This is a genomic window from Pseudomonas sp. NBRC 111143, from assembly GCF_001320965.1.
Lineage (GTDB): Bacteria > Pseudomonadota > Gammaproteobacteria > Pseudomonadales > Pseudomonadaceae > Aquipseudomonas > Aquipseudomonas machongensis.
In genome coordinates this window covers 113912-171005 of the sequence record NZ_BCBT01000005.1, presented here as the reverse complement: position 1 = coordinate 171005, position 57094 = coordinate 113912, and the positions used below count along the sequence as shown (strand labels likewise).

At 64.1% G+C, this 57094-nt stretch carries 49 protein-coding genes (2 of these 49 cut by a window edge); 32 read left to right on the top strand and 17 right to left on the bottom strand.

What is annotated here, in order from left to right:
* The 3 genes in view from imuA to APH44_RS04865 are tightly spaced (at most 6 nt apart) and all read left to right on the top strand, a layout consistent with a single transcriptional unit that may run on beyond the window.
* Positions 1-450, top strand: the 3' portion of a protein-coding gene (gene imuA, locus APH44_RS04875) for a translesion DNA synthesis-associated protein ImuA (protein WP_054891570.1). The gene continues 171 nt to the left of window position 1, outside the view; only the last 450 of its 621 coding nucleotides appear in the window; the start codon falls outside the window, past its left edge; the stop codon is at positions 448-450.
* Positions 451-456: 6 nt separating this feature from the next.
* Entirely contained in the window at positions 457-1875 is a 1419-nt protein-coding gene (locus APH44_RS04870; RefSeq protein WP_054891569.1) for a DNA polymerase Y family protein, read from the top strand.
* The gene (locus APH44_RS04865; RefSeq protein WP_054891568.1) at positions 1872-4952 is read left to right on the top strand and encodes an error-prone DNA polymerase; all 3081 of its coding nucleotides are present in this window, start codon (positions 1872-1874) and stop codon (positions 4950-4952) included. Before APH44_RS04870 ends, APH44_RS04865 begins: the two co-directional genes overlap by 4 nt.
* Here APH44_RS04865 and APH44_RS04860 read toward each other — a convergent pair.
* The gene (locus APH44_RS04860; RefSeq protein WP_054891567.1) at positions 4949-6367 is read right to left on the bottom strand and encodes a PLP-dependent aminotransferase family protein; all 1419 of its coding nucleotides are present in this window, start codon (positions 6365-6367) and stop codon (positions 4949-4951) included. The two genes, APH44_RS04865 and APH44_RS04860, sit on opposite strands and share 4 nt — an antisense overlap.
* Before the next feature lie 333 nt (positions 6368-6700).
* On the opposite strand from APH44_RS04860, the gene APH44_RS04855 reads away from it, so the two are divergent.
* Positions 6701-8113, top strand: a complete 1413-nt coding sequence (locus APH44_RS04855) for an amino acid permease (RefSeq protein ID WP_054891566.1) — start codon at positions 6701-6703, stop codon at positions 8111-8113.
* 57 nt (positions 8114-8170) lie between these two features.
* On the opposite strand, the gene APH44_RS04850 is transcribed toward APH44_RS04855, so the two are convergent.
* Positions 8171-8905 carry a FecR family protein gene (locus tag APH44_RS04850; RefSeq protein WP_054891565.1) on the bottom strand — a complete coding sequence of 245 codons (735 nt, stop codon included), beginning with the start codon at positions 8903-8905 and terminating at the stop codon, positions 8171-8173.
* Positions 8906-9056: 151 nt separating this feature from the next.
* Here APH44_RS04850 and tam point away from each other — a divergent pair, with 151 nt between their 5' ends.
* Positions 9057-9833, top strand: coding sequence for a trans-aconitate 2-methyltransferase (gene tam / locus APH44_RS04845; protein ID WP_054891564.1), 777 nt, complete (start codon positions 9057-9059; stop codon positions 9831-9833).
* On the opposite strand, the gene APH44_RS04840 is transcribed toward tam, so the two are convergent.
* On the bottom strand, positions 9823-10194 hold the full coding sequence (locus APH44_RS04840) for a DUF2784 domain-containing protein (RefSeq protein ID WP_054891563.1): 372 nt from the start codon (positions 10192-10194) through the stop codon (positions 9823-9825). The genes tam and APH44_RS04840 overlap by 11 nt on opposite strands.
* A 94-nt stretch (positions 10195-10288) precedes the next feature.
* Entirely contained in the window at positions 10289-11158 is an 870-nt protein-coding gene (locus APH44_RS04835) for a LysR substrate-binding domain-containing protein (protein ID WP_054891592.1), read from the bottom strand.
* A gap of 238 nt (positions 11159-11396) precedes the next feature.
* Here APH44_RS04835 and APH44_RS04830 point away from each other — a divergent pair, with 238 nt between their 5' ends.
* The 5 genes from APH44_RS04830 to APH44_RS04810 all read left to right on the top strand — a co-directional run bounded on the left by APH44_RS04830 (position 11397) and on the right by APH44_RS04810 (position 17582).
* Positions 11397-12713 carry an MFS transporter gene (locus APH44_RS04830; RefSeq protein ID WP_054891562.1) on the top strand — a complete coding sequence of 439 codons (1317 nt, stop codon included), beginning with the start codon at positions 11397-11399 and terminating at the stop codon, positions 12711-12713.
* A 14-nt stretch (positions 12714-12727) separates the two neighbouring features.
* On the top strand, positions 12728-14119 hold the full coding sequence (locus APH44_RS04825; RefSeq protein WP_054891561.1) for an FAD-dependent oxidoreductase: 1392 nt from the start codon (positions 12728-12730) through the stop codon (positions 14117-14119).
* A gap of 213 nt (positions 14120-14332) precedes the next feature.
* Positions 14333-15043 carry a YebC/PmpR family DNA-binding transcriptional regulator gene (locus APH44_RS04820; RefSeq protein WP_023631852.1) on the top strand — a complete coding sequence of 237 codons (711 nt, stop codon included), beginning with the start codon at positions 14333-14335 and terminating at the stop codon, positions 15041-15043.
* Between the two features lie 74 nt (positions 15044-15117).
* The gene (locus APH44_RS04815; RefSeq protein WP_054891560.1) at positions 15118-16062 is read left to right on the top strand and encodes a LysR family transcriptional regulator; all 945 of its coding nucleotides are present in this window, start codon (positions 15118-15120) and stop codon (positions 16060-16062) included.
* A 107-nt stretch (positions 16063-16169) separates the two neighbouring features.
* On the top strand, positions 16170-17582 hold the full coding sequence (locus tag APH44_RS04810; protein ID WP_054891559.1) for a DOPA decarboxylase: 1413 nt from the start codon (positions 16170-16172) through the stop codon (positions 17580-17582).
* Positions 17583-17615: 33 nt separating this feature from the next.
* Here APH44_RS04810 and APH44_RS04805 read toward each other — a convergent pair whose 3' ends face one another.
* Positions 17616-18986: an MFS transporter gene (locus APH44_RS04805; RefSeq protein WP_054891558.1), complete on the bottom strand. Its 1371-nt coding sequence runs from the start codon at positions 18984-18986 to the stop codon at positions 17616-17618.
* 279 nt (positions 18987-19265) lie between these two features.
* Here APH44_RS04805 and quiC point away from each other — a divergent pair, with 279 nt between their 5' ends.
* Both quiC and APH44_RS04795 read left to right on the top strand, forming a co-directional pair.
* On the top strand, positions 19266-21161 hold the full coding sequence (gene quiC, locus APH44_RS04800; protein WP_054891557.1) for a 3-dehydroshikimate dehydratase QuiC: 1896 nt from the start codon (positions 19266-19268) through the stop codon (positions 21159-21161).
* A gap of 89 nt (positions 21162-21250) precedes the next feature.
* Positions 21251-21919 (top strand): TetR/AcrR family transcriptional regulator, encoded by a 669-nt coding sequence (locus APH44_RS04795; protein WP_054891556.1) that lies wholly within the window; start codon positions 21251-21253, stop codon positions 21917-21919.
* Positions 21920-21934: 15 nt separating this feature from the next.
* Here APH44_RS04795 and APH44_RS04790 read toward each other — a convergent pair whose 3' ends face one another.
* Positions 21935-22942, bottom strand: coding sequence for a GlxA family transcriptional regulator (locus APH44_RS04790; protein WP_054891555.1), 1008 nt, complete (start codon positions 22940-22942; stop codon positions 21935-21937).
* Between the two features lie 168 nt (positions 22943-23110).
* Between APH44_RS04790 and APH44_RS04785 the strand changes: the two genes are divergently transcribed.
* From APH44_RS04785 to APH44_RS04770, 4 genes are all read left to right on the top strand, one after another.
* Positions 23111-23323, top strand: a complete 213-nt coding sequence (locus tag APH44_RS04785) for a PLDc N-terminal domain-containing protein (protein ID WP_054891554.1) — start codon at positions 23111-23113, stop codon at positions 23321-23323.
* 120 nt (positions 23324-23443) lie between these two features.
* Positions 23444-23947, top strand: coding sequence for a GNAT family N-acetyltransferase (locus APH44_RS04780; protein WP_054891553.1), 504 nt, complete (start codon positions 23444-23446; stop codon positions 23945-23947).
* A 106-nt stretch (positions 23948-24053) separates the two neighbouring features.
* Complete coding sequence (locus APH44_RS04775; RefSeq protein WP_082420974.1) at positions 24054-26543, top strand: EAL domain-containing protein; 2490 nt, start codon at positions 24054-24056, stop codon at positions 26541-26543.
* Between the two features lie 111 nt (positions 26544-26654).
* The gene (locus APH44_RS04770) at positions 26655-27533 is read left to right on the top strand and encodes a DMT family transporter (protein ID WP_054891552.1); all 879 of its coding nucleotides are present in this window, start codon (positions 26655-26657) and stop codon (positions 27531-27533) included.
* 3 nt (positions 27534-27536) lie between these two features.
* On the opposite strand, the gene APH44_RS04765 is transcribed toward APH44_RS04770, so the two are convergent.
* Entirely contained in the window at positions 27537-28166 is a 630-nt protein-coding gene (locus tag APH44_RS04765) for a hypothetical protein (RefSeq protein ID WP_054891551.1), read from the bottom strand.
* A gap of 349 nt (positions 28167-28515) precedes the next feature.
* Here APH44_RS04765 and katG point away from each other — a divergent pair, with 349 nt between their 5' ends.
* On the top strand, positions 28516-30765 hold the full coding sequence (gene katG, locus APH44_RS04760) for a catalase/peroxidase HPI (RefSeq protein WP_054891550.1): 2250 nt from the start codon (positions 28516-28518) through the stop codon (positions 30763-30765).
* Positions 30766-30858: 93 nt separating this feature from the next.
* On the opposite strand, the gene APH44_RS04755 is transcribed toward katG, so the two are convergent.
* On the bottom strand, positions 30859-31809 hold the full coding sequence (locus APH44_RS04755) for a DMT family transporter (protein WP_054891549.1): 951 nt from the start codon (positions 31807-31809) through the stop codon (positions 30859-30861).
* 103 nt (positions 31810-31912) lie between these two features.
* Here APH44_RS04755 and APH44_RS04750 point away from each other — a divergent pair, with 103 nt between their 5' ends.
* Together APH44_RS04750 and APH44_RS04745 are read left to right on the top strand one after the other, a co-directional pair.
* Positions 31913-32797 (top strand): LysR substrate-binding domain-containing protein, encoded by an 885-nt coding sequence (locus APH44_RS04750; protein ID WP_054891548.1) that lies wholly within the window; start codon positions 31913-31915, stop codon positions 32795-32797.
* Positions 32798-32878: 81 nt separating this feature from the next.
* Positions 32879-34039 (top strand): GGDEF domain-containing protein, encoded by a 1161-nt coding sequence (locus APH44_RS04745; RefSeq protein WP_054891547.1) that lies wholly within the window; start codon positions 32879-32881, stop codon positions 34037-34039.
* 15 nt (positions 34040-34054) lie between these two features.
* On the opposite strand, the gene APH44_RS04740 is transcribed toward APH44_RS04745, so the two are convergent.
* Entirely contained in the window at positions 34055-34378 is a 324-nt protein-coding gene (locus APH44_RS04740; protein WP_054891546.1) for a DUF2790 domain-containing protein, read from the bottom strand.
* Between the two features lie 225 nt (positions 34379-34603).
* On the opposite strand from APH44_RS04740, the gene APH44_RS04735 reads away from it, so the two are divergent.
* Positions 34604-35941 carry an OprD family porin gene (locus APH44_RS04735; protein ID WP_054891545.1) on the top strand — a complete coding sequence of 446 codons (1338 nt, stop codon included), beginning with the start codon at positions 34604-34606 and terminating at the stop codon, positions 35939-35941.
* A gap of 107 nt (positions 35942-36048) precedes the next feature.
* On the opposite strand, the gene APH44_RS04730 is transcribed toward APH44_RS04735, so the two are convergent.
* A complete protein-coding gene (locus tag APH44_RS04730; RefSeq protein ID WP_054891544.1) occupies positions 36049-37047 on the bottom strand; it encodes a FecR family protein in 999 nt (332 codons plus the stop codon).
* 227 nt (positions 37048-37274) lie between these two features.
* On the opposite strand from APH44_RS04730, the gene APH44_RS04725 reads away from it, so the two are divergent.
* The 4 genes from APH44_RS04725 (at position 37275) to APH44_RS04710 (ending at position 41348) form a co-directional block, all read left to right on the top strand.
* Positions 37275-37763 (top strand): MarR family winged helix-turn-helix transcriptional regulator, encoded by a 489-nt coding sequence (locus APH44_RS04725; RefSeq protein WP_054891543.1) that lies wholly within the window; start codon positions 37275-37277, stop codon positions 37761-37763.
* Between the two features lie 16 nt (positions 37764-37779).
* Entirely contained in the window at positions 37780-38976 is a 1197-nt protein-coding gene (locus APH44_RS04720) for an HlyD family efflux transporter periplasmic adaptor subunit (RefSeq protein WP_054891542.1), read from the top strand.
* Entirely contained in the window at positions 38973-40508 is a 1536-nt protein-coding gene (locus APH44_RS04715) for a DHA2 family efflux MFS transporter permease subunit (protein ID WP_054891541.1), read from the top strand. Before APH44_RS04720 ends, APH44_RS04715 begins: the two co-directional genes overlap by 4 nt.
* 93 nt (positions 40509-40601) lie before the next feature.
* A complete protein-coding gene (locus APH44_RS04710; RefSeq protein WP_054891540.1) occupies positions 40602-41348 on the top strand; it encodes an SDR family oxidoreductase in 747 nt (248 codons plus the stop codon).
* A gap of 3 nt (positions 41349-41351) precedes the next feature.
* On the opposite strand, the gene APH44_RS04705 is transcribed toward APH44_RS04710, so the two are convergent.
* The 5 genes from APH44_RS04705 to APH44_RS04690 form a co-directional block, all read right to left on the bottom strand.
* Entirely contained in the window at positions 41352-42794 is a 1443-nt protein-coding gene (locus APH44_RS04705; protein WP_256216531.1) for an ATP-binding protein, read from the bottom strand.
* Positions 42721-43038 carry a DEK C-terminal domain-containing protein gene (locus APH44_RS30325; RefSeq protein ID WP_256216532.1) on the bottom strand — a complete coding sequence of 106 codons (318 nt, stop codon included), beginning with the start codon at positions 43036-43038 and terminating at the stop codon, positions 42721-42723. The genes APH44_RS04705 and APH44_RS30325 overlap by 74 nt, the downstream gene beginning before the upstream one ends.
* Before the next feature lie 47 nt (positions 43039-43085).
* Entirely contained in the window at positions 43086-44495 is a 1410-nt protein-coding gene (gene mapR / locus APH44_RS04700) for a GntR family transcriptional regulator MpaR (RefSeq protein ID WP_054891539.1), read from the bottom strand.
* Positions 44496-44543: 48 nt separating this feature from the next.
* On the bottom strand, positions 44544-45950 hold the full coding sequence (gene ccoG / locus APH44_RS04695; RefSeq protein WP_054891538.1) for a cytochrome c oxidase accessory protein CcoG: 1407 nt from the start codon (positions 45948-45950) through the stop codon (positions 44544-44546).
* A 121-nt stretch (positions 45951-46071) separates the two neighbouring features.
* The gene (locus APH44_RS04690; RefSeq protein ID WP_054891537.1) at positions 46072-46311 is read right to left on the bottom strand and encodes a DUF3203 family protein; all 240 of its coding nucleotides are present in this window, start codon (positions 46309-46311) and stop codon (positions 46072-46074) included.
* 147 nt (positions 46312-46458) lie between these two features.
* Between APH44_RS04690 and APH44_RS04685 the strand changes: the two genes are divergently transcribed.
* A complete protein-coding gene (locus APH44_RS04685; protein WP_054891536.1) occupies positions 46459-46986 on the top strand; it encodes an MgtC/SapB family protein in 528 nt (175 codons plus the stop codon).
* A gap of 536 nt (positions 46987-47522) precedes the next feature.
* Here APH44_RS04685 and APH44_RS04680 read toward each other — a convergent pair.
* Positions 47523-48002, bottom strand: a complete 480-nt coding sequence (locus APH44_RS04680; protein ID WP_054891590.1) for a GNAT family N-acetyltransferase — start codon at positions 48000-48002, stop codon at positions 47523-47525.
* A gap of 132 nt (positions 48003-48134) precedes the next feature.
* Here APH44_RS04680 and APH44_RS04675 point away from each other — a divergent pair, with 132 nt between their 5' ends.
* From APH44_RS04675 to APH44_RS04660, 4 genes are all read left to right on the top strand, one after another.
* A complete protein-coding gene (locus tag APH44_RS04675; protein ID WP_054891535.1) occupies positions 48135-48509 on the top strand; it encodes a hypothetical protein in 375 nt (124 codons plus the stop codon).
* Positions 48506-48709, top strand: coding sequence for a helix-turn-helix transcriptional regulator (locus APH44_RS04670; RefSeq protein ID WP_054891534.1), 204 nt, complete (start codon positions 48506-48508; stop codon positions 48707-48709). Before APH44_RS04675 ends, APH44_RS04670 begins: the two co-directional genes overlap by 4 nt.
* 101 nt (positions 48710-48810) lie before the next feature.
* The gene (locus APH44_RS04665; protein ID WP_054891533.1) at positions 48811-49431 is read left to right on the top strand and encodes a LysE family translocator; all 621 of its coding nucleotides are present in this window, start codon (positions 48811-48813) and stop codon (positions 49429-49431) included.
* A 20-nt stretch (positions 49432-49451) separates the two neighbouring features.
* Positions 49452-50324, top strand: coding sequence for an alpha/beta fold hydrolase (locus tag APH44_RS04660; protein WP_054891532.1), 873 nt, complete (start codon positions 49452-49454; stop codon positions 50322-50324).
* 18 nt (positions 50325-50342) lie between these two features.
* Here APH44_RS04660 and xthA read toward each other — a convergent pair whose 3' ends face one another.
* Entirely contained in the window at positions 50343-51155 is an 813-nt protein-coding gene (gene xthA, locus APH44_RS04655) for an exodeoxyribonuclease III (protein ID WP_054891531.1), read from the bottom strand.
* A 161-nt stretch (positions 51156-51316) separates the two neighbouring features.
* On the opposite strand from xthA, the gene APH44_RS04650 reads away from it, so the two are divergent.
* The 3 genes in view from APH44_RS04650 to APH44_RS04640 are tightly spaced (at most 52 nt apart) and all read left to right on the top strand, a layout consistent with a single transcriptional unit that may run on beyond the window.
* Positions 51317-51958 carry an N-acetyltransferase gene (locus APH44_RS04650; protein ID WP_054891530.1) on the top strand — a complete coding sequence of 214 codons (642 nt, stop codon included), beginning with the start codon at positions 51317-51319 and terminating at the stop codon, positions 51956-51958.
* A gap of 52 nt (positions 51959-52010) precedes the next feature.
* Positions 52011-53753 (top strand): autotransporter assembly complex family protein, encoded by a 1743-nt coding sequence (locus APH44_RS04645; RefSeq protein WP_054891529.1) that lies wholly within the window; start codon positions 52011-52013, stop codon positions 53751-53753.
* Positions 53753-57094 carry the 5' portion of a translocation/assembly module TamB domain-containing protein gene (locus tag APH44_RS04640; RefSeq protein WP_156343723.1) on the top strand. 330 nt of this gene lie beyond the right edge of the window, so only the first 3342 of its 3672 coding nucleotides appear in the window; it begins with the start codon at positions 53753-53755; its stop codon lies beyond the right edge, outside the window. Before APH44_RS04645 ends, APH44_RS04640 begins: the two co-directional genes overlap by 1 nt.

The window sequence follows — 57094 nt, the reverse complement described above, 5'->3', positions numbered from 1 at the left end:
AGCCCCGGTTGTGGTGAACTGCAGTTGCTCTGGCCGACCCTCGCCCGGCTGAGCGGCGAGGGTGGGCGGGTGGTGCTGGTAGCGCCGCCGTTCATTCCCTACGCGCCGGCCTGGCAGGCGGCAGGCGTTGATCTGCGCTGGCTGGCGCAGGTCGCGGCCGAGCCAGACGAGGCCCTGTGGGCTGCCGAGCAGTGCCTGCGCTCTGGCAGTTGTGCGGCGGTGCTGTGCTGGCCGGAGCGCGCCGATGACCGCTCATTGCGCCGCTTGCAGGTCGCCGCTGAAACCGGTGAGGCGCTGGCCTTCGCCTGCCGACCCCAGCAGGCGGCGCACAACCCGTCGCCCGCGGCTTTGCGTATCGCCATCGATACGCGTCCGGCACAGTGGCGAGTGCTCAAGTGCCGTGGCGGCCTGGTGCCGGCCACGCCCATCGCCGCTCCCGGACGAGGCTGATGCGCCATGCTCTGGGCCTGTATCCTGCTGCCGCAGCTGGCGCTGGACACCGTTCAGCGCGGGCGTGACGACGCCGATTCGCCGCTGGTCCTGCTTGGCGGCCCAGCGCAACGACGGGTGTTGCAGGCGGTCAATGCGGCGGCCGCCGACCTGGGGCTGCGCGCTGGGCAGACGCTGACTGCCGCCCGGGCCCTGGCTGACGGCTTCACCTGTGTCGAGGCCGATCCGGCGCGCATCGACGAAGTACAGCAACTGTTGGCGGCCTGGGCCTACCGGTTCAGCGCTCAGGTCAGCCTGCACTATCCGCGTGCGTTGTTGCTGGAGGTGGGGTCGAGCCTGCAACTGTTCGGTCCGTGGGCGAGTTTCGAGGCGCGTCTGCGTACAGAACTGCAGGAACTCGGCCTGCGTCATCGCATTGTGCTGGCGAGCAATCCGGTGGCGGCGCGCATGCTGGTCAACGGGCACGATGGCCTGGCGCTGACCTGCGCCGAGCAGACGCGCGCAGCATTGGCGAACATGCCTCTGGATCGGGTCGGCTTGCCTGCCGATGCCGCCCAGGCCCTCTCGCGCATGGGGTTGCGCCGGCTGGGCGAGGTCATGGCCTTGCCGCGTGATGCCCTGGCCAAGCGTTTTGCCGCGCCTGTGCAGTTGCACCTGGACCAACTTTTCGGCCAGCGTGCGCTGGGGCTGGACTTCTATCAGCCGCCAGACCGGTTCGAGTCCAGGCTGGAGCTGAATTTCGATGTGGAATCGCACCAGGCATTGCTGTTTCCCCTGCGCCGGCTGATCAATGACCTGGCCGCTTTTCTTGCCGGGCGTGACTGCGGCGTGCAGCGTTTCGAGCTGCATCTGGAGCACGTAGAGGGGCCGGATACTGTGCTCAAGGTCGGCTTGCTGGCGGCCGAGCGCGAAGCGGCGATGCTCTTCGAACTGGCCCGTGGCCGGCTGGAGCCGCTGCGCATTCCGGCGCCGGTGCGCAACGTGCGCCTGCTGGCCGCCGACCTGCCAGCGTTCGTGCCACAGCATCGCGCGCTGTTCGATCCGCGTTCGCAGCAAGCCCAGCCCTGGGAACAGTTGCGCGAGCGCTTGCGTGCCCGGTTGGGCGACGAGGCGGTCAAAGGCCTGCGCGCAGAAGCCGATCATCGCCCCGAGCACGCCTGGCAAGCCAGCGAGCAGGGCGCTGCGGGCAGCCTGGCAGTCGCGCCCGGCAGCCGTCCTGGCTGGTTGCTGCCCCAGGCCCTGGCCTTGCCCGAGGGCGGCCTGCAATGGCTTGGCCAAGCCGAGCGCATCGAATCGGGCTGGTGGGATGGCGGTGATGTGCGCCGTGACTACTACCGCATCGAAACCCGCGAAGGGTTGCGTGGTTGGGCCTACCGCGACCTCGCCCAACCCGGCCCCTTGTGGCTGCAGGGCTGGTTCGCATGAGCCTGCCTGAGTACGCCGAGCTGCATTGCCTGTCGAATTTCAGTTTTCAGCGCGGCGCCTCCAGCGCCGACGAGCTGTTTCGTCGTGCCCAAGAGCAGGGCTATCAGGCCCTGGCAATCACCGACGAATGTACCCTGGCCGGGATTGTCCGCGCCTGGCAGGCGGCCCGCGAGCATGGCGTACGGCTGATCGTCGGCAGCGAAGTGCAGGTGCAGGATGGGCCACGCCTGGTGCTGCTGGTGGAGAACCTGACCGGCTACCAGAGCCTCTGCGCGCTCATTACCCGCGCGCGGCGTCGGGCAGAGAAGGGCGAGTATCGATTGCTGGCTGAAGACCTGCAGGCGCATTGCTCAGGCTTGCTGGCGCTGTGGATCGCTGACGACCCTGGCGACCCCGAACCCGGCCGCTGGTTGCAGGCACTGTTCCCCGAGCGGCTGTGGCTGGCAGTGCACCAGCACCGTGGCAGCGACGACGCAGCGCGCTTGCAGCGTTTGCGTGCCCTGGCCGGGCAACTGGCGATTCGCGCCGTTGCCTGTGGCGACGTGCACATGCATGTCCGTGGTCGTCGCGCCTTGCAGGACTGCATGACCGCGATCCGCCAGCACTGCACGGTGGCCGAGGCCGGGCGTTACCTCTACCCCAATGGCGAACGCCACCTGCGCAGCCGCGAGCAACTGGCCGAGCTGCACCCCGGCGACCTGCTGAGCGAAACCCTGGTCATTGCCGAGCGCTGCCGCTTCGACCTGAGCGAGCTGAAGTACCAGTACCCCCGTGAGCTGGTCCCTGAAGGCCACAGCCCGGCGAGCTGGTTGCGTCACCTGTGCGAGCAGCGTCTGTCGATACGCTGGCCGCAGGGTGCCAGCGCCGAGGTGTACCAGACGCTTGAGGGCGAACTGACGCTGATCGAGGAACTGGGCTACGAAAGCTACTTTCTCACCGTCCACGACATCGTCGATTTCGCCCGCCGGCAGAATATCCTCTGCCAGGGGCGGGGCTCTGCGGCCAACTCGGTGGTGTGTTTCGTGCTGGGGATCACCGAGCTCGACCCAATGACCCACCGCCTGCTGTTCGAGCGCTTTCTCTCACGTGAGCGCAATGAACCGCCCGACATCGATGTGGACTTCGAACACGACCGCCGCGAAGAGGTGATCCAGTATGTGTTCAGGCGCTATGGCCGGCACCGCGCGGCGCTTACCGCGGTGGTCAGCACCTATCACGCTGCTGGCGCCGTGCGTGACGTGGCTCGGGTGCTGGGTCTGCCGAGCGACCAGGTGGATGCCCTGGCCAAATGTTGCGGGCGCTGGAGCGATCGCATTCCCGATGCGCAGCGCCTGGCCGAGGCTGGTTTCGAGGCGCAGAGCCCATCGTTGCGGCGTATCCTGGTGCTGGCGGGTGAGTTGATCGGTTTCCCTCGACACCTGTCGCAGCACCCTGGCGGTTTCGTGATCTGCGAGCAGCCACTGGACCAACTGGTGCCGGTGGAGAACGCCGCCATGCCTGAGCGCACGGTGATCCAGTGGGACAAGGACGACCTGGACATGGTGGGTCTGCTCAAGGTCGATGTGCTCGCCCTGGGCATGCTCAGCGCCCTGCGCCGTTGTTTCGATCTGCTCCGGCTGCACCGTGGCCGCGAGCTGACCCTGGCCAGCATCCCCCAGGAAGATCCCGCCACCTACGCGATGATCAGCCGCGCCGAGACCATGGGGGTGTTCCAGATCGAGTCGCGGGCACAGATGGCCATGCTGCCGCGCCTGCAGCCGCGCACCTTCTACGACCTGGTCATCGAGGTGGCGATCGTGCGGCCCGGGCCGATCCAGGGGGATATGGTGCATCCCTATCTGCGGCGGCGTCTGAAGCAAGAGCCGGTCACTTATCCTTCGGAAAAGCTCAAGGCGGTCTTCGAGCGCACGCTGGGTGTGCCGTTGTTCCAGGAGCAGGTGATGGAGCTGGCGATGGTCGCGGCCGACTACACCCCAGGCGAAGCCGACCAGTTGCGCCGCAGCATGGCGGCGTGGAAGCGTCATGGCGGGCTGGAGCCGCATCGGCTGCGCTTGCTCGACGGCATGTTGCGCAATGGTTACGAGCTGGCCTTTGCCGAACGCATCTTCGAGCAGATCAAGGGGTTCGGCAGCTATGGCTTCCCCGAGTCCCACGCCGCCAGTTTCGCCTTGCTGTGCTACGCCAGCAGTTGGCTCAAGTGCCACGAGCCGGCGATCTTCACCTGCGCGTTGATCAACAGTTGGCCCATGGGGTTCTACAGCCCGGACCAGCTTTTGCAGGAGGCGCGTCGACAGGGCATCGAGGTGCGACCGGTGGATGTCGTTCACAGTGTCTGGGACTGCACCCTGGAACCGCAAGGCGGTGATGCCCTGGCGATTCGCCTGGGGCTGCGGCAGGTCCGTGGTTTCGGCGAGGACGATGCCCGGCGCCTGGAGCAGGCGCGGGCGCAGCGGCCATGGCGGGATGTCGAGGATCTGTGCCTGCGTGCGTCCCTCGACAGCCGCGCCCGCGCGCGCCTGGCCGATGCCGGTGCCTTGCGTGCCCTGGCTCGCGATCGCCATCAGGCGCGCTGGCAGGTCGCTGCCGTGCAGGCGCAACTGCCGTTGTTCGCTGGGGTCGAGTCTGCGCCTGAAAGCGAAGTGAGCTTGCCGGCGCCGAGCATCGCCGAAGACCTGTTCGCCGACTACGCGACCCTGGGCACCACACTTGGCCCGCATCCCTTGACGCTGCTGCGTTCACGCCTGCGCGCGCTGGGTTGCCGCAGCTCTCGTGAGCTGGATGGCTTGAGCCATGGCGACAGCGTTGCCGTGGCCGGCATCGTCGTGGGTCGCCAGCGCCCCCAGACGGCCAGCGGCGTGACCTTCGTCACCCTGGAAGACGAGTTCGGCATGCTCAACGTGGTGGTGTGGCGGGATCTGGCCGAGCGACAGCGGCGAGCCCTGGTGGGCTCGCAATTGCTCAAGGTCAGTGGCCGCCTGGAGCAGGAAAATGGTGTCAGACACCTGATCGCGCGGCGGTTGGAGGATGTCAGTGGGTTATTGCGGGGGTTGGATGTAAGGAGTCGGGATTTTCATTAGCCTCGCCTGACATGCCGCACCAACACCTTCTCCAGCAACTCCCACATCCCGGGATCCGTACTGAACGCCACATTGAACCGCATCCACCCCGTGGCCTGCGCATCGACCATGAACAACTGCCCAGGCCCAAGCATGATCCCCTGTTCCAGCGCATCGTCGAGCAGCGCCGCACTATCGGGAATGGCCGGGTGGCGGGTCCAGATGTACATGCCTTCATCCGATTCGATGAACAGCTCGAAGCCCAGTCGATGCAGGTGTCGACCCACTTCCTGATGCGCTTCTGCCAGGCGCTGGCGCAGGCGCTTGAGGTGCTTGCGCCAGCGACCGTCGATCACTGCGGCGTATACCACCCGCTCCATCACCTGCGAGGTGGTCAGCCCTGAACGCATCTTCAACTGCAACAGCTGCTGCATCACCTCGGCTTCGGCCACCAGGTAGCCCACCCGCACGTTGGGCGAGATGCTCTTGGAGTAGCTGCCCACGTATACCACCTGCTGCAGATGATCGAGGCTGGCAAGGCACGGCTGCGGCTCGGCGATCATGTCGGCGTAGAGGTTGTTCTCCACCAGGCGCAAACCATGCTGCGACGCAAGTTGCAGCAGGCGGTGCAACTGCGCGAGCGGCGTGCGCGAACAGGTCGGGCTGTGCAGGTGTGGCTGGGTGAAGAACACCGTTGGGCGATGGTGGGCGAGCAAGCGCTCCAACTGGTCGAGGTCGTAGCCCACCGGTGTGCGCGGGACGCCCACCAAGGTCGCGCCCTGGAAGCGCAGGATGCTCATCAGGTTGGGATAGCCTGGGTCGTCCACCAGCACCACGTCACCCGGTCGCACCAGGGTGCGCACGGCCAGGTCCAGCGCCTGGCTGGCGCCATGGGTGAGCATCAGTTGCGCAGGGCTGGCCACGATCGACAGCTCCTGCTGCAGGTTCTGCGCGGTCAGCGCGCGCAATTCAGGCAGGCCCATCGGATCACCATAGCCAGACAGCTCCAGCGGGCTGCCGGCAACCTGGCGCATGCCGCGACGCAAGCCATCTTCGTACATCCAGTCATTGGGCAGCCAGCCGCAGCCGGGTTTGAACGGCAGTTGGCGGGTTTCGAAGATCTGTTGCAGGTACCACTCGGAGTTGAACGATGGTCGGGTTGTGTCAGCTTGCGGGGTGTGCGTGTCGAGCAACTCGCCCGCCGAGCGGCTGACGAAGAAACCCGCATTGCCGCGACTGACCAGCAGCCCCTGGGCCACCAGGCGGTCGTAGGCTTCGACCACGGTGAAGGTGCTCACCGAGTAGGTCGAGGCAAACGCGCGGATAGACGGCACCTTGGCGCCGGGCTTGAGGGTCTGGTTGTCGATGAGCTCGCGCAACCCGTCGATGATCTGGTTGACCAGCGGGGTAGGGGAGTCTGGATGTAGTCGCAGCATGGGGTGCCTTCAGGTGTGCGTAACGCCAAGCGCCTGCAGGGTGTCGCGGGTGTATTGCATTGGCGGCCTGTACAGTGCAGTGCGAGTTTCATGCCACTGTGCATGGCTCTATGTGGCGGACATTTTTACATTAGGTGTCAGATATCGCCAGATGCAACACGTTCAGTTCGCCCGAGCGGCAACCCTCGGGCGCGTCAGCAGGCCGCCATGGATGGTCTGCGTGTGTTCTTCACACCTCCTGCCCGCAATAGCGCTGATGTACAGGTGAGGCCGATAACCATCGGGGTTTCACAGTTTTTCCTTGGATAAAAAGAAGCACGGGGTACACAACTGATGGACGCAACATCCACATCCACCACCTCCGCGGAAGGCGGGCACGAGAGCAAGCTCAGTGCCTCGCTCAAGTCGCGCCACCTGACGATGATGTCGATCGCCGGGGTCATTGGCGGCGCCTTGTTCGTCGGCTCCGGCAGCGTGATCCACAGCGCCGGCCCAGCGGCTGTCCTGGCGTACCTCGCCGGCGGCATCCTGGTGGTGCTGATCATGCGCATGCTCGGCGAGATGGCGACCTCCTCGCCGGACACCGGCTCGTTCTCCACCTACGCCGACCGCGCCATCGGGCGTTGGGCCGGTTTCACCATCGGTTGGCTGTACTGGTGGTACTGGGTCATCCTCATGGCCTGGGAAGCCTACGTGGCGGGCAAGATCCTGCATGGCTTCTTCCCTGATGTCAGCGTCAACGTGTTCGTGCTGGCGACCACCTTGTTGCTGATCACCGTGAACTTCTTCAACGTCAAGCACTACGGCGAATTCGAGTTCTGGTTCGCCTTGATCAAGGTGGTGGCGATCGTCTGTTTCCTGGTGGTGTGTACCGCCGCAGTGATGAACGTCTGGCAGTTCGGTGAGGTGCGCGGTATCACCCACCTGACCGCCGAAGGCTTCATGCCCAACGGCATCACCACGGTGATCGGCGCCTTGCTCGGCGTGATGTTCGCCTTCCTCGGTGCCGAGATCGTGACCATCGCGGCTTCGGAAGCGAAGGACCCGGCTACCCAGATCGTCAAGGCCACCAATTCGGTGGTGTGGCGTGTGTGCCTGTTCTACGTCGGCTCGATCTTCCTGATCGTCTGCCTGGTGCCGTGGAACGATCCGCACCTGGGCGTTTCCGGCTATGGCGCCTACCGTCGCACCCTGGAACTGCTGGGTGTGCCGTATGCCGAGCTGCTGATGAATTTCGTGGTGTTGACCTCGGTGAGCAGTTGCCTGATCTCCGGCCACTACACCGCTTCGCGCATGCTCTTCTCGCTGTCGCAGCGCGGTGATGCACCGTCGTTCTTCAAGATCACCCGCACCGGGACCGGCGTGCCGGTATACGCGATCCTCGGCTCCTGCGCCGTGGCGGTGGTCTGTGCGCTGATCAACTTCAGCGAGACCCTGCGCCCGAAGGATGTGCTGGAAACCCTGATGAACACCACCGGCATGATCGCCCTGCTGGTGTACCTGGTGATCGCCTTCTCGCAGCTGCGCATGCGCCGCAAGCTGATCGCCGAGGGCCGTGAGGTGCGCCTGAAGATGTGGCTGTTCCCCTGGCTGACCTACCTGGTGATCGCCTTCATCGTTGCCGCACTGGTGACCATGGCCTTCATGCCTGACTACCAGATCCTGGTGATCTCCACCGGTATCGCCGCGGCCATCGTGGTGGCCATGGGTGTGGTGCATCAGATGCGTAGCGCCAAGCGTCACTGATCGCTACCTGGGTTGTACTGAAAACGCGGCCGGCTCCTCCAGGGACCGGCCGCGTTTTCATTTGCGCCGCACCAGGGTCAGCCAGTCGGTGTAACGGGCGACCTTGATCGGCAGGATGGCCTGCAGGTCATCCAGGGCCTGGTCGGTGTCGTCCAGGGCCAGGTCGTCGGCGACCTTCAGGTCGGCCAGCGAGGAGGCATCGAACAGCAGCAGGCCACGGTGGTGCCGTGCCAGGCGCTCGAGCGTTTCGTTCAATGGCTGACCATCGCCGGGTAGGCGCTCCAGGTACCAGGCTGCCTGGGTATCGCCGGTATCGACCTGGGTCAGGGTGCCGGGGGTGATGCCATCGAAGCGCAACTGCTGGCCGCGGTTGAGCGAGCGTTGGCGGTCGTTGCCCGTCAGTTCGACCCGCCCCTCCAGCACGGTGACTTCGCTGCTGTCCTGAAGCCGTTCGACGATCAGTTTCGCGTCCAGCGGCCGCAGGCTGCCGTGTGGGGTGACGATGAACAGCGGGCGCGTATCGCCCCGCGCCACCTCCAGCAGCAGTTGGCCCTTGAGCAGGTCGATCCGTCGCTGGGCGCGGTCGAACGTCAGGTCCACGGCCGACCCGTTGTCCAGGGTCAACAGGCTGCCGTCCTCCAGTTGCCGGGTCAGGCGGTTCTGGCTGTCGGTGGACAGGTCGGACAGCTCGAAGCCCTGGCCCATCCAGGGCGAGGCGAGCAGGAAGGAGGCGCCGATCAACGCAAGGATGGCCAGAGGCAGGGCAAGACGCGGATAGGGGAAGGCATTCATGGCAAGCGACGTGTGGAGGTTATGCGGATGACCTCCAGCATAGGCTGTCGGTTCCTGTTTTCGTTCAGGCGAAGCGGATCGGTCAGACCGATACCCCGGACGTTCGGGAAAAGGCCTATGCTAGCGCTTCCAACTGCCGAAGGAGTCGCCCATGGCCTGGTCCGCCACCCAATATTCGCTCTTCGAAAATGAACGCACCCGCGCCGTGCGCGATCTGCTCGCGGCCGTGCCACCGCGGCCGGTGCGCCATGCCACTGACCTTGGTTGCGGCCCTGGCAACTCCACCGAGGTCTTGCTGCAACAGCATGGCGACGCCCAGGTGCTGGCCTTGGACAGCGACCAGGACATGATCGACAAGGCGCGCGAGCGACCACGCCTGAAGGTGCCGCGGGTGCGTTGCGAGGTAGCCGACATCGCCACCTGGAAGGCTGCCGAACCCCAGGACCTGATCCTCGCCAACGCGTCGTTGCAATGGGTGCCGAACCACCGTGAGCTGTACCCGCACCTGATCCGCCAGCTTTCCGAGGGCGGCAGCCTGGCGGTGCAGACTCCCGACAACCTTGACGAACCTGCCCACAAGCGCATGCGCGAGATTGCCAGCCAAGGCCCGTGGAAAGACAAGTTCAGCGATTTTTCCTTGCCACCGCGACACAGCGGCGCGTTCTACTACGACCTGCTCAGCCCGCTGTGCGAACGCGTGGATGTGTGGCGTACCACCTATCACCATGTCCTCGAGGGCGGCGCCAGCGCCGTGGTGGAGTGGTTCAAGGGTTCGGGCTTGCGGCCGTACCTGGCGCGGCTGGACGAGGCCGAGCGCGAAAGCTTCCTGCAGCTCTACTTGCAGGCCATGGAGCAGGATTACCCGAAAGCCACCGATGGCAAGGTGTTGCTGCCGTTCCCGCGGTTGTTCGTGGTCGCTACCCGCTAGCACGCCACCCGCGCCAGAGCACATAGCCGTAGATGCCAAGGTTGAGCAGCAACACGATCAACCCGAGCAGCACCTGGATCTGCGGTGTCAGCCCTGCAGGGTAGATCAGCGGCCAGACATAGTGCTCGACGAACCCACCCTGGTAGCCAGCCTGGCCGGCTGCCAGGCGCATGCGGTTTTCCCAGCCGGTCAGCGGGCACTGTAGATGCAGGCACTCCACCGAAAGCCCCCAGGCCAGGGCCGGCAGATGCAGGAGCAGGGCGCGGCGCCAGCGCAGCACCAGCAGGCCGCCGAACAGCACCAGTAGGATGAAGGCCAGGTGCAGCAGGACGAGGGCGTCGGCGCTTAGGCGGTAGAGCATGGTGGGCGGGGTCCGCTGTGGGGCGAGTCATCAGCATAGGGTAGATTGCAGGGTTGTCGGGGCCGGCCTGATCGCAGGGACGGCACCGATGGATTCACAGCGCCTCTTGCACCATCTGCAAAAATGTCGCCACCACTCGCCGCGTGCGTTGTTCGCTCAGGCACACCAGCGTCTCGGTCAGGTGGCGTTGGCAATCGACGATGGGCAGCGCGCACACCCGTGAGTCGGCGCCGAACTCCGCCGCCGACACCACCCCCACGCCAATCCCCACCACCACCGCTTCACGCGCCGCTTCACGTCCCTCGACCTGGATGGCCGGGCGGATGCGCAGGCCCGCGCGCTGCATCTCTTCTTCCAGGGTCTGGCGCGTCACCGAGCCGGGCTCACGCAAGACCAGCGGCGTGTCGTCCAGGTCGGCCAGGCTGATCGAGGCGCGGCTGGCCCAAGGGTGGTCCCGGGATACGAAGGCCACCATCGGATCACGCCGCATCGGCACGCAGAACAGCCGCTCGTCATCGACGTCGCGCCCGAGCAGGGCCAGGTCGGCCTGGTAGCTGAACAGGCGCGCCAGCGACTCATCGGTGTTGCCCGTCTCGATCTTGACCTGAATCCCCGGGTAGCGCTGGCAGAAGCGCGCAACCTGCGGCAGTACGTGCACGGGGGCATCCACCGCCAGCACCAGGCTGCCGATGTGCAGGGCTCGCGAATCCTGCAGCAGCTCCAGGGCTTCGGTTTCACAGGCGAACAGGCGTTGGGTGATGCCCAACAGGCGTTCGCCCAGGTCGGTGAGCTGCACCGAGCGCTTGTTGCGCTGGAACAGCAGCACGCCGAAGCGTTCCTCCAGCTTGCGCACCTGGTCGGACACCGCCGGCTGGGTGAGGAAGAGTTTCTCGGCGGCCCGGGTGAAGCTGCCGTGTTCGGCCACGGCGTGAAAGGCCTTGAGCTGCGCTTGCGAGACCGACATGAACACCTCGGAACAGGTTCTGTTAAAAGCTGGGCTTATGTGTGAAATACGATAAATCGATTTTATTTATCAGTCATCAGCTGTTTCCATGTCGCTCAACCCGAGGCAGCGCCAACAGCGCCTGCACCGGGCCATGGTCCAGCCAGATGACGTCCCTCCGTCATGCAGTGCGCAACACAACAACAAGACAGGCGTTTCTTCACATTCTGCCGGCACACTCAGCAAGAGGTCAGAGTCAATGAACCAGTCTTTCGGTGCCATCAAGCGGTGGCGCATGCAGATCTTCGCCATCACCTGGCTGGCCTACGCCGCCTTCTATTTCACCCGCAAGGCCTTCTCGGTCGCCAAGCTTGGCATTGCTGAAGATCCAGGCTTCATGCTCGACAAGGCCGCCATGGCCAACCTCGACGCGATCTACCTGGCGGCCTACGCCGTGGGCCAGTTCACCTGGGGCATGCTCGCCGACCGCTTCGGCCCACGCGTGGTGGTACTCGGCGGCCTGCTGATCTCGGCCGCAGCAGCGGTGGTGATGGGCAGTTACGCGACCTTCCCGATCTTTGCCACCTGCATGCTGATCCAGGGCCTGGCGCAGTCGACCGGCTGGGCAGGGCTGTGCAAGAACATCGGCAGTTTCTTCCCGTCGTCCCAGCGTGGCCGGGTACTTGGGCTATGGAGTTCGTGCTACGCCTTTGGCGGCCTGGTGGCCTCGCCGTTTGCCGGGTGGTGGGCATACACCCTGGTTGGCAGCTGGCACGCAGCGTTTTTCTCCAGCGCCGTGGTGGTGGCAGCGGTGGCGCTGCTGTTCTTCTTCTTGCAGCGCAACAAGCCCGAAGACGTCGGCCTGCCGGCGGTGGAGCCGGAGCCGCAGAGTATGGCGCCAGGCGCGAACCTGTGCAGTGTCTGGGCGCCGCTGCGCGAAATCCTGCGCAACCGCACGGTACTCACGTTGGGTCTTGCCTACTTCATGCTCAAGCCGGCGCGCTACGCCATTCTGCTGTGGGGGCCGGTGATCGTTTTCGAGCAGATGCCCTCGGTAGGCAAGGTTGGCGCGGCGATCATTCCCACAGCCTTCGAGCTGGCCGGGTTGCTCGGCCCGATCCTGATCGGCCTGGCCTCGGACAAGCTGTTCGGTGCCCGGCGCATGCCGGCCTGCGTGATCAGCCTGGTGCTGCTGACCTTCACCCTGGCGGGTTTCATGGCCGCGATGCACAGCGGCAGTGTGGTTCTGGTCGTTGCGCTGTTGTTCGTCATGGGCCTGACCCTGTACGGACCTGACTCGATGATCAGCGGCGCGGCCGCGATCGACTTCGGCACCGCCAAGGCCGGCGCCACGGCAGCCGGGTTCGTCAATGGCTGCGGCTCGGTGGGCGCGGTGCTCGGCGGCTTGCTGCCGGGCTATTTCGACAGCGTCACGGTGTTCATCGTGTTCGCCGGCACTGCGCTGTTCTCCGCCCTGGTGCTGCTGCCGCACTGGAACAGCCGCCCGGCCACTGCGGAGGCGGTACATGACGTGGCCCCCAATACCGGCATGGCGATCAAGCCGGTACGTACCTGAAGGAAAGTGAAACGATGAGACCGTTCTGGCTGCAACAGGCCCTGGATCCGCAAAACGAGGCGGTGTGCCCGCCGCTGCAAGGCGATGTGCGCTGTGATGTGTGCATCGTCGGTGGCGGCTATACCGGCTTGTGGACCGCGCTGATGCTCAAGGAGGCGCTGCCGGGGCTGGATGTGCTGCTGATCGAGGCGGATATCTGCGGCGCCGGTGCCAGCGGGCGCAATGGTGGTTGTGCGCTGTCGTGGTCGGCCAAGTACTTCACCCTGGAGCGCTTGTTCGGTGTGGCCGAGGCGGTGCGCCTGGTCCGTGAGTCGGAGCGCAGTATTGCCGCCATCGGCACGTTCTGCGCCGAACATCACATCGACTGCGACTACCGCATGGACGGCACCTTGTATACCGCCACCAATGCCGCCCAGGTCGGCAGTACCGATGCGGTGATCGCGGCGCTGCAGCGCCAGGGCATCAACTCGTTCCAGCGTCTGGCGCTGGATGAGGTGCAGCGTCGGGCAGGCTCTGACCGCCACCGGGAAGGCTGGTTCTCGCCAGCGGCCGCCACGGTACAGCCGGGCAAGCTGGTGCGTGGCCTGCGCCGGGTGGCCTTGCAGCGTGGCGTGCGCATCCACGAGGGCACGGCGATGACCGGCCTTGAGCACGGCGCCCCGGTGCAGGTGCGCACCGCCCACGGCACCGTGCGTGCCGACCGGGTCGTGCTGGGCCTCAATGCCTGGATGGCGCGACAGTTTGCGCAGTTCGAGCGCAGCGTGGCGATCGTCTCCAGCGACATGGTGATCACCGAGCCGTGCCCCGAACTGTTGCGCCAGACGGGCCTGGAGACCGGCATCAGCGTGCTCGATTCGCGCATCTTCGTGCATTACTACCACAACACCCCCGATGGGCGGCTGATGCTGGGCAAGGGCGGCAATACCTTCGCCTATGGCGGGCGCATGCTGCCGGTCTTCGATCAGCCATCACCCTACCGATCGCTGCTGAAGCGGACCTTGGGCGAGTTCTTCCCGGCGCTGGCCGAGGTGCCGCTGGCCGCGAGCTGGAACGGGCCATCGGATCGCTCGGTGACCGGCTTGCCGTTCTTCGGCCGGCTGGACGGGCAGGGCAACGTGTTCTATGGCTTCGGCTATTCCGGCAGCGGGGTAGGGCCTTGCCACATGGGCGGGCAGATCCTTTCGTCGCTGGCCCTGGGGATGGACAACGCCTGGACGCGCTCGCCCCTGGTCAAGGGGCCGCTGGGGCAGTTCCCGCCGGAGCCGATCCGCTACCTGGGGTCGCTGATGGTGCGCGATGCCGTGCGGCGCAAGGAGCGCGCCGAAGACCGAGGGTTGCGCCCGCGGCGGCTGGATGTGCGGTTGGCGAAGTTCGCGGCGGCGGCGGGGAAGGCGGACAAGGGCTGAGTCGGTGTGGGCTTTTTCGCGGGCAAGTCGGGTCGCCGCACCGCCGCTCCCACAGGTACCCACCGCTTGCAGGGGCGGGGGTTCGCTGCTGCGAGCTGCCCGCGAATGTCCGCCATGCGATTTCTTGTCGATCCCACCCGCGAGGGCGTATAAACTCTCCCCACTTTTGGCCGGTCGCTTCCTGAACCGGCCGCTGAGACAAAGAGAGTCGAGATGGGCGCACAGTGGAAAGCCAAGCATAGAGAAACGGCCGCCAACGCCAAGGGCAAGATCATGGGCAAGTTGGCCAAGGAGATCCAGATCGCGGCCAAGTCGGGCGCCGACCCGGATATGAACCCGCGTCTGCGCTTGGCGATCGTCCAGGCCAAGAAAGCCTCGATGACCCGCGAAACCCTCGAGCGTGCGATCAAGAAAGGCGCTGGCCTGGATGGCGAGGCGGTGCAGTACCATGCCGTCAGCTACGAGGGCTTTGCCCCGCACCAGGTGCCGCTGATCGTCGAATGCCTGACCGACAACGTGAACCGTACCGTCGCCCAGATCCGGGTGTTGTTCCGCAAGGGCCAGCTCGGCGCAAGCGGCTCGGTGGCCTGGGACTTCAACCATGTCGGCCTGATCGAGGCCACCCCGGAGGGTGATGCCGACCCGGAAATGGCCGCCATCGAAGCTGGCGCCCAGGACTTCGAGGACGGCGAGGAAGAGGGTTCGACCCTGTTCATCACCGACACCACCGACCTGGACGCGGTGCAGAAGGCCCTGCCCGAGCATGGTTTCACCGTCACCTCGGCGAAGATCGGCTACACCCCGAAAAACCCGGTGAGCGCCGCCAGCCTGAGTGCTGAAGCCCTGGCCGAGGTCGAGGCCTTCCTCGAGGCGATCGACGAGAACGAAGACGTGCAGAACGTTTATGTCGGTCTGACGGACTGACTTCCTGCCGGGCCGCCTCGCGGCCCGATGGGCCCCGCCATGGGGCCCTCCACCTCACCCGCGCAGGTCACCCCATGACCCCCACCTTCGCCTCACTGAGCCTGGCCCACCTGCGCACCCTCGATTGCCTCCTGCAATTGAAGAACCTCAGCCACGCCGCCGAGCGCCTGGGTTGCAGCCAGTCGGCCCTCAGTCGGCAGCTCGCTCACCTGCGCGATGCCTTCGGCGACCCGCTGCTGGTCCGCCAGGGGCGCGGCTATGTGCTCAGCGAACATGCCGAAACCTTGGTCGAACCCTTGCGCCAGGTGCTCGATGAGCTCAGCGCCCTGCGCCAGCCTGCCGCCTTCGACCCGGCGCGTTGCGAGCGGCGTTTCTGCATCGCTGCCTCCGACTATGTGGCCGAGCACATCCTTCCGGACCTGGTGACGGCACTGGAGCATGAGGCGCCCGGGGTGTCCCTCGAGTACCGCACCTGGCAGGCCGGCCAATACGCCTCGCTGGCCAGTGGTGAGGTCGATCTGGCCACCACACTGTTCGATGAGTCCCCGCCCAACCTGCATGGCCGGCTGCTCGGTGAAGACCGTGCGGTGTGCCTGATGGCGGGCGGGCATCCGCTGGCCGCCTGCACCACGATCAGCCAGGACGACTACCTTGCCTATCGCCATGTGCGGGTTTCCGGCGGCGGCGACAAGGACAGCTTCATCGACCGACACCTGCGTGCCCAGGGCCTGCAGCGCCGCATGCAGCTGCAGGTGCCGTTCTTCAGTGCCATGGTGCAGGTGATCGGCAATGGCCAGGCGTTGGCCACGGTGCCGGAGCATATCGCCCGCCAGCTTTGCCGTTTGCATGGCCTGGCCTGGCGGCCGCTGGGCTTCATCGAACACAGTCAGCGCTACTGGGTGGTCTGGCACCAGCGCTTGCAGGCCTCGGCCGAGCACCGCTGGTTGCGTAACCGGGTATTCGAGCTGTGGCGCCAGTCGTCGTTCGGCGTACAGGGCGGGGATGCGCGGTTGCGATAGCAGCTATGCGCGAAACGGGGTTATTGCCCGACGGCGGGTTGCCTAGACTGGGCTGATTGCGGGGTGTCGGTGCTGACACCTCATCCCTTCGCCCAGGAGCCAGCCCAGTGACCCCCGAACAATTCCGCCAATACGGCCACCAGCTCATCGACCTGATCGCCGACTATCGCCAGACCGTCGGCGAGCGCCCGGTGATGGCCCAGGTCGAGCCCGGCTACCTCAAGGCCGCTCTGCCCGAGGCTGCGCCGCAGCAGGGCGAGCCGTTCGCCGCCATCCTCGATGATGTCTCCAGCCTGGTGATGCCCGGCCTGTCGCACTGGCAGCATCCGGACTTCTACGGCTACTTCCCCTCCAACGGCACGCTGTCGTCGGTTCTCGGCGACTTCCTCAGCACAGGGCTTGGCGTGCTCGGCCTGTCCTGGCAGTCCAGCCCGGCCCTGAGCGAGCTGGAGGAAACCACACTCGACTGGCTGCGCCAGCTGCTGGGGCTGTCGGCGCAGTGGAGCGGGGTGATCCAGGACACGGCCTCCACCAGCACCCTGGTCGCGCTGATCAGCGCACGTGAGCGCACCACCGACTACATCCTCGCCCGCGGCGGCCTGCAGGCCCAGGACAAGCCGCTGATCGTCTACGTCAGTGCCCATGCCCACAGCTCGGTGGACAAGGCCGCGCTGCTGGCCGGGTTCGGCCGCGACAACATTCGTCAGATCCCGACCGATGAGCGCTTCGCCATGATCCCCGAAGCGCTGCAGGCCGCCATCGAGCAGGACCTGGCCGCCGGCAATCAGCCCTGCGCCGTGGTTGCCACCACCGGTACTACCGCCACCACGGCCCTGGACCCGTTGCGCCCGGTCGGTGAGATTGCCCAGGCGGCGGGGTTGTGGCTGCATGTCGATTCGGCGATGGCAGGCTCGGCGATGATCCTCCCCGAATGTCGCTGGATGTGGGACGGCATCGAGCTGGCCGACTCGGTGGTAGTCAATGCGCACAAGTGGCTGGGCGTGGCCTTCGACTGTTCGATCTATTACGTGCGCGACCCGCAGCACCTGATCCGGGTGATGAGTACCAACCCCAGCTACCTGCAGTCGTCGGTGGATGGCGAAGTGAAGAACCTGCGCGACTGGGGCATACCGCTGGGGCGGCGGTTCCGTGCGCTGAAGCTGTGGTTCATGCTGCGCAGCGAAGGGGTCGAGGCCTTGCAGCAGCGCCTGCGCCGAGACCTGGAAAATGCCCGATGGCTGGCCGAGCAGATCGCGGCGGCGCCGGGTTGGAAACTGCTGGCGCCGGTGCAGTTGCAGACCCTGTGCATTCGGCATGAACCTGAGGGGCTGGACGGTGAGGCGCTGGATGAGCACACCCGTGGCTGGGCAGACCGGCTCAATGCTTCCGGCGATGCCTACGTGACCCCGGCCACCCTGCAAGGCCGGTGGATGGTACGGGTGTCGGTCGGCGCGCTGCCGACGGAGTGGGCGGATGTGGAGCGGTTGTGGAGGAACCTGCAGGCGGTGGTCAAGGCTTGAGGTTGCCGGGGCCGCTGTGCGGCCCCGACTGCCTTACGGGCTCACCACCTCGAAGCTGCTTTTGCGGCTGGCTTCATAGGCGTCCTTTTCCAGCGGTTTGGCCTGCGGGTTACCCAGGTCTTCCATCGCCATCCGGTAGGTTTCAGGCGCTACATAGGCGGCCAGCGCACACACGCAGGTGATGGCGAAGGCCAGTGCCCCGACTACCAGCCAGATATGCTCCGAACCGGGTGGGGCGACGGCTGCGAACAGTGCCGGCAGCATCGCCGTGAGCATGGTGCCGATGTTCTGTGCGATGGCCATGGCCGACACCCGGTAGCGGGTCTGGAACAGCTCGGGGTAGAAGCTTGGGAACACGGCGTTGTAGCCCTGGTAGACCATGCCCCACATCAGGATCGAGCCGACGAAGGCCAGTGGCACGTTCTGGATGCTGATCGCATACAGGTAGACGAACGCCAGCAGGCCCGATCCCAGGCACCCGGCAATCATGGTCGGGCGCCGGCCGATGCGGTCCGACAGGTTGCCCACGAACGGAATCACCAGCACCGCGACGATATTGCCCACCACCGGGATCCACAGGTACACGCTCTTGTCGAAACCGATGCCGTAGGCCGGCTGCACCGCATAGGCCGCGCCGAAGATGGTGGCGACCACCGGGATCACGTTCATCAGTGCCATGAACATCACCAGCACCATGTGTTTCCAGCTGTGGCGGAACGCTTCGCCGATTGGGGACTTGGCCACCTTGTCCTGTTTTTCTTCCTGAACGAATGCCGGGGTTTCGTGCACCTCCTTGCGGATGATGAAGCCTGCGATCAGCACCACTGCACTCATCAGGAACGGAATGCGCCAGCCCCATTCGTTGAACGCTTCGCTGGGCATGAAGTAGGCCAGTGGCAGGAATACCGCAGCGGCCATCACCTGGCCGGCCTGCACGCCTTGCAGGGTGTAGCTGGCGTAGTAGCCGCGACGCCCGAAGGGCGCGTGCTCCATGATCATGGAGCTGGCGCCGGAGATCTCTCCGGCCACGGCGAAGCCTTGGACCAGGCGCAGGACCACCAGCAAGGCAGGGGCGAGGAGGCCGATGTCGTGGTAGGTGGGCAGCAGGCCTACGGCCATGGTCGAGATGCCCATCAGGAACATGCACAGCAGCAGCACGTTCTTGCGTCCTCGCGTGTCACCCCAATGGCCGAGCACGAAGGCGCCGACCGGACGAGCCAGGTAGCCGACGCCATAGGTGGCAAGGGAGGCGATGATGGCCATCTTCGGGTCACTGGACGGGAAGAAGATCTGCGGGAAGATCAACGCTGCCGCCTGGGCATAGATGAAGAAATCGTAGTACTCGAGGGCCGAGCCGATCCACCCGCTGGCGGTGGCTTTCTTGGCCTGTGAAGAGTGGGCCATGGTGTCTCCGTTGTTCTTGTTGGTTGTCGGATGGCGGTCGCCCTCGGGCAGGCATGAGCCCGGATGGCGGCGACTGAATCCATGGTGGTCCAGGGTTCTGCGGTGAATCAATTCGCCTGGCTGGCTTTTGTTCGATTACCGAACACAAACTAACCATTTCGTACAAAGTGCATTGCCGTCCCGACTTTACCTGCGAATAATCGATCCTGCCATCGTCGAGAACAAGCAGGCTCACGGGTCAGACGAACCTGCGCCTGTACAAACAACAAGGAACTCAACATGCAGCGTTCGATCGCCACCGTCTCACTCAGCGGTACCCTGCCTGAAAAGCTCGAAGCCATCGCTGCCGCAGGCTTTGATGGCGTCGAGATCTTCGAGAACGACCTGCTCCATTACGCCGGTGCCCCGCGTGAAATTCGGCAGCGGTGTGCGGACCTGGGGTTGGCCATCACGCTGTTTCAGCCGTTTCGCGACTTCGAGGGCTGCCGCCGTGATCGTCTGCACAAGAACCTCGACCGCGCGGCGCGCAAGTTCGACCTGATGCAGGAACTGGGCACCGACCTGGTGCTGGTGTGCAGCAACGTGCAGCCCGATGCGCTGGGCGATGAGCAACTGCTGGTCGATGACCTGCGCCTGTTGGCCGAGCATGCCGGGGCGCGGGGCCTGCGCATCGGTTACGAAGCCTTGGCCTGGGGGCGTCACGTCAACACCTGGCAGCAGGTGTGGCACCTGGTGCGCAAGGCCGATCATCCGGCGCTGGGGGTGATTCTCGACAGCTTCCACACGCTCTCGCTCAAGGGCGATCCCAGTGCGATCCGCGATATTCCCGGTGAGAAGATTTTCTTCGTGCAGATGGCCGATGCGCCGATCCTGGCCATGGACGTGCTGGAGTGGAGTCGGCATTTTCGCTGTTTCCCCGGCCAGGGCGAGATGGACCTCGCAGGTTTCCTTGCGCCGATCATCGCCAGTGGGTATCGCGGCCCGCTGTCGCTTGAGGTCTTCAACGATGGCTTTCGTGCCGCGCCTTCGCGTCAGAACGCCGCCGATGGTCTGCGCTCGTTGCTGTACCTGGAGGAAAAGACCCGCGTGCGGCTGGCCGAGCAGGCGGTCGCAGTGGAACCCGGCGTGCTGTTCGCACCGCCTGCGGCGAGCCGTTATGACGGGGTGGAGTTCGTCGAGTTCGCCGTAGATGACGCGGTCGGTGCACGGCTGGGTGGGTGGCTGAAGCGCCTGGGGTTCGCCGAGGCCGGTCAGCACCGCAGCAAGGCGGTCAGGCTGCTGCGCCAGGGTGATATCAATATCGTGCTCAACGCCGAACCCTATTCCTTTGCCCACAACTTCTACGAGGCTCATGGTCCATCGCTGTGCGCTGCAGCCTTGCGCGTGGATGACGCCCAGGCGGCGCTGCAACGGGCAATGGCCTATCGTGGTCAGCCATTCCGTGGCCTGGTCGGCCCCAACGAGCGGGAAATCCCGGCGGTGCGCGTGCCGGATGGCAGCCTGATCTACCTGGTGGAGCCGGCCGGGGCAGGGCAGAGCATCTATGACAGTGATTTCTGCCTCGATCCGTCGGCCACTGCCGGTGGCGGGCTGCAGCGCATCGACCACATGGCCTTGGCCTTGCCGGCCGAGGGCCTGGACAGTTGGGTGTTGTTCTACAAGAGCCTGTTCGACTTCACCGCCGACGACGAAGTGGTACTGCCCGACCCTTATGGTCTGGTCAAGAGCCGCGCCCTGCGCAGCCCGTGCGCGACGTTGCGCCTGCCGCTGAACATCTCCGAGAACCGCAACACGGCCATCGCCCACGCCCTGTCGAGCTACCGTGGTTCGGGCGTGCACCATATCGCCTTCGACTGCGCCGACATCTTCGCCGAGGTCACGCGGGCCAAGGAGGCTGGCGTGCCATTGCTGGAGATCCCGATGAACTACTACGACGATCTGGCGGCGCGCTTCGAGTTCGACGATGAGTTCCTCAGCGAGCTTGCGTACTACAACGTGCTGTACGACCGCGATGCGCAGGGCGGCGAGCTGTTCCATGTGTACACCGAACCGTTCGAGGGGCGTTTCTTCTTCGAGATCCTCCAGCGCAAGGGGGACTACGCGGGGTATGGCGCGGCGAACGTGGCGGTGCGCCTGGCGGCGATGGCCAAACTGCGCGCGAGTGCGGGCAGCTAGCACGTTTCACATTCCACCCTCGCGCTTCCCTGCACCGCCCGGCTCACGGATAATCCCCGCACATTCCAAACAACAGCCTGTGAGTCGGTATGAGTGATCCGCAAGTCAGCCTCGGTCAGTCCGAGGGCGGGGCGCGCAAGTCGCGCAAGAACAACCCGGAGAAAACCCGCGAGGACATTCTCCAGGCTGCGATCCACGAGTTCGTCCAGCAAGGCCTGGCTGGCGCGCGGGTCGATGCGATCGCCGAGCGCACCGCCACTTCCAAGCGCATGATCTACTACTACTTCGGCAGCAAGGAACAGCTGTACCTGGAATGCCTGGTCAAGCTCTACGGCGACATCCGCAAGACCGAGCACAGCCTGGACCTGGAGTCGCTGCCGGTCGAGCAGGCGATCCGCCGGCTGGTGGAGTTCACCTTCGATCACCACGACCACAATGTCGACTTCGTACGCATCGTCTGTACCGAAAACATCCATTACGGTGAGTTCGTCAAACAGGCGCCGGTGATCCGCGAAATGAGCAGCCTGGTGCTCGAATCACTGGCGCGCACCCTGCAGCGCGGGGTCGAGGAAGGCATGTTCCGTGCGGGCATCGAGGTCATCGACCTGCATATGCTGATGAGTTCGTTCTGCTTCTATCGGGTCTCGAACCGGCATACCTTCGGCGAGATCTTCCAGATCGACCTGGCGGACGACGCGATCAAGCTGCGCCACAAGCAGATGATCTGCGAAGCCGTGCTCAACTACATCCGCGCCTGATGCCCAGCATCTGCATCATTCGCCCAGCCGCTGCTCACGTGAAGGTGGGTAGCCGAAATACGCCGCGTAGCACTTGCTGAAGTGCGACACCGAAACGAACCCGCAAGCCACCGCCACTTCCATGACCGACAGGTCCGAGTACTGCAGCAGCCGCCGGCTCTTGGTGATGCGCAGCTCCATGTAGTAGCGCCGCGGCGAGGTACCGAGCTGGGCCTGGAACAAGCGGTCGATCTGCCGACGCGAGCGGCCGCTGTAGGCGGCCAGCTGATCGAGGCTGAGGGTCTCTTCCAGGTTGTTTTCCATCAGCTCGACAATGGTGCGCAGTTGCAGGCTCATGGACTTCTTCGCCCCGGGCCCGACCTGGCGATAGCGGGCGCCGGAGAACGACAGGATCTCTTCGACACCTTCGGCCAAGGCATCGCCATACAGCCGGCGTACCAGGCCCAGCATCAGTTCCATGGCGCCATTGGGGCTGGCGGCGGTCAGGCGATCGCGATCAAGGGTGAAGCTGGCCGGCGTGATGCGCGTCTGCGGGCTGCGCTCGGCGAGGCTGGCGCGCTGTTCGGGGTGGATGCTGCAACCGTAGTCGCCCAGCACCCCGGCGCGGCCGAGGAACCATGCACCGCTCCACAAGCCCCCCAGGGCCATGCCGTGGGCCGCGCAGTCGCCCAGCAGGCGGTCGAGTTCGGGGTATTTGAGCGGGGTGCGCAGGCCGGCGCAGATGACCAGGAGGTCGGGCTCCTTGAGCTTGCGCGGGTCCAGCTCGCTGGCCACCAGTTCCAGGCCCAGGTCACTCAGCACCCGGTCACCTTCGAGCGACAGCGGGGTGAAGCGGAAACTGTCGGCTCGCAGCAGGTTGGCGGTGACCAGCACGTCCATCGCCACGGTGAAACTGGCCATGGAAAAATGCTCGAGCAGAACGAAGTCGACGCGGTACGGCACCTGTTCGTCGCTGGCGCCGGATTTGAGCCGCAACATGTTACTGGTGCTAGTCTTCTTGCTGAACTGGCGAGGCGTGGGCACAGCGGACTCCGTTTCCTTCGATGGCGCAGGGAGTGTGCTGGGAGTTGCGGGGAAAGACAATCACTGGCCGGATAATGCCGCGAGCCCTGCACTGGCGGTACGCGGATTGGAATGAACCCTTGGCGCCTGGCGTGAACAAATGCATTACATGCTCACAGGAGAACGCTCATGGAAATCGGAACGGTCTGGATCCTCGTCGCAGTGTTGGTGATTCTTCTGCAGATCTGGGCGATATGGCACATCATCGGCAGCGAGCGCCGTGCCGAGCGCAAGATGTTGTGGGTCGTGTTCGTGGTTTGGGCGCCGTTCCCCGGCCTGTTGTTCTGGGCCTGGCGCGGGCCGCGGGCGGTGAAGGGCAGGGCCGTGCTGGAAGAGAAATGAGCCTTGCCTGGCGCCTGTCGCAAGGACAGGCGCCACGGACTTGGATCTCGGTGCCGATCCCTGGAAAAACCTGTCTGGGCGGGTAGAATCGGCGCTCCTGCCTTCAGCGAGCCTGCCCCTATGTCAGCTCCGTCACTCGAGCTGTTCCCGACCGGCCCTGAACACGCCGAAATCATCCGCAATCTTTATCAGTTCTATGCCTACGAGTCCTCGGACTGGGAGCAGGAAGACGTCGAGGCGGATGGACGTTTCTACCTGCACGAGGCGCACATGGCGCGCTACTGGCAATCGTCCGATTGGGGCGCCAGCCTGGTGCTGGTCGACGGCTTCATCGCCGGTTTCGTGCTGGTCGAGCGTAGCGAGCTGCCAGGGGTCGAGGCCCTCGAGCTGGCCGACCTGTTCATCCTCAAGCGCTACCGCCGTCAAGGCATTGGCCGGGCAATAGCGTGCCAGATGCTCTGCAGTGGCGCGCATGACTGGCTGTTGCGCTGCTATCGGCAGGATGAAGCGGCCATGGCCTTTTGCAGCCGCGTCGTCGCCGAGTTGCCGCGCGCCGTGCAGGCAATCGCGCCGGAAGATGACCCGCAGTTGCACACATGGCGCGTCGCGGCGGGGCGTCACTGAGGTCCAGCATGCGCGAATTTTTGTGATCCACTTCACAAAATCCTGTCGCTCAACGGCATAATGCCAGTATCTTGAAAAACGGCCCCGCAGGTTCAGGAAGAATGCCATGTCGCTAGTCGCGAGCCCCGACGTCATGTACCGGTTGTTGATCCAGAGCGTGGTGGACTATGCCATCTACCTGCTGACCCCGGAGGGGGTGGTCGCCAACTGGAACCCGGGGGCGCAGCGCGCCAAGGGCTATGAGGCCGCCGAGGTTGTCGGGCAGCACTACTCGCTGTTCTACAGCGAGGCGGACCGCGCTGCCGGCCTGCCGCAAGCCAACCTCGAGCAGGCGCGCCGCTGTGGTCGTTTCGAGGAGCATGGCTGGCGCCTGCGCAAGGACGGCAGCCTGCTGCGCGCCCATGTGGTGATCGAGGCGGTGCATGACGACGACGGGCAACTGGTGGGTTTCGCCAAGATCACCCGTGACTGCACCGAGCAGTACCATGCACAGATGGCCCAGCGCGAGCAGGAGCGGCATTTCCGCCTGCTGGTGCAGGGCGTGCGCGACTATGCCATCTACATGCTCGACAGCGCCGGCCATGTGATCAACTGGAACGCCGGGGCCGAGCGAGCCAAGGGCTACAAGGCCGATGAGATCGTCGGCCAGCATTTCTCGGTGTTCTACACCCATGAAGACCGCGTCGGCGGCCTGCCCGAACAGGGGCTGGAGACGGCACGTCGGGAAGGGCGATTCCAGGCCGAAGGTGTACGCCAGCGCAAGGACGGCTCGCATTTCTGGACCAGCGTGGTGATCGAGGCCATCCATGACGAGGACAGCGGCCAACTGATCGGTTTCGCCAAGGTGACCCGTGACATCTCCGAGCGTCGCCGCTACGAGCTGGAGCTGCTGCAGGCCAAGGAGCTGGCCGAGCAGTACAGCCAGGAGATGAGTACCTTGTCGCAGTTTCTCGATTCGGTGATCGCCAATATTCCAGCCTGTGTCATCGTCCAGGACCTGGTCAGCCAGCGCATCCTGTTGGCCAACCAGCAGGCCGAGCGCTTGTTCGGTGGTCAGGGGGCGAGCCTGATCGGTACGCTGCCGGCAGATTGCGCGGTGCCGGCTGCCGCCGAGTTTCTCGAGCAGCAACTGGCGCGCGGCGCACGCAGTACCAAGGGTTACGCCGCTGAAACCCGTGTCGAAACCGTCGCGGGAGCTCGCACCTTGCGCAGCCGCGCGCTGCTCAGCCAGAACCGCGACAACCAGGCCGATTACGTGCTGTTCATCGCCGAGGACGCCACTGAAGAACTGGCAGCCCACGCGCAGATCCACCACATGGCCCATCACGACGCGCTGACCGGCCTGCCCAATCGCACGCTGTTCCATGAGCGCCTCAAGCAGGCGCTGGCGCGCGGCGAGGACAGTGGCAAGCTGACCGCCACCTTGTGCCTGGACCTGGACAACTTCAAGAACATCAACGATTCCCTCGGCCATGCCTTCGGCGACAAACTGCTGCGTGCCCTGGGCAAGCGCCTGCGTCGAGAGCTGCGCGAGCACGACACCCTGGCTCGGCTAGGCGGTGATGAGTTCGCCGTGGTTCTGGCCGGGCTGGACAACCGCGAGGCGGCCTGCAATACCGCCCGGCGCCTGATCGATGCGATCTGCCCGCCGTTCCAGATCGAAGGGCATCAGTTCGCTGTCGGTGTGAGCATTGGCATTGCCTTTGCGCCCGAGGACCAGGACAACGCCGAGCAACTGCTCGGCTACGCCGACATGGCCCTGTACGAAGCCAAGCGCAATGGCCGCAACCGCTACGAATGCTTCCATGTCGAACTCGACGTTGCCGCGCGCCAGCGCCGCTTGGTGGAGACCGACCTGCGCACAGCCCTGCATCTGGGGCAACTGCAATTGCACTACCAGCCGGTGGTGGACCAGCAGTGCAATAGCGTCACCGGCTACGAGGCGCTGCTGCGCTGGGAACACCCCAGTCGTGGCCTGATCATGCCCATGGATTTCATTCCCATCGCGGAGGAGACCGGGCTGATCCACGAGATTGGCGCCCGTGTGCTGAATCTCGCCTGCCAGGAGGCGGCGACCTGGGAAGGGCAGGAGGTGGTGTCGGTCAACCTGTCGCCGGTGCAGTTCAAGAACACTGGGCTGGTGCACACCGTTTCCCTGGCACTGTCGGACTCAGGGCTTGCCCCGCATCGTCTGGAGCTGGAGATCACCGAGTCGGTGCTGCTGGGCAACAGCGAGGAGAACGTGCGGATCCTGCGGGAGCTGAAGGAGCTTGGCGTGTCGATCTCGCTGGACGATTTCGGCACCGGCTATTCGTCGCTGGGTTACCTGCGCTCGTTCCCGTTCGACCGGATCAAGATCGACAAATCCTTCGTCCACGACATGTGCGACAGTCGCGAGGCGATGTCGATCATCCGCGCGATCACCGAGCTGTCCAACAGCCTGAAGATCAAGACTACGGCCGAGGGCGTGGAGTCGGCCGAGCAGATGGAGCGCCTGGCGGCAGAAGGGTGTTCGCATTTCCAGGGCTATTTCTATGGGCGACCGGCACCGGCCAGCGAGCGTCTGAAGACGCCGGGCAGGATTGTCAGGGACTGAGGAACGGTGTCTGCTTCGCGGATAAACTCGCCCTGACGCGGGCAAAAACACTTGCCATCCGGCGCCCCATCTCTTCTAAACTCGCAAGGTTCGTCTTACCCAGAGATCCGCATGACCACCCGCACCCCGCTGTCCGGCGTCAACCACCCCTTGCGCGGCATCGCCCTGGTGGTGGCCGCGACTTTCCTGTTCGCCAGCCACGATGGGCTGTCGAAGTTCCTCGGTGGTATCTACCCGGTGATCATGGTGGTCTGGGCGCGCTATGTGGTGCATACGCTGCTGATGGCCGGCATCTTCATGCCCCAGGCGGGGCTGCGTGTGCTGCGCACCCGGCGTCCGTTGCTGCAGACCTTGCGTGCCTTGAGCCTGCTCAGCACCAGCCTGCTGTTCACGGCGGGCCTGCAGTACCTGCCGCTGGCAGAGGCCACGTCGGTCAACTTTCTCGCCCCGGTGCTGGTCACTGCGCTGTCGGCTCCGCTGCTCAAGGAGCGGGTCACGCTCGGCCAGTGGCTGGCGGTAGTGATGGGGTTCATCGGGGTACTGGTGGTGGTGCATCCGGGCGGGGCGATGTTCACCCCGGCGATCCTGTTTCCCTTCGGTTCGGCCCTGGGTTTCTGCTTCTACCAGCTGCTGACCCGGATTCTGGCCGCCCATGACAGCCCAACCACCAGCAACTTCTACGCAGGCCTGTGCAACACCCTGATCATGAGTGCGCTGGTGCCGTTCTTCTGGCAGACACCGCAATGGCAGCACGTACTGCTGATGCTCGCCCTTGGCGGTTGCGGCATGACCGCCCACCTGCTGCTGACCAAGGCCTTCCGCCATGCAGCGCCGGCGCTGCTGGCGCCGTTCAGCTACTGCCAGATCGTGTTTGCGGGTGTGCTGGGCCTGGTGGTGTTCGGCCAGGTACCCGATACCACCAGTATCGTGGGCATCGCCATCATCTGCCTGAGCGGCCTTGGTGCCGCCTGGATGCAGCGGCGCAAGTGACCGTCAGCCTTTGACCAGGGCCTTGAGCGAAGCGTCGAAGCTGCGCAGGGCGTCGGCCTGCACGCTTTGCTCGACCTGCAACTGGCGGGCGACATTCGCCGTGTCGCTGGGCAGCGCTTCACGGGCCTGGCCTTCGGCGCGGCCGATGTAGGTCAGTTGGTCGTCGTAGAAGCGTGCGACCACCTGGGTTTCGATGTCCGGGCTGGTGGCGCTGGCGAGGCGGCTCTGGGCATCGAGCAGCACGATCACGTCGGGGCGGTCGGCGAGCAGGGTGTCCAGATCGTCGTAGAAGGTGACCTCGGCGAAGGTTTGCGCCAGCGACTGGGCCAGCCAGCCATAGGCCTGGCTGCCACCGTTGAGCGTGGCCACTTGCACGGCACGCGAGGCGCCAGGCACTGAAGGAGGGACCTCGCGATGGCGCTGCAGGTAGTCCAGGGTGGCAGCGGCATTGCGGCCCAACAGTACGGCGACGTGTTGGCCCGGTTTCAGCGACACGCTGGACAACTCGGTGGCCGAGTAGAAGTGACCGTAGGGTTGCGCCACCTGCGAGGTGGCCGAGGCGGCACAGCCACCCAGAGCGGCCAGCAGGGCCAAAATCGCGGCGAGCATGCCGCCTTTGCTGATCGATGCCATGATCGATGCCTCATCGAAGGTTCAATGAAGCCATCTTCCGCCTCCGGGCCCAGCGGTGGAACTTGAAGATATTCATGGTCGCTATCGACGATGTCGATGGGGCGCGGCTGCCTCGTCTGCCTGAAAGACCCAGCCTATCGCCCTTCAATAGTCGCTCTATTAGACCTCTGCCCATGCTGGGCTAGTCTTTCCCGTGGCCTCGCGATTTGCGCGTGCAGCGCCGCGGGCCCGCGTCGGCAACAGACCGACCACCCCCTGATGAAGAGAAGGCACGAGCCTTGCGGCTCGGGCTGCAGAACACCTGGCATAGACCAGAAATCTGGACAACCGACCCATAAGGTACCCGCAGATGTCGAACGAATCGAAATGCCCGTTCCATCAAACCGCAGGCGGCGGCACCACCAACCGTGACTGGTGGCCCGATCAGCTCAACCTCAGGATTCTCCACCAGCATGGCAGCCAGTCCGATCCGATGGACCCGGCTTTCGATTATGCCAAGGCGTTCAAGAGCCTTGACTTCCAAGCCCTGAAAAAAGACCTCACCGCGTTGATGACCGACTCCCAGGACTGGTGGCCTGCGGATTTTGGCCACTATGGCCCGCTGTTCGTCCGCATGGCCTGGCATAGCGCAGGCACCTACCGCATCGCGGACGGCCGCGGTGGCGCGGGCTCCGGCCAGCAGCGCTTCGCCCCGCTCAACAGTTGGCCCGACAACGTCAGCCTGGACAAGGCCCGGCGGCTGCTGTGGCCGATCAAGCAGAAATACGGCAACAAGATTTCCTGGGCCGACCTGATCGTGCTCACCGGCAACGTCGCGTTGGAGTCGATGGGCTTCAAGACCTTCGGCTTCTCTGGAGGCCGCGCCGATGTCTGGGAGCCGGACGAAGATGTGTACTGGGGCTCGGAGAAGGTCTGGCTGGGGGGCGACACCCGCTACGGCAAGGCCCAGCCGCCCGGTAAAGGTGATCTGGTGGCAGAGCCTGCCAAGCATCCGGAGGAGCAAAGCCGTACCGAGCCGGCAGGGCGCAACCTTGAAAACCCGCTGGCAGCCGTGCAGATGGGCTTGATCTACGTAAACCCCGAAGGCCCGGAGGGCAATCCTGACCCGGTCGCTTCGGGCAAGGACATTCGCGAGACCTTCGGCCGCATGGCGATGAATGACGAAGAAACCGTGGCCCTGATCGCCGGCGGCCACGCCTTCGGCAAGACCCACGGTGCAGGCCCTGCGGACAACGTCGGTGCCGAACCTGAAGCCGCAGGGCTCGAGCTTCAAGGGCTGGGTTGGGCCAACAAGTTTGGCACTGGCAAGGGTGGCGATACCATCACCAGCGGCCTGGAAGTGACCTGGACCTCGACCCCGACCCGCTGGAGCAACGAGTACCTGAACAACCTGTTCAACTTCGAGTGGGAACTGACCAAGAGTCCGGCGGGCGCCCATCAATGGCGTCCCAAGGATGGCAAGGGGGCCAACAGCGTGCCCGATGCCCACGATCCGGCCAAGCGCCATTCACCGATGATGCTCACCTCCGACCTGGCCTTGCGCTTCGACCCGATCTACGAGCCGATCGCCCGGCGTTTCAAGGAGCATCCCGAGCAACTGGCCGACGCCTTCGCCCGTGCCTGGTACAAGCTGATCCACCGTGACATGGGGCCGCTGGCCCGTTACCTGGGCCCGGAAAACCCGCAGGAAGAACTGCTCTGGCAGGACCCGATCCCCAAGGTCGATCACCCGCTGGTAGACGAGCAGGACATCACGGCGCTCAAGGCCAAGGTGCTGGCCTCGGGCCTGAGCGTTGCCGAACTGGTGTCCACCGCCTGGGCGGCAGCTTCGACCTTCCGAGGCTCGGACAAGCGCGGTGGCGCCAACGGCGGGCGTCTGCGCCTGGAACCTCAGCGCTCCTGGGTCGCCAACCAGCCTCAGCAATTGGACAAGGTGCTCAAGGTGCTGGAGAAAATCCAGAGCGAATTCAACAGCGGCGGCAAGAAGATTTCGCTGGCCGACCTGATCGTGCTGGCGGGCTCCGCTGCGGTCGAGAAGGCCGCCCAGGACGCTGGGCACACTGTCAGCGTGCCGTTCCGGCCGGGTCGCACCGATGCCTCCCAGGCGCAGACGGATGTCGAGTCGTTCGCCGTGCTGGAGCCGCTGGCAGACGGCCTGCGCAACTTCACCAAGGCCAGGTACAGCGTCAAGGCCGAGAAGCTGCTGCTGGACAAGGCCCAGTTGCTGACCCTCACCGCGCCGGAACTGACCGTGCTGGTCGGTGGCCTGCGAGTGTTGGGCGCCAACCATGGTGGCAGCCAGCATGGGGTGTTTACCGACAAGCCTGGCACCTTGAGCAACGATTTCTTCCGCAACCTGCTGGACATGAGCGTGGAATGGAAGCCGACCTCGGCTGACAACGAGACCTTCGAAGGCCGTGACCGCAAGACCGGGCAGGTGAAATGGACCGGCACGCGGGTCGACCTGGTGTTTGGTTCTCACGCCCAGTTGCGGGCGTTGAGCGAGGTGTACGGCAGCAGCGATGCCAAGGAGAAATTCGTCAAGGACTTCGTGGCGGCCTGGGTGAAGGTGATGGAACTCGACCGATTCGACTTGTAGAAGCGGGACTGTAGGGCGCTTTTTCGCGGGTAAATCGGAGCGCCGAACCGTCGCTCCGATCTACCTGCGAAACAACGCCGAGATCATCAAGATTCAGGCGACAGCCTTCTGCGCCTCGGCCACCTTGGGCTTCGCCGGCTTGAGCCGCGATACCCCCAGCAACACCAGGACCAGCCCGGCAATTTGGTAGCCCGAGATCGCCTCGCTGAGGATGGCCCAGGACGCCAGCATGGTCAGCACCGGCCCCAGGTTGCCGACCGCCGCAGTGTGTGTCGGGCCTAGGCGCTGGATCGCCAGGGCCACCCAGTAGATCGGCAGTACCGTGGAAAACAGCGCCATCATCGCCGCGTTGGCCCACACCGCAGCGGGCAATTGCGCCAACTGGGTGACATCCGCCACCAGCAGGTAGTGCGCCAGCACCATCAGCGACGAGGCCGAACCACACAGCCCGGCCATGCGCATCGAGCCCATGCGCTTGAGCATCATTCCGGTACCGGAGTAATACAGCGCGTAGGTGACGGCGCTGGCGAACACCCACAGCGACCCCACCAGCACTGCGTGCCCACCGCCAGCGGTGCCCAGGTCATGCACGAAGGCGATCCCCAGCCCCAGGTAGCACAACCCCATCGCCACCAGGGTGCGCGAGGTAGGGCGCTCACGCAGGGCGATGGCCTGGAAGACCAGCACCAGGGTCGGGTAGGTGAACAGAATCAGGCGTTCCAGCCCCGCGCTGATGAACTGCAAACCGTAGAAATCGAACAGGCTCGACAGGTAGTAGCCCAGCAGCCCGAGCACAGCCACGCGAAACCCGTCACCCAGGGTCAGTGGAGTACTCGCCGAGCCACGACTGGCCCACACCAACCAGGCGAACAGCGGCAGCGACAGGCCCATGCGCAACGCTAGCAAGGTCACTGCATCCACCGGCCCCGCGGCGTAGGCGAGCTTGACGAAGATCGCCTTGAAGCTGAAGCCCAGGGCGGCCAGGACGGCATAGAGGCTGCCGCTTTGCAGGTGTCGCTCAAGTGAGGTACGCAGGCTGTTCATGCTGAATCCGCAACAAAATAAGTCAGAGGCTTATTCTGAATAGAAGGCTCGAAAGCTAGAATCGCTTTTTCTGGAACATGGCGTTCGTTTTTGGAGAAACCCCATGCACTTCGATCTTCAGGACTTGCGTCTGCTGGCTGCCATCGCAGCGACTGGCAGCCTGAGCAAGGCCGCGGCCAGTTTTCCGGTGGCGGTGTCGGCGGCAAGCACACGCTTGCGCCTGTTCGAGGAGCGCAGCGGTCTGATGTTGTTCACCCGCAGGGCTGACGGTATGCAGTTGACCCCATCTGGGCGGTTGGTACTGGAGTCGGCCCGTGGAGTGCTGGGCGAGGCGCAGAAACTGCAGGACACGCTCAATGAGCTGGCCGGCCAGCGTCGAATCAACCTGCACCTGGCGGCCTCGACGGTCACCAACAGCACCTTGCTGCCGGCGGTACTGGGGCCGTTCCTGGCCGACTACCCCGAGGTCGACCTGCTGCTGGTCGAGCACAAGAGCGTCGATGTATTGCGGGTGGTGCTGGCTGGGGAGTGCGAGATCGGCGTGTTCGACGGCAACCTGGTCAACGATGGCCTGGTGTCACTGCCGTTTCGCACCGAGCGCCTGGTGCTGCTGGTGCCTGCCGATCATGAACTGGCGACGCGTGAGCAACTGCGTCTGGTCGATGCGCTGGATCATGCCTTCGTGTGCCTGCCGGCAGGGCGTGCCATGCAGCGCTTTGTCGAGGAGTTGGCGATGAACCTGGCCATGCCGCTGAAGATCCGCGTACGCGCGCCCAGCTTCGAGGCCATCGCCCAGCTGGTCGCCCAGCGCGCCGGGCTGGCGATTGTCCCGGAGATCGCGGCCGTGCGCGCCGAGCAGGAGTTAGCGGTGCGCAGGTTGGCACTGGAGGAGCGTTGGGCGACCCTGGAGCTGCGCATCTGCTTTCGCAGTTGGGAAGGTCTCAGTTCCCACGCCAGGCAACTGGTCACCTTCCTTTCCGGGCAGTAATCCGATGAGGTGGCACTCTGCAATCCTGGCCGGAGCGCTTACAATCACCGCTTTTGCCCTCCAAGACAGGCACGCCGGTCAATGACGCTCGACCCCCCAACCCTCCTGGCCCTGACCGTCGCCCTTGCGGCAGCAGCTGCGCTATACCTGGCGATCGAATGGCGCAGTGTGCGCGAGTCGTCGTTGCTCTACTGGAGTGCCGGTTTCGCCACCATCACCGTTGGTTCTACCCTCGCGCTGCTGCGCATGAACGGTTTTCTGCTGATTGGTATCTGGTTCGCCAATGGGATGCTGGTGTTTGCGCATTTCTGCTTCCTGCTGGGCGTTGCCCGTTTCACCGAGGTGCGATTGTCACGGGGCTGGCTGCTGGTCGTGCTGTTGTGGGTGAGCCTGTTGCTACTGCCGGAAGGGCCGTCGTGGTCGAAGATCATGCTGGTGGTCAATTCGCTGCTGGTGGCCCTGGTGTCGCTGCGTGCCAGTTTCCTGCTGCGTCCGCACGGTGTGTCGCTGAGTGTGGGGGCGGTGCAACTGCGCTACGTGATGCTGATCCACGGGCTGTTCTACGTGATCAAGGCCCTGACCGTGGTGATTCCGGGAACCTTGATCGACCTTGCGGCATTTCGCGGTGAAATCATCCAGATTTCGCTGATCGAAGGGGCGATGGCGATCATGCTGATCGCCCTGTCGATGACCGGCACCGAGCGCTACCGGCGTGAGGAGCGCATCGCGCTTCTGGCCGCGCGTGATCCGCTCACGGCGCTGTTCAACCGCCGCGCCCTGGAAGTGCGTGCGCCGGTGTTGCTGCGGGCGACAAGCCACGAGCGCCCTGGCGCCGTGCTGTTGATCGATATCGACAACTTCAAGCTGGTCAACGACCTTTACGGCCATACCGCAGGTGACCGGCTGCTGGTGGCGCTGAGCGAAACCATTCGTGGCCTGCTGCCGGCCAATGCCCTGGCAGCGCGACTGGGGGGTGATGAGTTCGTCATTCTGCTGGGCAATGCGCGCCGCGACGAAGTCGAGGTGCTGGGCACGATACTTCGCGAGCGCTTTCAGGACATCGCCGCACAATCCTTCGTCACCCCGATGGCGGTAACCCTGAGCATCGGTGCCAACCTGTTCGATCAGCCGCCGGCCAGCCTCACGGCGCTGATCGAGCAGAGCGATGCCGCGCTGTACCAGTCCAAGCGCAGTGGACGCGACAGCATGCGCCTGGTGGACCTGACCTTGACGGGCGATTGAGCCGGCATCGGGTTTTCACTTGTTGTTGATGCATTCGGACTGCACCGAATAACGCACGGTGCGCAGGGTGCCCTGGGTGTCCTCGAAGGTCATCAGGCGCGGTACCACCTCGCACGTGCGCGGGTCGCCCGACTGGCGCACCAGCCGCGCCACATCCAGTGGCATGCCATAGCGGTAGTCGACGATCTCCGGCATGGGCTTGTCGCGCTTGATGGCGTAGGCGGCTACGGCTTGCTGGTGCGCCTGCAGCAACTGCTCGCTGCGCTGACCGGAAAGGCCGGTGGCCTGGACGCCGAAGGCCAGCAGGAGCAGGGCGATCGCTGTGCTCAGTCGTTTCATGGGGTGTCTCCGGAAGGGCTGTGGTTTCCGGATCACGCTAGCGAGCAGCAGCCAACAAGGGCATGACGACAGCCTTACAGTTGTGAAAGGTGCGCACGCATGACGCCATTGTAATGTGCCGATCACCTTCCCGTTATCCACCTGCGGCGAGCATCGATGCTGGCCGCGAACGCACCTGCGAAACGGCCTGACAAGAACAACAGCCGTTATCGAAGGAGCATTTGCATGAGATATCGTCCGGGACTTTCCCTGGCCGCGCTGGTGGCGCTGGCCGGTCCTTCGGCGTGGGCCGAGGACGCTACAAAGGATGGGTTCATAGAGGGCAGCCGCCTGAGCGTGCTGAACCGCAACTACTACTTCAACCGTGACAACCGCGACGCGGTGGCACCGACCTATAACAGAGCCAAGGCGCCCGACAATGGCTATTCCGAAGCCTGGGCGCATGCTGTCATCACCCGCTTCGAGTCCGGCTTTACCCAGGGCACCGTGGGGGTAGGGGTCGATGCCTTTGCCATGCTCGGGCTCAAGCTCGACACCGGAGGTGGGCGCAACGGTGGACGCAGCTCGTTCGATGTACTGCCGGTGGATCGCAACGGCCAGGCGCGTGACGAATACAGCAAGCTCGGCGGCGCGGCCAAGGTGCGGGTGTTCGACACGGTGCTGCGGGTAGGCGATGTGTTTCCGGCCAACCCGGTGGTCGCGGCGGGCGATTCACGCCTGCTGCCGGAGAGCTTTCGCGGCGTGACCGTCGAGAACACCAGCCTGGCGGGCCTGAACTTGCAGGCCGGGCGCCTGCATGCGATGAGCCAGCCGATGTCCAGCGACATGCGCGAGTCTTTCGCAACCTTCTATGGCGGGCCTGTGGACTCGCCATGGATCGCCTATGGCGGCGGCGACTATGCCATCAACGAACATGTCAGCGTCAGTCTGTTCGGCAGTCGCCTGAAGGATGTGTGGAACCAGTACTACGCCGGTACCAGCGTTACCTGGCCATTGAGCGATGAGCTGGCGTTGATCGGTGGCTTCAACTTCTACAACGCCAAGGACGAAGGGCGTAAACGCCTGGGCACCTTCGACAACGACATCTGGAGCGCCAAGCTCGGTGTGCGTTACGGCGCCCACACCGTCGCCTTGACCCACCAACGCAACAATGGCGACGACGATTTCGACTACCTGCGTCAGTCCGACTCGATCTTTCTCGACAACTCCATCCAGTACAGCGACTTCAACTCGCCCAAGGAGCGCTCGTGGATGCTGCGCTATGACCTGAACATGGCCGGGTATGGCGTCCCCGGGCTGTCGTTCATGACCCGCTACGGGCGCGGCAGTGACGCCGATTACTCGAACGCCAACGCCTACTACATGCGTCGCGATGGCAATGGCGATCCGCTGACCGACCAGAAGCGCTGGGAGCGCGACATCGAGGTCAAGTACGTAGTGCAGACCGGCGGCGCCAAGGACCTTTCGCTGCGCGTACGCCAGGCGACCACCCGGGCGACGGCGTTCGAGTCCGACCTGGATGAGGTCCGGGTGATCGTCGAGTATCCGTTGTCGATTCTTTGAGCTTGAGCCCATTCACCTTCAGAAGCCTTGCGCTCCTTTGGTTGCAGGTGAATGTCTTGGCGCCTCGATGAGGCGCCTTTTTTGTGGCTGCCATTTGGCAGCGCACATCACCCCTTGTCGGCGGACGGCAAGATGCGGTTGATGACTGTGCTGCCGTTGTCGTTGCGGGTCAGGTAGATCGGCAGGACCTTGGGCAGGTTGTTCACCAGGCGGTTGACGTCGCGGGTGTCGTAGATGCCGCTGATGCGGATGTTGCCGACAGTGCTGTCGGCCAGCAACAGGGGTTTGTCCAGGTAGCGGTTGATCACCGGCAATGCCTGGGAAAGGCTGAGGTTGTCGAGTACCAGGCGACCGCTGCGCCAGGCCAGGCTATTGGCATAGTCGTCGCTCTGGGCCAGTTGCGGTTCGAAGTCACCGATGCTGTAGCTGGCCTGCATGCCGGGGCCGAGGCGGTAGCCGCCTTCGCCACCATTGCTGGAAACCAGCACTGAGCCTTCGACCAGGGTCACCTTGACCTGGTCTTGGTACTTCCACACGTTGAACTGCGTGCCGGTGACCCGCGTCTGGCCGTGACCGGCGCGCACGATGAAAGGGTGCTCGCTGTCGTGGGTGACTTTGAAGAAGGCTTCGCCCTTGATCAGCTCGACCTGGCGCCGGTCCTTGTAGTTGAGGTAGCGCAGCTCGCTGTTCAAGTTGAGCTCGACCTGGCTGCCGTCGTGCAGTTGCACCGTACGCACCTGCTGGTCGCTGTCGAAATGCTGGTAGCGATTGGGCAACCAGCCTTGCTCCCAGCCAACCCAGCCGGCCAGTGGCAAGGCGAGCAGGGTGATCACCGCGGCTGAGGCCAGTGGTCGCCAGTTGCGCTGGTGGGGCCTGGCCGCAGGCAGTTCGGTCACGTTGGTAGTACGCGGCAGCATGTCGGCGGTATGCCAGATCTCCAGCATCGCCTGGTATTCCTCGGCATGCCGGGTGTCGGTGGCCAGCCACTGGGCAAATGCCTCACGCTCGGCGGCCGAGCAGTCCTCGGCGTGCAGGCGCATGCACCAGTGCGCAGCGGCATCGGTGATGGCATCGTCGTCGAGGGGGGTGAGGCGGTCTTGGTTCATTGCGGCTCCCGGTTTTGCGCATTCTACCTGCCAGAAGGGCCCTGCGAGAACCAAGATAATGGCGAATGACTATCAGTTGCGATTTTTTTCGTCGGTTTTCCGGCGCAGCGGCATTGGGGGCACCGAGAGGGCTGAGGGACCAACGACTTAGATAGCCTGCTAATAAAAGCTTTGACATTAACTGCCTAGGCAGTAATATTTTCTAACATCTTTTCTGAGCGATGCCGATGGCCCATTTCACCCCGGAAAACTTCCAGACCTGCGCCATTGGCATGTTGCTCGGCCGCGCCTCGTTATTGAAGGACCGCATTCTCGACTGGCACCTGGAAGCTGATGGCGTTACCGCTGCGCAGTTCAAGGTGCTGATCATCGTGACCCAGTACCAGGTAGATACCCCGGCCGAACTGTGCCGCTGCCTGGGGCTGGACAGCGGTTCGATGACGCGCATGCTCGATCGCCTCGAGCAGAAGGGCCTGATCCTGCGCAACCGCTGCCCCGACGGCCGTCGTCAGGTGCGGCTGGCGCTGACCGACGACGGTCAACGTCTGGCTGACCGTCTGCCGGAGATCGGGGCAATGGCGATGAACGAGCTGGTCGGTTCGCTCGAACCCGACGAGCTCAAAATCCTCGAGACGCTGCTGGCAAAGATTCTCTTGGCCGCCAGCGACCCGTTGACGATTGCCCGTTTCGGCGATCGCACCCCTGATCCGACTTGATTCAAAGGTACTTCTCATGGCCACACCCTCGGATGCACCCACTCCCGCCGAAGTGCCCGACGCCACGCGCAAGCGCAAGACCTGGCTGCTGGCCCTGCTGCTGGTATTGATATTGGCCGGCGCCGCCGGCTGGGCCTGGTACAGCTTGGTCGGGCGCTGGCACGAAAGCACCGACGATGCCTACGTCAACGGTAATGTGGTGGAGATCACCCCACTGGTGACGGGTACCGTCACCAGCATCGGCGCCGACGATGGCGACCTGGTGCAAGCCGGACAGGTGCTGTTGCGCTTTGACCCCAGTGACAGCGAGGTCGCGCTGCAGGCCAGCGAGGCCAAGCTGGCGCGCACGGTGCGCCAGGTGCGCGGCTTGTACAGTAACGTCGATGCACTCAAGGCCCAGGTGCAGACGCGCCAGGCCGAACTGAAGAAGGCCCGCGAGAACTATGGCCGGCGCAAGGTCCTGGCTGACAGCGGGGCGATCGCCGCTGAAGAGCTGTCGCACTCACGCGACGACCTGACCGCCGCGCAGAGCGCCCTGGACAACGCCCGCCAGCAACTCAACACCAGCACTGCGCTGATCGACGACACCGTGGTGTCGTCGCACCCGGACGTGATGGCCGCCGCCTCCGACCTGCGTCAGGCTTACCTGGACAACGCTCGCACCACGTTGGTGGCGCCGGTGACCGGCTACGTCGCCAAGCGCACCGTGCAATTGGGGCAACGCCTGCAGCCGGGCACCGCGACCATGGCGGTGATTCCGCTCGACCAGGTATGGATCGACGCCAACTTCAAGGAAACCCAACTGCGTGACATGCGTATCGGTCAGCCAGTGGAGATCACCGCCGACCTGTACGGTAGCGAAGTCAAGTACAGCGGGACGGTCGACAGCCTGGGCGCCGGCACTGGCAGTGCTTTCGCCCTGCTGCCCGCGCAGAACGCCACGGGCAACTGGATCAAGATCGTCCAGCGTGTGCCGGTGCGGGTGCACCTGAACCCCGAGCAGCTCAAGGACCATCCGCTGCGCATCGGCCTGTCCACCGTGGTCGAGGTCGACCTGCACGACCAGAGTGGCCCGGCGCTGGCCCAACAGCCGCCGCAACAGGCCAGCTACACCACCCAGGTGTATGACCGTCAGTTGGCCGAGGCCGATCGTCTGATCGCCCAGCTGATCCATGACAACAGCGCCGCCAGTGGCAAGACGGCGCAGCGATGAGCAACGGCGCATCCGCCCAGTTCACCCCGCCGAGCCTGCTGCTGACCACCATTGGGTTGTCGCTGGCGACCTTCATGCAGGTGCTCGACACCACCATCGCCAACGTGGCGTTGCCAACCATTTCCGGCAATCTGGGGGTGAGCTACGAGCAGGGCACCTGGGTCATCACCTCGTTTGCGGTAAGCAATGCCATTGCGCTGCCGCTGACGGGGTGGCTGAGCCGCCGCTTTGGCGAGGTGAAACTGTTCATCTGGGCCACCTTGCTGTTCGTGCTGGCGTCGTTTCTCTGTGGTATTGCCCAGTCGATGCCCGAGCTCGTGGGCTTTCGCGTGCTCCAAGGCGTGGTCGCAGGCCCCTTGTATCCGATGACCCAGACCTTGCTGATTGCGGTCTACCCTCCCGCCAAACGGGGGATGGCCCTTGCGTTGCTGGCAATGGTGACGGTGGTGGCCCCGATTGCCGGGCCAATCCTCGGCGGCTGGATCACCGACAGCTATAGCTGGCCGTGGATTTTCTTCATCAACGTACCGATCGGTCTGTTCGCTGCCGCCGTTGTACGCCAGCAGATGCGCACACGTCCGGTGACCACCAGTCGCCAGCCGATGGATTACATCGGCCTGCTGACGCTGATCGTCGGTGTCGGCGCGTTGCAGGTGGTGCTCGACAAGGGTAACGACCTGGATTGGTTCGAGTCCTCGTTCATCGTGGTGGGTAGCCTGATCTCCGCGGTCTTCCTGGCCATCTTCGTGATCTGGGAACTCACCGATCGGCACCCGGTGGTGAACCTGCGGCTGTTCGTGCACCGCAATTTCCGCATCGGCACCCTGGTGTTGGTGGGCGGGTATGCGGGCTTCTTCGGCATCAACCTGATCCTGCCCCAGTGGCTGCAGACGCAGATGGGCTACACGGCGACCTGGGCGGGGCTCGCGGTAGCGCCGATCGGCCTGCTGCCGGTGATCATGTCGCCCTTCGTTGGCAAGTATGCGCATCGCTTCGACCTGCGCCTGCTGGCAGGGATCGCCTTTCTGGCCATTGGCGCAAGCTGCTACATGCGTGCGGGTTTCACCAGCGAGGTCGACTTCCTGCACATCGCCCTGGTGCAATTGTTCATGGGGATCGGGGTAGCGCTGTTCTTCATGCCGACCCTGACCATCCTGCTTTCGGACCTGCCGCCGCATCAGATTGCCGACGGCTCTGGGCTGGCCACGTTCCTGCGTACACTCGGCGGCAGTTTCGCCGCCTCGCTGACCACCTGGATCTGGATCCGCCGGGCCGACCAGCACCACGCCTACCTGAGCGAGCACATCAGTCAGTACGACCCGGCAACGCGTCACACCCTCGAGCAACTCGGCGGGGCGAGTCCGCAGAGCTATGCGCAGCTTGAGCAGATCCTCAACAGCCAGGCCTACATGATGTCGACGGTGGACTACTTCACCTTGCTGACCTGGGTGTTTGGCGCCTTGATCCTGCTGGTGTGGCTCGCTCGTCCGCCCTTCACGGCCAAAGCCGGACCCGCTTCGGCGGGGCACTGAGGTTTACTTGCGGCACGGCTGCGTGCAGCCGTTGCCGCGATCGGGGCTTTTCCCCTAACCTTGTAGGTCTATTCCTTCGACAGTGGCAGTTTCATGGACAAGGTCATTCTCATCACTGGCGCCAGCCGCGGTATCGGTGCCGCGACCGCGCGGTTGGCGGCGCAACAGGGCTACCGCATCTGCATCAATTATCACGCCGACGATCACGCTGCCGAACGCATCCTGGCTGAGGTTCGGGGGCTGGGCGCCCAGGCCATCGCCGTGCGGGCCGATGCCAGCGTCGAGGATGAAGTGATCCAGGTGTTCCAGCGGATCGACCAGGAGCTGGGCCCTGTCACCGCACTGGTCAATAATGCCGGGACCATCGCGACTCAGAGCCGGGTCGACGAGATGTCCGAATTCCGCCTGCTCAAGCTGATGAAAACCAACGTGGTCGGCCCGATGCTCTGTGCCAAACATGCCTTGCTGCGCATGTCCCGGCGCCATGGCGGGCAGGGTGGTGCGATCGTCAACGTGTCGTCGGTGGCCGCACGCCTGGGCTCGCCCAACGAGTACGTCGACTATGCCGCTTCCAAGGGCGCGTTGGACACCTTCACCCTTGGGCTCGCCAAGGAAGTGGCGGGCGAGGGGGTGCGGGTCAACGGCGTGCGTCCCGGTTATATCCATACCGACTTTCACGCCCTGAGCGGTGATGCCCAGCGCGTCACCAAGCTCGAACCTGGCCTACCCATGGGCCGCGGTGGGCAACCGGAGGAAGTGGCCGAGGCGATCCTCTGGTTGTTGTCGGAGAAAGCATCCTATTCCACCGGCAGCTTCATCGATCTGGGGGGCGGGCGCTGAGCTTCAGCCCAGGATGTGTGTCACCCGTTCGAGCAGTGCTTTGAGCTCGAACGGGCTGGAAATGATTTCGATATTTGTTGGCAACCCGTCGTGGTCTGCCAGCGTCTGGGTGGCGTAGCCGGTGATGAGCAAGGCTGTGCAGCCAGGTGTCAGGGCCGCATTCATTTCGATCAGTTGCCGACCCTTGGGGCTGTCGGACAAGGCGATGTTGCCGACCAGCAGGTCCGGGCGCAGCCCCTTGCGCAGGGCGGCAAGCGCCCGGTCGATGCTGGCGAAGGCATGCACGTCGTAGCCCGCCTCGCTCAGCAGCTCGCTGATGACCAGCTTCATCGCCGCCTGGTCCTCGACCAGCAGGATTGACCGCGCAGGGGGCGGGGCCGGCAGGCTCTGCGGTTCGGGGGGCGGAAGGTTTTTGGCCCTGGGCAGGTAAAGGTGAACGCAGGTGCCGTTGCCCGGAATCGAGTCGAGGTGCATTTGCCCTCCAGACTGCCGCACGAAGCCGTATACCATGGACAACCCCAAGCCAGTGCCCTGCCCGAGCGGCTTGGTGGTGTAGAACGGTTCGATGGCTCGTTGCGCCACCTCCGCTGGCATGCCCTGGCCGTTGTCCTCGACTCGCAAGTGCAGGTATTGGCCCGGGGCGAGGCGCAGACGTCGGGCTTGCGCCGGGGTCATTTCCAGGTTTTCGCAATGAATCACCAAGGTGCCACCGTCGGGCATGGCATCGCGGGCATTGTTGCACAGGTTGAGCAGCGCGCTTTCCAGTTGCGAGGGGTCGATGCAGGTTGGCCACAGCTGTGAAGCTGTGCGATCGATGAGCTCGATGTCCGAGCGCAGCGAGCTCTGCAGCAGCGCAAGCATGTCGCCGACCAGTTGCTGGATATCGGTGGCGCGGGGCAGCAATGTCTGTCTGCGCGAGAAGGCCAGCAGGCGCTGCACCAGTGACGCGGCCTTGGACGCGTTTTGCTCGATGATGCCGAACAGCCGGCTCACCTCATCGTTCTGCGGCCCGCACAGGCGTGGCTTGGCAAGCTCCAGCGCACCGAAGATGCCACCGAGCAGGTTATTGAAGTCGTGGGCGATGCCGCCGGTGAGTTGGCCGACCGCTTCCATTTTCTGCGCCTGGCGCAGTGCCTGCTCGGCTTCGCGCAGGCGCTCCTGCTCAAGGGTGCGCTCGGTGATGTCGTAGGCGAACAGGCAGGCGCTGAGTGGCGGGCGTTCGTCGCTGTGCAGCGGGGTGATCCGCAGCTCGTAGTGGCGCCGATAGGGCGGCCCGTCGAAGGCGACGCTTTCGATCACCGTTTCACCCGCCAGCGCTCGGTTGACCAGGGGTAGCAGGCATTGGAGCGGCTGTGGCAGGCCGGCAAGCGCTTCATCCAGGCGATCGCCGGTCCTGGGGCAGAAACCGTGCAGGCGTTGGAATGTCTGTCGGGCAGTACGGTTGATCGCTTGCAGACGCAGGTCCGGGGCGATGACGAAGACATTGGCCAGGCTGATCGACCAGCTCGATGAACAGCCGGCGTTCGGCCAGGGTCTGGTCGAAGCGCTGCTCGAGTTGCTCGTGCACTCGGCGCAACAGGACGTTGTCCAAGGGCGATACGTCGGCTTGCTGCGCCAGCCGGTTTTCCAGCTCGCCGTTGCGCTGCTGCAAGGCCAGAATCTGTTGACGCAGTTGGATAGGGTCGTCCATCGCATGCTCGTCCATGGGCAGGTAGCCTCACTATAGCGGCTGATCCTTCAAAACGAGCGCACGATACGCCCCAGTGTCTCCATCGCAGTCTCCGTGGCGTCGTTCCACGGGCTGCCGTAGTTCAGCCTGATGCAGTTGCCGAAGCGCCGGGTCGGCGAGAAGATCGGCCCCGGTGCGATGCTGATGCCTTGCGCCAGGGCCATGTGGAACAGCTTGAGCGCGTCCATCTGCTCGGGCAGTTCCAGCCACAGGAAGTAGCCGCCGGCGGGCTGGCTGACCCGTGTCTGCGCCGGGAAATGGCGGGCAATGGCGGCGAGCATGTTGGCCTGCTGGCCTTCCAGGGCGTAGCGCAACTTGCGCAGGTGGCGATCGTAACCGCCATGTTGCAGGTAGTCGGCGATGGCGGCCTGGGCCGGCATCGAGGCGCACAGCGAGGTCATCAGCTTGAGCCGCTCGATCTTCTGTGCGAAACGGCCGGCGGCGACCCAGCCCACCCGGTAGCCTGGGGCGAGGCTCTTGGAGAACGAGCCGCAGTGCATGACCAGGCCGTCGCGGTCGAAGGCCTTGGCCGGCTTGGGCGCTTGCTGGGCGTAGTAGAGCTCGGCGTAGACGTCGTCCTCGATCAGCGGCACCTGGTGGCGGTGCAGGAGTTCGACCAGTGCCTGCTTTTTCGCCTCGGGCATGCTCGCACCGACCGGGTTCTGGAAGTTGGTCATCGACCATACGGCCTTGACCGGGTGTTTCTCCAGGGTTTGTGCCAGCACCCCCAGGTCCATGCCTTCACGTGGGTGCACGGGAATTTCCACGGCCTTGAGCTTCAGTCGTTCGAGCACCTGCAGGCACACGTAGAAGGCCGGGGCTTCGATGGCAACCAGATCCCCCGGCTCTGTGACTGCCTGCAGGCACAGGTTGAGGGCTTCCAGCGCGCCGTTGGTGATCAGCAGCTCTTCCATCGGCAGCATCAGGCCGGCGACCATGTAGCGCAGGGCGATCTGGCGACGCAACTGCGGGTTGCCCGGTGACAGGTCGGTGACCACCACGCGTGGGTCCATGGCGCGGCTGGCGCTGGCCAGCGAGCGGGCCAGGCGCTGCAGCGGGAACAGGGTGGGGCTGGGGAAGGCCGAGCCGAAGGGGACGGTGTGAGGGTCCTTGATCGAATCAAGGATGGAAAATACCAGGGCACTGACGTCGACATCGGTGGATTCGCTGACCGGTGCCTGTGCCTGTGGTTCGCTGAACTGGCGAGGTGCGTGGGTATTGACGAAGTAGCCCGAACGCGGCCGGGCACGAATCAGCCCGCGGCGCTCGAGCAGGTAATAGGCCTGGAACACCGTGGAGGGGCTGACCCCATGGGTCTGGCTGGCGTAGCGTACCGAGGGCACACGCTGTCCGGGGCCAAGCACCCCGGAGCGGATCAGTTCGGCGATATCGTCGGCGAATCGTTCGTAGCGTTTCATCGTTGTGTTATTCGGCCTGGCAGGCAAGGTTCAAGGCAGTGTAAGGGATCAGCGGTTGAGCGGCGCAACGAAACGGCTGCGTGCACGGCTGTGCACCTGCGGCTGGTCGCTGTCCTGTACTTCGAATGTGAGGTCTACCGAACTGCTCGTGGGGCGGTCGGCGAGCATCGCCACCGATACCGGCAGTTCGCTCATTTCTCCGGCAGGAATGAATATCGCTTGCTTGCCGTGCAGCACGAAGCCTTCGGCGTCGACCAGACGTAGTCGATAGTGCTGGGGATGCTGGGTCTTGTTGATGATCTTGAGCAGGTAGATATTCTCTATCTGGCCCTGGGCATTTTCACGGAACAGGCCGCGGTCCTTGATGACGTCCAGCGACACCATCGGGCGCATCTGCAAGGCCATCACCAGTGCACCGATCATGACCAGCAGGGCCGTGGCGTAACCCAGCAGGCGCGGTCTCAGCCAGTGGGTGCGGCCGCCTTGGAGGTTGTGTTCGGACTTGTAGCCGATCAGGCCGCGAGGGTAGCCCATCTTGTCCATGACCCCGTCGCAGGCGTCGATGCACGCAGCGCAACCGATACAGGCCATCTGCAGGCCGTCGCGGATGTCGATGCCGGTGGGGCAGACCTGCACGCACAGCGTGCAGTCGATGCAGTCGCCCAGATGCTGTGCCTGACGGTCGCTGCCTTTCTTGCGGGGGCCACGGCTTTCACCGCGACCTGGATCGTAGGCTACGGCCAGGGTGTCCTTGTCGAACATGACGCTCTGAAAGCGCGCATAGGGGCACATGTGCATGCACACGGCTTCACGCAGCCAGCCGGCGTTCAGGTAGGTGGCGGCAGTGAAAAAGACCACCCAGAACAACGCTACGCCGCCCAGCTGAAGGGTCAACAGCTCGTGGGCCAGCGGGCGGATGGGGGTGAAGTAACCGACGAAGGTGAGGCCAGTGATCACCCCGATGGCCAGCCACAACCCATGCTTGAGGCTGCGGCGGGCGAACTTGCCGAGGCTCCAGGGCGCGGCGGCCAAGCGGATGCGCTGGTTGCGGTCGCCTTCGGTGACCTTCTCGCACCACATGAAAAGCCAGGTCCAGACGCTCTGCGGGCAGCTGTAACCACACCACACCCGCCCGGCGAAGACGGTGATGGCGAACAGGCCGAAGGCGCAGATGATCAGCAGTGCCGACAGCAGGATGAAGTCCTGTGGCCAGAAGGTTGCGGCAAAGATGTGAAACTTGCTGTCGGCAAGGTCCCAGAGCACGGCCTGGCGACCGTTCCAGTTCAGCCAGGCCGTGCCGAAGAACAACACGAACAACAGGCCGGCGAAGCCGATCCGCAGGTTGCGGTACAGGCCTGTGAAGCTGCGGGTCTGGATACGCCCGTCTGCGTGGCGCTTGGGGGTCTTGGCCGCAGGCTCGATCTGGATGATTCGGAAGGGGATTCTCTCGCTCATGGTGGTTCGCTCATCAGGCCTCGATCAGGCCCGGGCACTATGGCCCCCGATCTGTTTACAGCACAGGCTCAGGTAGAGCGATAAAAACCATATCAGATGAACGAGAAGTCCCTTGCAGCCCTCAGATTACGGAGCCTGGAGCACTGCTCTTGAGATGTCTGCGACTATCCACCGCACCGATCACGGTCAGGGCGTCGGCTTCGGCTTCGGTGATTGGTATGCGTTCACCCGCCAGCACCGCGACCGACATGCGCAGCTGTTCATCGGTGAAGATCTCGATCTCCGGCCCCAGGCCTTCTATGCGCAGCTTGTCACCGATCAGTGTGCAGCGTTGGTTGCTTTCGTCGATTTCTACCGGCATGACGTTACCCTCCGCAGGTGGTTACGGGTGTGACCACAGCGCGCTTCGGGTTGCTGCATCGTTCCGCCGGGCGGATGCTGCCGCACTCGGGGCAAACGCAGCGGTCAACCTTTCAATAGGCCACGGCGCTCTGGTGTGGAGAAACCCATGGATTCCTGGTGGCAGAATGTTTGGCAAGCGATACGGGCAGAGTTCACCGACATCACCGATGAAGGCGAGGTGACGCGGATTCTCGTGCGTCTGCTGATGGCGGCGGTGCTCGGCGCGGTGTTGGGTTTCGAGCGCGAGCACAAGGGCAAGTCGGCCGGGGTGCGGACACACATGCTGGTGTCCATGGGTGCAGCCCTGTTCGTGCTGGCACCGAGCATGGCCGGTGCCGATGCACAGGCGCTGAGCCGGGTGATACAGGGGATCGTCGCCGGGATCGGTTTTCTCGGCGCGGGCACCATTCTCAAGGGCCATGGCCAGGACACCAATCACGTTAAAGGGCTGACGACGGCGGCAGGCCTGTGGATGACGGCGGCGATCGGCACGGCGGCGGGCATGGGGCGCGAGGCGACGGCGTTGGTCAGCACGGTGCTGGCCTTGCTGGTGTTGAGCAGCATGCCGGTGCTGGTGGAGAAGGTCGAGGGGGAGGGTGGTGAGGCGAAGAATGAGGAAAACACAAAGCACTGAGGGGAGCCGAAGCTCCCCTCAAAGCGTTGTTGCCTGCTCTTTTTATTATTGAAAACCGGCCTGTTGTTGTTTTTGTCAGCCTGTTTCGGTGTAACCGGGCCCCTATCCGGGGCCAAGAGCAAACGTATTTTTTTGAGCGCTGACCTGCCTTCATCATTGCTGATCCGATCCTGACAGTCGCTACCTCAAGGTAGTTTTGTTGTTCTGCGTCAGGTCGCGGGGACGAACCCCTGGAACGCGTGCCTACTCCAAAAAAATCTGCTTGCTGCGCCTCTGCCGTGTTGTTCTTGTTATGTCAGAGCCGGTGCATGTTGTTTTTTTTTTTTGGGGTGTCACGTTTTTTTATTTTTGTTGTGCCAGAGATAAAGCAGATGCCGTGCCAACTTTTAAATTTCCTTTAAAATCAAGGTTTTATAGATTTGAGCCGATTTTTCACGACCTGAAAATCTCTCGAATTGTTTCCGTGTTACCCGATTTTTTGCTGGGTGGACGGGGCCGGGTAACACTTTTGACACAGTCGTGTGGTCGGGCGCGGCTTACCCCTGTGCGAATGCCTTCAGGCGCTCGCCGTCCAGGCGATAACGTACCCATTCATCTTGCGCTTCTGCGCCCAGCGCCTGGTAAAAACCGATAGCCGGTTCATTCCAGTCCAGCACGCTCCATTCCAGGCGCCCGCAACCTCTGGCTACGGCCTCGCGAGCGATGTGCCGCAGTACCTGGCGACCAGCACCGCCGCCACGTTGTTCGGGGGTGATGTACAGATCTTCGAGGTAAATGCCGTTGCGGCCCAGCCAGGTCGAGTAGCTATAGAAGTACACGGCAAAGCCGATGGCCGTGCCGTCGCGCTCGCACATCAGGCTGTGCACGGTGCTGCCTTCATCGAACAGGCTGTGCTCGATATCGGCCAGGGTCGCCACCACTTCGTGGCGGGCGCGCTCGTAGTCGGCAAGCTCGGTGATGAAGGCGAGGATCTGGGCGGCGTCGGCGCGACGGGCAGGGCGGATGGTCAGACTCATGAAGGCTTCCTTGTGGTTGGCGGGCACCATGGTAATCGGCCTGGGCCGGCTTGCCGAGATGTAAAGCAAGCTTGACATGGCGCGCGACCTCGCCTTCAATGTAAAACACACTTTACATCCGAGGCTGTTGGCATGCTGCACAAACGTCATGTGATTTCATTCGTCCTGTTCCTCGTCGCCTATATGGCCTGTGTGCTGGTCAGCAGCCATTTCCTCGTGTCCATGGCGCCAGGCATTGCCAAGACCCTGGTGGCGCTGGTGCCTGTGCCGGCCATGATCGGTATGGCCTGGGCTGTGGTGCGGCAACTGCGCAGCCTCGATGAAATGGTCCGGCGCATCCAACTGGAGGCGTTGGGGCTGGCATTCGTCGCGACAGCGCTGTTGACCTTCAGCTACGGTTTTCTGGAGACCGCAGGCTTCCCACGTTTGTCGATGTTCATGGTCTGGAGCCTGATGGGGCCGTTGTGGGCGCTGGGGACCTTCATCGGGGTGAGGCGTTACCGTTGAACAACCGCATCCGTGAATTGCGAAGTGGGCGTGGCTGGTCGCAGGCCGAACTGGCCGAGCGGCTCGGTGTTTCGCGCCAGACCGTCAATGCCATCGAGACCGGCCGCTACGATCCCAGCCTGCCGCTGGCCTTCAGCATCGCCGGGGTTTTCGAGTTGAGTATCGAAGAGATCTTCGATCCCTCTGCGGCGGTACAGTGATGTGTATAGGTTTAATTTAAGGTAACTGTACCGGTCTGGGCGTGAGGGGTTCCGCTAGTGTGGCAGGACACGATAATCAGTACCTGACGGAAGTCCCTGCCATGCTCGGCTCATACGATCTGCTCACCGCATTCATCCTGTTCGCCTTCGTTTCTTCGATCACCCCAGGGCCGAACAACACCATGTTGCTGGCGTCCGGCGTCAACTTCGGTGTACGCCGTTCGATCCCCCATGCGATGGGCATCAGCATCGGCTTCATGCTGATGGTGCTGGGCGTGGGGTTCGGGCTGGGCGAACTGTTCAAGGCCTGGCCGCCGCTGTACAGCATCCTGCGCTACGTGGGGGCCGCTTACCTGCTGTACCTGGCGTGGAAGATCGCCACTTCCGGGCCGATCTCCGGGGATGCCGCAGGGACGCGCAAGCCCCTGAGCTTCTGGGGAGCGGCTGCTTTCCAGTGGGTCAATCCGAAGGCCTGGGTCATGGCGGTCGGTGCGATCACGACCTACACCCCGGCCCAGGGCTATGTGCTCAACGTGATTGTCATCGCTGCGTTGTTCGCCCTGGTCAACCTGCCCAGCGTGGGGATCTGGGTCATGTTTGGCAGCGCCTTGCGCAACCTTCTGCAAAATCCGCGTTGGCTGATGCTGTTCAATGTCCTGATGGCCTTGCTGCTGGTGATTTCGTTGTATCCGCTGCTGTTTGTAGAATCGTCGTTTTCCTAGTTCGATGAGTGCGGTACACGATGCAGCTGATTCCCTGGTCCCATGATTGCTCGGAAGGTTTCACGCTACGGGGTTGGCATTCCGAGCCGAGCGGCAAACCGTTGCTGCATTTTCTGCACGGCAACGGTTTCTGCTGCCTGGCATACGAGCCCATGCTGATGCGCCTGGGGGAGCACTTCGACCTGTGGTTGTGCGACGTCCAGGGGCACGGCGACAGCGATCACGGCGGCGCCTTTCGTGGCTGGAACCGCACTGCGGAGCTGGTCCTGGAAGCATTCGAGGCGGGACGCCAGGTGTTTGGCGATGTGCCGCGCCATGCGCTCGGACACAGTTTTGGTGGGGTGCTGACCGGGCTGATCCTCGCCAGCAGGCCTGGGTTGTTCGAGCGTGCAGTACTGCTCGATCCGGTGTTGTTCAGCCGACGCATGATCGGGGTGATGGGCGCGGCGGCACTGGTGGGCCTGCACCGGCGTCATGCCCTGGCGCGCAAGGCCGCAACCCGGCGCAGCCATTGGCCGGACCGCGAGGCGGCGCTGGCGTCGCTGCAGGGGCGGGGGATCTTCAAGGGTTGGAGCGACGCGGCGCTGCACGCGTATATCGGGCATGCCATCGGCGATTGCGGCGAAGGCGTGGTGCTCAAGTGCCGACCCGGCCGTGAGGTGGAGATTTTCAGCACCTTCCCGGCGCGCATGTGGCCAAGTCTGCAGCGCATCACCACGCCGACGCTGATCCTGCATGGTGAAACCACCTATCCGTTCGTGCCGCATTCGGTGCGGCGCCTGGTGAGGCTCAATGCCAACGTCAGCGAACGGCAGGTGGCGGGTGGTCATTGCTTCATGCAGGAAGACCCGGTGAGCGCCGCGCAGGCGGTCGAGGCGTTCCTGCGCGGTTGAGTCCGGTGGCCTGCGCCGTCAGGCCAGTTCCAGCCAGATGGGGGCGTGGTCCGAGGGCTTCTCCATCGCCCGCAGTTCGTAGTCGACGCCCGCCGCCTTCAGGCGTGGAAGCAGTGCCTGCGACGCCATGATCAGGTCGATGCGCAGGCCACGCTTGGGTTCGTCCTCGAAACCGCGGCTGCGGTAGTCGAACCAGCTGAAGCGGTCCGCTACCTCCGGGTGCAGGTGACGGAAGCTGTCCACCAGGCCCCAGCCTTTGAGGCGCTCCATCCACTCACGTTCTTCGGGCAGGAAGCTGCATTTGCCGGTCTTGAGCCAGCGCTTGGCGTTATCGGCACCGATGCCGATGTCGCAGTCCTGGGGCGAGATGTTCACATCGCCCATCACCACCAATGGCTGGTCATTGCGGAACTGACCTTCGAGCAGGGTCTGCAGGTCGCTGTAGAAGCGTTGCTTGGCCGGGAACTTGGTGGGGTGGTCGCGGCTTTCGCCCTGAGGGAAGTAGCCGTTCATGATGGTGATCGGGGTGCCGTCGGCATCGGCGAAGGTGCCCCAGATGAAGCGGCGTTGGGCGTCCTCTTCATCGGTGCTGAAACCCTTGACCAGCGACAATGGCGCCTGGCGCGAGAGCAGGGCAACCCCGTAGTGGCCCTTCTGGCCATGGAAATGCACGTGATAGCCCAATGCCTGTACTTCGGCCAGCGGGAACTGATCGTCACTGACCTTGGTTTCCTGCAGGCCGATGACGTCTGGCTGGTGCTTCTCGATCAGCGCAGCCAGCTGGTGCGGGCGGGCGCGCAGGCCATTGATGTTGAACGAGACGATCTTCATGGAAAGACGATCCTGGTAAAAGCCTCGGATGCTAGCCGACATCGGCCGTCATCACCAGCGTGGCAGCGTCGCTGGGGCGCTGCTAACGTGCTGGAGGGGGAACGATGTGCGACACGACGCCTCCAAGGCTCTGTTACGTACATTCCAGGAGGATCATCGCAATGTCCGACGCCCCGGCGCATATCAGCCTGCTCGACGATGGCTACAGCCGCGAAGTGCGTTCGCTGCTCTACCATGCCTATCGCCACGAGCCGACCTTCGCCTATCTGTTCGATGCACAGCGGCGGGGTTATGAGCGGCGCCTGCGGGTGATGGTGCGCGAATGGGTGCGTCAGCACTTCTACCTGCAGTTGCCGGCAATCGGTGTGCTGGTCGACGACCGCCTGGTCGGTGCCGCGCTGATCGTGCCGCCGCAACGTCGCCTTGGAGTGGCCGACAGTTGGGCCTGGCGCCTGCGCATGCTGCTGGGAACAGGCCGGCGCTGCACCCGTCGATACCTCGAGTATCAAGCGGCACTGGCGGCGTGCCTGCCCAGTCAGCAAGTCCATGTGCTGCCTCTGCTGGGGGTGCACCCGCAGTTTCAGGGACAACACTATGGTGAGCAATTGTTACAGGCGGTGCACGACTGGTGCGCCGACGATCCCGATACCCAAGGCGTGATCCTCGACACCGGCAATGCCCATTACCTGGCCTTCTACGAGCGCCAGGGCTATCAGGAGATTGGTGAGGTCGCGGTCGGGCCAATCCGAGAGAGAGTGTTCTTTCATCCGAATCCGCTGTCCTCCAACCCGCCAATTGCTTGATCGCAACCTCCTGCGGCTTACGCTGCCGCTTCGCTCTGGTAGCATGCCCCGCATGACGTATTCAGGAAGACTTGGTTGGGGCGTGCTGTTGCTCGCCGCCAGCTGCACAGCATGGGGCCAGAGCGAACTGTTGGTACGGGTCAAACCGTCCAACAAGACGTTGCAGGCCAATATCGAAGGCTACATCGGCAGCCTGGGTGATCGCGACGAGGAGGCCTTGCTGCGGTTCAGCCGCGGGGCTGAGGAACAGGCGCGCAAGGCGGCTCAGGCGCTGGGCTACTACCAGGCGCAGATCGACACCGAGGTCAAGCCGCCGAGCAAGGCCGATCAACCCGTACAACTGATCATCCGGGTCGACCCGGGCGAGCCGGTGCGCCTGCGCAATGTGACCGTGCGCATCGAAGGCCCGGCGAGCGAGATGAAGGCCTTTCGCATTCCGGACAGCAAGGCATTGCGCCCGGGCGAGCCGCTCAATCATGGTGTCTACGAGGACGCCAAGCGGCTGATCCAGAACCAGGCTTCGCGCTATGGCTTCTTCGACGGGCGCTTTTCCCGTCAGCGCCTTGCGGTAGACCCGCAAGCAGGCGTTGCGGATATCGAACTGGTGTACCAGAGTGGCCCGCGTTATCGCCTGGGCAAGGTGACCTTCGGCGGCGACGCACCACTGGACGACGACCTGCTGCAACGCATGGTCGGCTTCAAGCCGGGAACACCCTACGATTCAGAACTGGTGGCCGAACTCAATAACGACCTGCAGTCCAGTGGCTATTTCGAAGGAGTACGTGTCGATGCGGCGCCGACGGCGGCGGTCGATGACGTGGTGCCGGTGGACGTGCGCCTGGATACCCGCAAACCGCGAACGCTGGGGCTGGGCCTCGGGTTCTCGACCGACGTGGGGCCACGGGGCAAGGCCAACTGGACACGGCACTGGGTCAATCCCCAGGGCCACAGTTATGGCTGGGAGACCGAGCTCTCGGCACCCCGCCAGAACGTCGGCCTGTGGTATGACATCCCGCTGGACCCTCCACTGACCGACAAGCTGCGCTTTGCCGGTGGTTACCAGAACGAAGAGATCGCCGGCACCGACACCCTCAGCAAGCTGCTGACTGTCGGCCCCGAATGGCACAGCAAATTGCCCAGCGGCTGGCAGCGGGTGATCTCGCTGAAGTACCAGCGCGAGGAATACCGCCTGGGCGACGACTCCGGGCTGAGCAACCTGCTGATGCCTGGGGTGAGCTTTTCCTATTTGCGCAGTGACAACCGCATCGACCCGCACAATGGCTACCGCCTGCAGTTCGACCTGCGGGCGGCCAAGGAAGGGCTGGGCTCCGACACCAACCTGGTGCATGGCAATGTCCTGCTCAAGGGCCTCACCACCCTGGGGCAGAACCATCGCTTCCTCGGGCGCGTGCAGTTCGGTGGCAGCGCTACCAACGGCTACCAGCAGAACATACCGCCCTCGCTGCGCTTCTTCGCCGGTGGCGACCAGAGCGTAAGGGGCTATGACTACCAGACGCTGTCGCCGAAGAACAACAAGGGCGACCGTATCGGTGGCCGCTACCTGGTGGCCGGTAGTGCCGAGTACCAGTATTCGCTCACGGAGAAATGGCGCGTGGCGACCTTCATCGACCAGGGCAACTCGTTCAATTCGCTGGAGCTGCCCAGCCTCAAAACCGGGGTCGGCATCGGCGTGCGCTGGGTCTCGCCAGTTGGGCCGCTGCGTCTGGACCTGGCGCGCGCGCTGGACGACGACGGTGGTATCCGGCTGCATTTCTCCATGGGGCCTGAACTGTGATGCGCCTGCTCAAACCTGTGTTGTCGATCGTATTGGGCTTGCTGATGCTGGTGGGGCTTTGCGCAGCTTTGGTACTGGGAACGCAAGCGGGCAGCCGCTGGGCCCTGGGCCTGGTGCCGGGGCTGGAGGTCGAGGACTTCCAGGGCCATCTGGGAGGCCAATGGCAGGCCGCTCGTGTGGTCTGGACCCAGGATGGCAGCCGGGTCGAGCTGCAGGCACCGCAACTGCAATGGTCACCATCGTGCCTGTTGCGCGCCACGCTGTGCGTGCAGCGGTTGCAAGCCGAGCGCATCGACATGGTGTTCGCTGCGAGTGAGGCACAGCCGGACACAGGGCCGTTGCAACTGCCCGAACTGCGTTTGCCGATCGCAATCGAGCTGGGTGAGGTCAAGATCGGTCAGTTACGCCTGGATGGCAGTGACCTGCTCGGCGACCTGCAACTGGCCGCCCACTGGACTACCGAAGGCCTGCGTATCGACGCCCTGCAATTGCAGCGTGACGACCTGCACCTGAGCCTGCAGGGCAATCTGTTGCCCCAGGGTGATTGGCCGCTTCAGGCCGATGCCACCCTGCAACTGCCGGCAGTGGATGGTCAGGCCTGGCAATTGGTGCTCAATGCCAAGGGCGACCTGCAGAAGACCTTGGCCCTCGAGGGCACCAGCACGGGTTATCTGGAGGCGAAGCTCGAGGGTGAGCTGCAAGCGCTGGCCGATCACTTGCCCGCGACACTGCAGATCCGCGCCGAGACGTTCCGGCCCTCTGCCTCGTTACCCGACCCACTGCAACTGAATCAGCTCAACCTTCAGGCCAAGGGTGACCTGCTCAAGGGATACCTGCTCAAGGGTACGGCCAGCCTTCCGGCCGAGCAGGGGCCAGTGGCCCTGGCCCTGAATGGCAAGGTCGATGCCAAGGGAGCCCGGCTCGAGACATTGGACCTCAGCGCCAGTGAGACCCAGCGCCTCACGTTGCAGGCCAGTGCCGACTGGCAGCAAGGGCTGACGGCCGATGCCCGGATCGACTGGCTCGATTTTCCCTGGCTGCGTCTGTACCCGATGGACGAAGCACCGCAAGTCACGCTCAAACGCTTCAACGCCCAGGTGCACTATCGCGACGGTACCTACAACGGTGATTTCAAAGGAGACCTCGATGGCCCGGCCGGTGCTTTCAGCCTGGCCAGCCCGTTCGATGGCGACCTGACCCAGGTGCGCCTGCCACAGTTGGCATTGGTCGCCGGGCAGGGCAAGGCATCGGGCGCGGTGGCGCTGGGCTTTGCCGACGCGATTACCTGGGATGTCGATCTGCAACTGTCGGCGCTCGACCCCGCCTATTGGCTGGCGGAGCTGCCGGGCACCCTGGCGGGCCCGCTGCGCAGCAAGGGCGAATTGAAGAACGAGCGTTTGCAGCTCGATGCCCAACTTGACCTCAAAGGGCGCCTGCGTGGCCAGCCGGCAGTGCTCAAGGCGGATGCCAAGGGTGCAGGTGAGGCGTGGACGCTCGGTGCGCTGGCGATCCAGTTGGGTGACAACCGGATCAATGGCAGTGGCAGCCTGCAGCAACGCCTTGCCGGTCGCCTCGATATCGACCTGCCGCGCCTTGGCCAGCTGTGGCCGCGCTTGCAAGGGCAGGTCAAAGGTCGCCTCGATCTGGCTGGCACGCTGGCTGCGCCGCAGGGTTCCCTGAGTCTCCAGGGGCAACAGCTGGCCCAAGCCGACAACCGCATACAGCGCCTGGATCTCGACGCACGCCTGGACAGCGCCCAGCGTGGACTGATCACCCTCAAGGCCGGCAATATCCGCCTGGGCGAAACGGCCTTGGGCAATCTTGATGCCACGGGCAAAGGTGATATCCGTCAGCAGGCGCTGACAGTGGCGCTGAATGGCCCTCAGCTCAAGCTCGACCTTGCGTTGGACGGCGCGCTCGGCAAGGGTGATTGGCGTGGCCGCCTGGCCAGCGGGCGCATCCAGGCGGGCGGTCAGGACTGGCAATTGCAAGCCCCCGCACGCCTGCAGCGCCTGGCCAACGGCCAGCTCGACTTCGGTGCACATTGCTGGCGCTCCGGCGCTGCCAGCCTGTGTGGCGAGGATCAGCGCCTAGCGCCGGATCCACGTTTGCGCTATCACCTCAAGCAGTTCCCCATCGACAGTCTTGCCCAGTGGCTGCCGAAGGATTTCGCCTGGCAAGGCATGCTCAATGCCGACATCAACCTGGATATGCCGGCCAGCGGCCCCAAAGGCACGGTGCGCATCGATGCCAGCGGCGGCACGCTGCGGGTCCGCGATAACGGGCGCTGGATCGACTTCCCCTACCAGACGCTCCGCCTGGACAGTACCTTGGCACCGCGGCGGGTAGACACGTCGCTGGCGTTTCGTGGCGACCGGTTGGGGGAGTTGAACCTGTCGACACGCATCGATCCCCTGGGCCGGGACAAACCGCTTTCCGGTGAATTTCGCCTTTCCGGGCTGGACCTGTCGATCGCCCGGCCTTTCGTGCCGATGGTCGAGCGCCTGGCCGGGCAACTCAACGGCGACGGGCGTTTGTCGGGTACCTTGCTGGCGCCCCAGGTCAACGGCAACTTGACGCTTAGCGGCGGGCATGTCAGTGGCGCCGAGTTGCCGGTCAGCCTGGAAGACTTGTCGTTGCGTGCGCTCGTGGCCGGGGAGCAGATCCGGATCAGCGGTGACTGGCGAAGTGGCGAGGCCGGGCGCGGGCAATTGGCCGGCGAATTGGCTTGGGGGCAGGCGTTGGCTGTCGACTTGCGTTTGCAAGGTCAGCAGCTTCCAGTGAGCGTCGAGCCCTATGCCGCGCTGGAGGTCGCGCCGGACCTCAATATCCGCCTGTCCGGCGACAAGCTGGCAGTGACCGGCAAAGTTCAGGTACCCAAGGGCAAGATCACCGTGCGCGAGCTGCCGCCTTCGACGGTGAAGGTCTCCGACGACACGGTGATTATCGGCCACCAGACCGAAGAGGGTACGCCGCCGATGGCGGTCGCGATGGACATCGATGTCGAAGTCGGTCGTGACAAGTTGTCCTTCAGCGGCTTTGGCCTGACCGCCAACCTGCTGGGTCATGTGCACATAGGTGACAACCTGGACACCCGTGGTGAATTGAGCCTGGCTGACGGTCGTTATCGAGCCTACGGCCAGCGCCTGACCATCCGTCGTGCGCGCCTGTTGTTCGCAGGCCCCCTCGATCAGCCATACCTGGATATCGAAGCGATCCGCAAGGTCGATGACGTGATTGCTGGCATCCGCCTGAGCGGCAGTGCCGAGCAGCCGACTACCCAAGTGTTCTCGGAGCCGGCCATGAGCCAGGAGCAGGCGTTGTCGTATCTCGTGCTGGGA

Bases quoted from the DNA above. Each gene is read 5' to 3' on its own strand.
- APH44_RS04805 (WP_054891558.1), bottom strand. From the start codon at position 18,986: ATGGCCCACTCTTCACAGGCCAAGAAAGCCACCGCCAGCGGGTGGATC.
- APH44_RS04820 (WP_023631852.1), top strand. From the start codon at position 14,333: ATGGGCGCACAGTGGAAAGCCAAGCATAGAGAAACGGCCGCCAACGCC.
- APH44_RS04865 (WP_054891568.1), top strand. From the start codon at position 1,872: ATGAGCCTGCCTGAGTACGCCGAGCTGCATTGCCTGTCGAATTTCAGT.
- xthA (WP_054891531.1), bottom strand. From the start codon at position 51,155: ATGAAGATCGTCTCGTTCAACATCAATGGCCTGCGCGCCCGCCCGCAC.
- APH44_RS04720 (WP_054891542.1), top strand. From the start codon at position 37,780: ATGGCCACACCCTCGGATGCACCCACTCCCGCCGAAGTGCCCGACGCC.
- APH44_RS04795 (WP_054891556.1), top strand. From the start codon at position 21,251: ATGAGTGATCCGCAAGTCAGCCTCGGTCAGTCCGAGGGCGGGGCGCGC.
- APH44_RS04860 (WP_054891567.1), bottom strand. From the start codon at position 6,367: ATGCTGCGACTACATCCAGACTCCCCTACCCCGCTGGTCAACCAGATC.
- APH44_RS04855 (WP_054891566.1), top strand. From the start codon at position 6,701: ATGGACGCAACATCCACATCCACCACCTCCGCGGAAGGCGGGCACGAG.
- APH44_RS04690 (WP_054891537.1), bottom strand. From the start codon at position 46,311: ATGCCGGTAGAAATCGACGAAAGCAACCAACGCTGCACACTGATCGGT.
- APH44_RS04645 (WP_054891529.1), top strand. From the start codon at position 52,011: ATGACGTATTCAGGAAGACTTGGTTGGGGCGTGCTGTTGCTCGCCGCC.
- APH44_RS04735 (WP_054891545.1), top strand. From the start codon at position 34,604: ATGAGATATCGTCCGGGACTTTCCCTGGCCGCGCTGGTGGCGCTGGCC.
- APH44_RS04680 (WP_054891590.1), bottom strand. From the start codon at position 48,002: ATGAGTCTGACCATCCGCCCTGCCCGTCGCGCCGACGCCGCCCAGATC.
- APH44_RS04775 (WP_082420974.1), top strand. From the start codon at position 24,054: ATGTCGCTAGTCGCGAGCCCCGACGTCATGTACCGGTTGTTGATCCAG.
- APH44_RS04650 (WP_054891530.1), top strand. From the start codon at position 51,317: ATGTCCGACGCCCCGGCGCATATCAGCCTGCTCGACGATGGCTACAGC.
- APH44_RS04715 (WP_054891541.1), top strand. From the start codon at position 38,973: ATGAGCAACGGCGCATCCGCCCAGTTCACCCCGCCGAGCCTGCTGCTG.
- APH44_RS04745 (WP_054891547.1), top strand. From the start codon at position 32,879: ATGACGCTCGACCCCCCAACCCTCCTGGCCCTGACCGTCGCCCTTGCG.
- APH44_RS04665 (WP_054891533.1), top strand. From the start codon at position 48,811: ATGCTCGGCTCATACGATCTGCTCACCGCATTCATCCTGTTCGCCTTC.
- quiC (WP_054891557.1), top strand. From the start codon at position 19,266: ATGCAGCGTTCGATCGCCACCGTCTCACTCAGCGGTACCCTGCCTGAA.
- mapR (WP_054891539.1), bottom strand. From the start codon at position 44,495: ATGAAACGCTACGAACGATTCGCCGACGATATCGCCGAACTGATCCGC.
- APH44_RS04675 (WP_054891535.1), top strand. From the start codon at position 48,135: ATGCTGCACAAACGTCATGTGATTTCATTCGTCCTGTTCCTCGTCGCC.
- APH44_RS04840 (WP_054891563.1), bottom strand. From the start codon at position 10,194: ATGCTCTACCGCCTAAGCGCCGACGCCCTCGTCCTGCTGCACCTGGCC.
- APH44_RS04835 (WP_054891592.1), bottom strand. From the start codon at position 11,158: ATGTCGGTCTCGCAAGCGCAGCTCAAGGCCTTTCACGCCGTGGCCGAA.
- APH44_RS04725 (WP_054891543.1), top strand. From the start codon at position 37,275: ATGGCCCATTTCACCCCGGAAAACTTCCAGACCTGCGCCATTGGCATG.
- APH44_RS04815 (WP_054891560.1), top strand. From the start codon at position 15,118: ATGACCCCCACCTTCGCCTCACTGAGCCTGGCCCACCTGCGCACCCTC.
- APH44_RS04765 (WP_054891551.1), bottom strand. From the start codon at position 28,166: ATGGCATCGATCAGCAAAGGCGGCATGCTCGCCGCGATTTTGGCCCTG.
- APH44_RS30325 (WP_256216532.1), bottom strand. From the start codon at position 43,038: ATGGACGACCCTATCCAACTGCGTCAACAGATTCTGGCCTTGCAGCAG.
- APH44_RS04755 (WP_054891549.1), bottom strand. From the start codon at position 31,809: ATGAACAGCCTGCGTACCTCACTTGAGCGACACCTGCAAAGCGGCAGC.
- APH44_RS04710 (WP_054891540.1), top strand. From the start codon at position 40,602: ATGGACAAGGTCATTCTCATCACTGGCGCCAGCCGCGGTATCGGTGCC.
- APH44_RS04780 (WP_054891553.1), top strand. From the start codon at position 23,444: ATGTCAGCTCCGTCACTCGAGCTGTTCCCGACCGGCCCTGAACACGCC.
- APH44_RS04730 (WP_054891544.1), bottom strand. From the start codon at position 37,047: ATGAACCAAGACCGCCTCACCCCCCTCGACGACGATGCCATCACCGAT.
- APH44_RS04825 (WP_054891561.1), top strand. From the start codon at position 12,728: ATGAGACCGTTCTGGCTGCAACAGGCCCTGGATCCGCAAAACGAGGCG.
- katG (WP_054891550.1), top strand. From the start codon at position 28,516: ATGTCGAACGAATCGAAATGCCCGTTCCATCAAACCGCAGGCGGCGGC.
- APH44_RS04770 (WP_054891552.1), top strand. From the start codon at position 26,655: ATGACCACCCGCACCCCGCTGTCCGGCGTCAACCACCCCTTGCGCGGC.
- APH44_RS04785 (WP_054891554.1), top strand. From the start codon at position 23,111: ATGGAAATCGGAACGGTCTGGATCCTCGTCGCAGTGTTGGTGATTCTT.
- APH44_RS04660 (WP_054891532.1), top strand. From the start codon at position 49,452: ATGCAGCTGATTCCCTGGTCCCATGATTGCTCGGAAGGTTTCACGCTA.
- APH44_RS04750 (WP_054891548.1), top strand. From the start codon at position 31,913: ATGCACTTCGATCTTCAGGACTTGCGTCTGCTGGCTGCCATCGCAGCG.
- APH44_RS04850 (WP_054891565.1), bottom strand. From the start codon at position 8,905: ATGAATGCCTTCCCCTATCCGCGTCTTGCCCTGCCTCTGGCCATCCTT.
- tam (WP_054891564.1), top strand. From the start codon at position 9,057: ATGGCCTGGTCCGCCACCCAATATTCGCTCTTCGAAAATGAACGCACC.
- APH44_RS04830 (WP_054891562.1), top strand. From the start codon at position 11,397: ATGAACCAGTCTTTCGGTGCCATCAAGCGGTGGCGCATGCAGATCTTC.
- APH44_RS04870 (WP_054891569.1), top strand. From the start codon at position 457: ATGCTCTGGGCCTGTATCCTGCTGCCGCAGCTGGCGCTGGACACCGTT.
- APH44_RS04740 (WP_054891546.1), bottom strand. From the start codon at position 34,378: ATGAAACGACTGAGCACAGCGATCGCCCTGCTCCTGCTGGCCTTCGGC.
- APH44_RS04685 (WP_054891536.1), top strand. From the start codon at position 46,459: ATGGATTCCTGGTGGCAGAATGTTTGGCAAGCGATACGGGCAGAGTTC.
- ccoG (WP_054891538.1), bottom strand. From the start codon at position 45,950: ATGAGCGAGAGAATCCCCTTCCGAATCATCCAGATCGAGCCTGCGGCC.